The organism is Mahella australiensis 50-1 BON (genome assembly GCF_000213255.1).
GTDB classification, from domain to species: domain Bacteria; phylum Bacillota; class Clostridia; order Mahellales; family Mahellaceae; genus Mahella; species Mahella australiensis.
In genome coordinates, this window is record NC_015520.1 from 57,672 (window position 1) to 112,950 (window position 55,279).

The 55,279-nt window shown below is 43.5% G+C and carries 71 protein-coding genes and 1 tRNA gene (2 of these 72 only partly in view); 14 read left to right on the top strand and 58 right to left on the bottom strand.

Annotation, left to right across the window (positions count from 1 at the left end; genetic code table 11):
* The 3 genes in view from MAHAU_RS00225 to MAHAU_RS00235 are tightly spaced (at most 9 nt apart) and all read left to right on the top strand, a layout consistent with a single transcriptional unit that may run on beyond the window.
* Positions 1-757, top strand: the final stretch of a protein-coding gene (locus MAHAU_RS00225; RefSeq protein WP_013779702.1) for a methyl-accepting chemotaxis protein. The gene continues 1,220 nt to the left of window position 1, outside the view; the window shows 757 of its 1,977 coding nt (coding positions 1,221-1,977); its start codon lies off the left edge, out of view; it ends in the stop codon at positions 755-757.
* Positions 758-766: 9 nt separating this feature from the next.
* Positions 767-1,660, top strand: coding sequence for an MBL fold metallo-hydrolase (locus tag MAHAU_RS00230; RefSeq protein ID WP_013779703.1), 894 nt, complete (start codon positions 767-769; stop codon positions 1,658-1,660).
* 1 nt (position 1,661) lies between these two features.
* Positions 1,662-2,306, top strand: coding sequence for a sugar transferase (locus tag MAHAU_RS00235; RefSeq protein ID WP_041643713.1), 645 nt, complete (start codon positions 1,662-1,664; stop codon positions 2,304-2,306).
* A 443-nt stretch (positions 2,307-2,749) separates the two neighbouring features.
* Here MAHAU_RS00235 and MAHAU_RS00240 read toward each other — a convergent pair whose 3' ends face one another.
* Complete coding sequence (locus MAHAU_RS00240) at positions 2,750-2,965, bottom strand: LexA family protein (RefSeq protein ID WP_013779705.1); 216 nt, start codon at positions 2,963-2,965, stop codon at positions 2,750-2,752.
* Between the two features lie 123 nt (positions 2,966-3,088).
* Between MAHAU_RS00240 and MAHAU_RS00245 the strand changes: the two genes are divergently transcribed.
* A complete protein-coding gene (locus MAHAU_RS00245; RefSeq protein ID WP_013779706.1) occupies positions 3,089-3,943 on the top strand; it encodes a hypothetical protein in 855 nt (284 codons plus the stop codon).
* 67 nt (positions 3,944-4,010) lie between these two features.
* On the opposite strand, the gene MAHAU_RS00250 is transcribed toward MAHAU_RS00245, so the two are convergent.
* From MAHAU_RS00250 to MAHAU_RS00445, 44 genes are all read right to left on the bottom strand, one after another.
* Positions 4,011-4,790 (bottom strand): hypothetical protein, encoded by a 780-nt coding sequence (locus tag MAHAU_RS00250; protein ID WP_013779707.1) that lies wholly within the window; start codon positions 4,788-4,790, stop codon positions 4,011-4,013.
* Positions 4,791-4,801: 11 nt separating this feature from the next.
* On the bottom strand, positions 4,802-4,966 hold the full coding sequence (locus MAHAU_RS15640; RefSeq protein ID WP_013779708.1) for a hypothetical protein: 165 nt from the start codon (positions 4,964-4,966) through the stop codon (positions 4,802-4,804).
* A 21-nt stretch (positions 4,967-4,987) separates the two neighbouring features.
* Complete coding sequence (locus tag MAHAU_RS00255; protein WP_013779709.1) at positions 4,988-5,242, bottom strand: hypothetical protein; 255 nt, start codon at positions 5,240-5,242, stop codon at positions 4,988-4,990.
* A 60-nt stretch (positions 5,243-5,302) separates the two neighbouring features.
* The gene (locus MAHAU_RS00260; protein WP_013779710.1) at positions 5,303-6,001 is read right to left on the bottom strand and encodes an N-acetylmuramoyl-L-alanine amidase; all 699 of its coding nucleotides are present in this window, start codon (positions 5,999-6,001) and stop codon (positions 5,303-5,305) included.
* Positions 6,002-6,018: 17 nt separating this feature from the next.
* Entirely contained in the window at positions 6,019-6,264 is a 246-nt protein-coding gene (locus MAHAU_RS00265; protein WP_013779711.1) for a hypothetical protein, read from the bottom strand.
* Positions 6,265-6,280: 16 nt separating this feature from the next.
* Positions 6,281-8,731 carry a glycosyl hydrolase family 18 protein gene (locus tag MAHAU_RS00270; protein ID WP_013779712.1) on the bottom strand — a complete coding sequence of 817 codons (2,451 nt, stop codon included), beginning with the start codon at positions 8,729-8,731 and terminating at the stop codon, positions 6,281-6,283.
* Positions 8,725-9,315, bottom strand: a complete 591-nt coding sequence (locus MAHAU_RS00275) for a phage tail family protein (protein WP_013779713.1) — start codon at positions 9,313-9,315, stop codon at positions 8,725-8,727. Before MAHAU_RS00275 ends, MAHAU_RS00270 begins: the two co-directional genes overlap by 7 nt.
* Positions 9,308-9,499 carry a hypothetical protein gene (locus MAHAU_RS00280; RefSeq protein ID WP_013779714.1) on the bottom strand — a complete coding sequence of 64 codons (192 nt, stop codon included), beginning with the start codon at positions 9,497-9,499 and terminating at the stop codon, positions 9,308-9,310. The genes MAHAU_RS00275 and MAHAU_RS00280 overlap by 8 nt, the downstream gene beginning before the upstream one ends.
* A gap of 1 nt (position 9,500) precedes the next feature.
* Positions 9,501-10,880 carry a phage tail protein gene (locus MAHAU_RS00285; RefSeq protein WP_013779715.1) on the bottom strand — a complete coding sequence of 460 codons (1,380 nt, stop codon included), beginning with the start codon at positions 10,878-10,880 and terminating at the stop codon, positions 9,501-9,503.
* Positions 10,880-11,821, bottom strand: coding sequence for a hypothetical protein (locus MAHAU_RS00290; protein WP_013779716.1), 942 nt, complete (start codon positions 11,819-11,821; stop codon positions 10,880-10,882). The genes MAHAU_RS00285 and MAHAU_RS00290 overlap by 1 nt, the downstream gene beginning before the upstream one ends.
* The gene (locus MAHAU_RS00295; protein WP_013779717.1) at positions 11,821-12,642 is read right to left on the bottom strand and encodes a phage tail domain-containing protein; all 822 of its coding nucleotides are present in this window, start codon (positions 12,640-12,642) and stop codon (positions 11,821-11,823) included. The genes MAHAU_RS00290 and MAHAU_RS00295 overlap by 1 nt, the downstream gene beginning before the upstream one ends.
* The gene (locus MAHAU_RS00300; RefSeq protein WP_013779718.1) at positions 12,639-15,302 is read right to left on the bottom strand and encodes a phage tail tape measure protein; all 2,664 of its coding nucleotides are present in this window, start codon (positions 15,300-15,302) and stop codon (positions 12,639-12,641) included. Before MAHAU_RS00300 ends, MAHAU_RS00295 begins: the two co-directional genes overlap by 4 nt.
* 202 nt (positions 15,303-15,504) lie before the next feature.
* The gene (locus MAHAU_RS00305) at positions 15,505-15,876 is read right to left on the bottom strand and encodes a hypothetical protein (RefSeq protein WP_013779719.1); all 372 of its coding nucleotides are present in this window, start codon (positions 15,874-15,876) and stop codon (positions 15,505-15,507) included.
* Positions 15,877-15,884: 8 nt separating this feature from the next.
* Positions 15,885-16,487 (bottom strand): hypothetical protein, encoded by a 603-nt coding sequence (locus MAHAU_RS00310; RefSeq protein ID WP_013779720.1) that lies wholly within the window; start codon positions 16,485-16,487, stop codon positions 15,885-15,887.
* Positions 16,468-16,635, bottom strand: a complete 168-nt coding sequence (locus tag MAHAU_RS15645; RefSeq protein ID WP_171804948.1) for a hypothetical protein — start codon at positions 16,633-16,635, stop codon at positions 16,468-16,470. Before MAHAU_RS15645 ends, MAHAU_RS00310 begins: the two co-directional genes overlap by 20 nt.
* 4 nt (positions 16,636-16,639) lie before the next feature.
* Complete coding sequence (locus tag MAHAU_RS00315) at positions 16,640-17,026, bottom strand: hypothetical protein (protein WP_013779722.1); 387 nt, start codon at positions 17,024-17,026, stop codon at positions 16,640-16,642.
* Complete coding sequence (locus MAHAU_RS00320; protein WP_013779723.1) at positions 17,023-17,355, bottom strand: hypothetical protein; 333 nt, start codon at positions 17,353-17,355, stop codon at positions 17,023-17,025. The genes MAHAU_RS00315 and MAHAU_RS00320 overlap by 4 nt, the downstream gene beginning before the upstream one ends.
* Positions 17,355-17,732, bottom strand: a complete 378-nt coding sequence (locus tag MAHAU_RS00325) for a hypothetical protein (protein ID WP_041643721.1) — start codon at positions 17,730-17,732, stop codon at positions 17,355-17,357. Before MAHAU_RS00325 ends, MAHAU_RS00320 begins: the two co-directional genes overlap by 1 nt.
* Positions 17,719-18,090: a hypothetical protein gene (locus MAHAU_RS00330; RefSeq protein ID WP_013779725.1), complete on the bottom strand. Its 372-nt coding sequence runs from the start codon at positions 18,088-18,090 to the stop codon at positions 17,719-17,721. Before MAHAU_RS00330 ends, MAHAU_RS00325 begins: the two co-directional genes overlap by 14 nt.
* A 20-nt stretch (positions 18,091-18,110) precedes the next feature.
* Positions 18,111-19,163 carry a hypothetical protein gene (locus MAHAU_RS00335; RefSeq protein WP_013779726.1) on the bottom strand — a complete coding sequence of 351 codons (1,053 nt, stop codon included), beginning with the start codon at positions 19,161-19,163 and terminating at the stop codon, positions 18,111-18,113.
* Positions 19,164-19,178: 15 nt separating this feature from the next.
* On the bottom strand, positions 19,179-19,517 hold the full coding sequence (locus MAHAU_RS00340) for a DUF2190 family protein (protein ID WP_013779727.1): 339 nt from the start codon (positions 19,515-19,517) through the stop codon (positions 19,179-19,181).
* A 13-nt stretch (positions 19,518-19,530) separates the two neighbouring features.
* The gene (locus tag MAHAU_RS00345; RefSeq protein ID WP_245543924.1) at positions 19,531-20,985 is read right to left on the bottom strand and encodes a hypothetical protein; all 1,455 of its coding nucleotides are present in this window, start codon (positions 20,983-20,985) and stop codon (positions 19,531-19,533) included.
* A 56-nt stretch (positions 20,986-21,041) separates the two neighbouring features.
* Positions 21,042-21,197, bottom strand: coding sequence for a hypothetical protein (locus tag MAHAU_RS15495; RefSeq protein ID WP_171804949.1), 156 nt, complete (start codon positions 21,195-21,197; stop codon positions 21,042-21,044).
* Entirely contained in the window at positions 21,181-21,486 is a 306-nt protein-coding gene (locus MAHAU_RS00350; protein ID WP_013779730.1) for a hypothetical protein, read from the bottom strand. The genes MAHAU_RS15495 and MAHAU_RS00350 overlap by 17 nt, the downstream gene beginning before the upstream one ends.
* The gene (locus MAHAU_RS00355) at positions 21,455-21,679 is read right to left on the bottom strand and encodes a hypothetical protein (RefSeq protein WP_013779731.1); all 225 of its coding nucleotides are present in this window, start codon (positions 21,677-21,679) and stop codon (positions 21,455-21,457) included. Before MAHAU_RS00355 ends, MAHAU_RS00350 begins: the two co-directional genes overlap by 32 nt.
* Position 21,680: 1 nt before the next feature.
* Positions 21,681-23,483, bottom strand: coding sequence for a structural protein (locus MAHAU_RS14765; RefSeq protein WP_013779732.1), 1,803 nt, complete (start codon positions 23,481-23,483; stop codon positions 21,681-21,683).
* Positions 23,464-24,942 carry a phage portal protein gene (locus MAHAU_RS00365; protein WP_013779733.1) on the bottom strand — a complete coding sequence of 493 codons (1,479 nt, stop codon included), beginning with the start codon at positions 24,940-24,942 and terminating at the stop codon, positions 23,464-23,466. The genes MAHAU_RS14765 and MAHAU_RS00365 overlap by 20 nt, the downstream gene beginning before the upstream one ends.
* A complete protein-coding gene (locus tag MAHAU_RS00370; protein ID WP_013779734.1) occupies positions 24,935-26,395 on the bottom strand; it encodes a hypothetical protein in 1,461 nt (486 codons plus the stop codon). Before MAHAU_RS00370 ends, MAHAU_RS00365 begins: the two co-directional genes overlap by 8 nt.
* On the bottom strand, positions 26,388-26,903 hold the full coding sequence (locus MAHAU_RS00375) for a hypothetical protein (RefSeq protein ID WP_013779735.1): 516 nt from the start codon (positions 26,901-26,903) through the stop codon (positions 26,388-26,390). Before MAHAU_RS00375 ends, MAHAU_RS00370 begins: the two co-directional genes overlap by 8 nt.
* Before the next feature lie 586 nt (positions 26,904-27,489).
* A complete protein-coding gene (locus tag MAHAU_RS00385) occupies positions 27,490-28,488 on the bottom strand; it encodes a hypothetical protein (protein WP_013779737.1) in 999 nt (332 codons plus the stop codon).
* A 198-nt stretch (positions 28,489-28,686) separates the two neighbouring features.
* Positions 28,687-29,106 carry a sigma factor-like helix-turn-helix DNA-binding protein gene (locus MAHAU_RS00390; RefSeq protein WP_013779738.1) on the bottom strand — a complete coding sequence of 140 codons (420 nt, stop codon included), beginning with the start codon at positions 29,104-29,106 and terminating at the stop codon, positions 28,687-28,689.
* Between the two features lie 4 nt (positions 29,107-29,110).
* Positions 29,111-29,287 carry a hypothetical protein gene (locus MAHAU_RS15650; protein WP_013779739.1) on the bottom strand — a complete coding sequence of 59 codons (177 nt, stop codon included), beginning with the start codon at positions 29,285-29,287 and terminating at the stop codon, positions 29,111-29,113.
* Complete coding sequence (locus tag MAHAU_RS00395) at positions 29,274-29,819, bottom strand: Holliday junction resolvase RecU (protein WP_013779740.1); 546 nt, start codon at positions 29,817-29,819, stop codon at positions 29,274-29,276. Before MAHAU_RS00395 ends, MAHAU_RS15650 begins: the two co-directional genes overlap by 14 nt.
* The gene (locus MAHAU_RS00400; RefSeq protein ID WP_013779741.1) at positions 29,816-30,070 is read right to left on the bottom strand and encodes a hypothetical protein; all 255 of its coding nucleotides are present in this window, start codon (positions 30,068-30,070) and stop codon (positions 29,816-29,818) included. The genes MAHAU_RS00395 and MAHAU_RS00400 overlap by 4 nt, the downstream gene beginning before the upstream one ends.
* Complete coding sequence (locus tag MAHAU_RS00405) at positions 30,039-30,263, bottom strand: hypothetical protein (RefSeq protein WP_013779742.1); 225 nt, start codon at positions 30,261-30,263, stop codon at positions 30,039-30,041. Before MAHAU_RS00405 ends, MAHAU_RS00400 begins: the two co-directional genes overlap by 32 nt.
* Before the next feature lie 5 nt (positions 30,264-30,268).
* A complete protein-coding gene (locus MAHAU_RS00410; protein WP_013779743.1) occupies positions 30,269-30,790 on the bottom strand; it encodes a replicative helicase loader/inhibitor in 522 nt (173 codons plus the stop codon).
* Between the two features lie 6 nt (positions 30,791-30,796).
* Entirely contained in the window at positions 30,797-31,876 is a 1,080-nt protein-coding gene (locus MAHAU_RS15815; protein ID WP_013779744.1) for a hypothetical protein, read from the bottom strand.
* A gap of 124 nt (positions 31,877-32,000) precedes the next feature.
* Positions 32,001-32,528, bottom strand: coding sequence for a host-nuclease inhibitor Gam family protein (locus MAHAU_RS00420; protein WP_013779746.1), 528 nt, complete (start codon positions 32,526-32,528; stop codon positions 32,001-32,003).
* A 54-nt stretch (positions 32,529-32,582) separates the two neighbouring features.
* Positions 32,583-33,449: a hypothetical protein gene (locus MAHAU_RS00425; RefSeq protein WP_013779747.1), complete on the bottom strand. Its 867-nt coding sequence runs from the start codon at positions 33,447-33,449 to the stop codon at positions 32,583-32,585.
* An 85-nt stretch (positions 33,450-33,534) separates the two neighbouring features.
* Complete coding sequence (locus tag MAHAU_RS00430; protein ID WP_013779748.1) at positions 33,535-33,723, bottom strand: hypothetical protein; 189 nt, start codon at positions 33,721-33,723, stop codon at positions 33,535-33,537.
* A gap of 82 nt (positions 33,724-33,805) precedes the next feature.
* The gene (locus tag MAHAU_RS00435; RefSeq protein ID WP_013779749.1) at positions 33,806-34,030 is read right to left on the bottom strand and encodes a hypothetical protein; all 225 of its coding nucleotides are present in this window, start codon (positions 34,028-34,030) and stop codon (positions 33,806-33,808) included.
* A gap of 6 nt (positions 34,031-34,036) precedes the next feature.
* Entirely contained in the window at positions 34,037-34,423 is a 387-nt protein-coding gene (locus MAHAU_RS00440; protein WP_013779750.1) for a helix-turn-helix domain-containing protein, read from the bottom strand.
* 16 nt (positions 34,424-34,439) lie between these two features.
* Positions 34,440-34,595: a hypothetical protein gene (locus MAHAU_RS15655; RefSeq protein WP_013779751.1), complete on the bottom strand. Its 156-nt coding sequence runs from the start codon at positions 34,593-34,595 to the stop codon at positions 34,440-34,442.
* A gap of 5 nt (positions 34,596-34,600) precedes the next feature.
* Complete coding sequence (locus tag MAHAU_RS00445; protein WP_013779752.1) at positions 34,601-34,873, bottom strand: hypothetical protein; 273 nt, start codon at positions 34,871-34,873, stop codon at positions 34,601-34,603.
* 117 nt (positions 34,874-34,990) lie between these two features.
* Here MAHAU_RS00445 and MAHAU_RS00450 point away from each other — a divergent pair, with 117 nt between their 5' ends.
* Complete coding sequence (locus MAHAU_RS00450) at positions 34,991-35,203, top strand: zinc ribbon domain-containing protein (RefSeq protein ID WP_013779753.1); 213 nt, start codon at positions 34,991-34,993, stop codon at positions 35,201-35,203.
* On the opposite strand, the gene MAHAU_RS15660 is transcribed toward MAHAU_RS00450, so the two are convergent.
* Together MAHAU_RS15660 and MAHAU_RS00455 are read right to left on the bottom strand one after the other, a co-directional pair.
* Complete coding sequence (locus MAHAU_RS15660) at positions 35,200-35,346, bottom strand: hypothetical protein (protein ID WP_013779754.1); 147 nt, start codon at positions 35,344-35,346, stop codon at positions 35,200-35,202. The genes MAHAU_RS00450 and MAHAU_RS15660 overlap by 4 nt on opposite strands.
* 13 nt (positions 35,347-35,359) lie before the next feature.
* Positions 35,360-35,602 (bottom strand): helix-turn-helix transcriptional regulator, encoded by a 243-nt coding sequence (locus tag MAHAU_RS00455; RefSeq protein ID WP_013779755.1) that lies wholly within the window; start codon positions 35,600-35,602, stop codon positions 35,360-35,362.
* Between the two features lie 127 nt (positions 35,603-35,729).
* On the opposite strand from MAHAU_RS00455, the gene MAHAU_RS00460 reads away from it, so the two are divergent.
* The 6 genes from MAHAU_RS00460 (at position 35,730) to MAHAU_RS00485 (ending at position 40,165) form a co-directional block, all read left to right on the top strand.
* Positions 35,730-36,122, top strand: coding sequence for a helix-turn-helix domain-containing protein (locus MAHAU_RS00460; protein ID WP_013779756.1), 393 nt, complete (start codon positions 35,730-35,732; stop codon positions 36,120-36,122).
* Positions 36,123-36,165: 43 nt separating this feature from the next.
* Positions 36,166-36,552 carry an ImmA/IrrE family metallo-endopeptidase gene (locus MAHAU_RS14775; protein WP_013779757.1) on the top strand — a complete coding sequence of 129 codons (387 nt, stop codon included), beginning with the start codon at positions 36,166-36,168 and terminating at the stop codon, positions 36,550-36,552.
* A complete protein-coding gene (locus MAHAU_RS14780; RefSeq protein ID WP_013779758.1) occupies positions 36,521-37,387 on the top strand; it encodes a 3'-5' exonuclease in 867 nt (288 codons plus the stop codon). Before MAHAU_RS14775 ends, MAHAU_RS14780 begins: the two co-directional genes overlap by 32 nt.
* 74 nt (positions 37,388-37,461) lie before the next feature.
* A complete protein-coding gene (locus MAHAU_RS00475; protein ID WP_013779759.1) occupies positions 37,462-38,214 on the top strand; it encodes a DUF3800 domain-containing protein in 753 nt (250 codons plus the stop codon).
* Between the two features lie 339 nt (positions 38,215-38,553).
* The gene (locus MAHAU_RS00480) at positions 38,554-39,048 is read left to right on the top strand and encodes a hypothetical protein (RefSeq protein WP_013779760.1); all 495 of its coding nucleotides are present in this window, start codon (positions 38,554-38,556) and stop codon (positions 39,046-39,048) included.
* 1 nt (position 39,049) lies between these two features.
* Positions 39,050-40,165: a site-specific integrase gene (locus MAHAU_RS00485; RefSeq protein WP_013779761.1), complete on the top strand. Its 1,116-nt coding sequence runs from the start codon at positions 39,050-39,052 to the stop codon at positions 40,163-40,165.
* Positions 40,166-40,256: 91 nt separating this feature from the next.
* Here MAHAU_RS00485 and MAHAU_RS00490 read toward each other — a convergent pair.
* Positions 40,257-40,332, bottom strand: a tRNA-Arg gene (locus tag MAHAU_RS00490).
* A gap of 258 nt (positions 40,333-40,590) precedes the next feature.
* On the opposite strand from MAHAU_RS00490, the gene MAHAU_RS00495 reads away from it, so the two are divergent.
* Positions 40,591-41,997, top strand: coding sequence for an ammonium transporter (locus MAHAU_RS00495; protein WP_013779762.1), 1,407 nt, complete (start codon positions 40,591-40,593; stop codon positions 41,995-41,997).
* 10 nt (positions 41,998-42,007) lie between these two features.
* Here MAHAU_RS00495 and MAHAU_RS00500 read toward each other — a convergent pair whose 3' ends face one another.
* Positions 42,008-43,318 (bottom strand): esterase/lipase family protein, encoded by a 1,311-nt coding sequence (locus tag MAHAU_RS00500; protein ID WP_013779763.1) that lies wholly within the window; start codon positions 43,316-43,318, stop codon positions 42,008-42,010.
* A gap of 133 nt (positions 43,319-43,451) precedes the next feature.
* Here MAHAU_RS00500 and MAHAU_RS00505 point away from each other — a divergent pair, with 133 nt between their 5' ends.
* A complete protein-coding gene (locus MAHAU_RS00505) occupies positions 43,452-44,633 on the top strand; it encodes a GNAT family N-acetyltransferase (RefSeq protein WP_013779764.1) in 1,182 nt (393 codons plus the stop codon).
* Between the two features lie 40 nt (positions 44,634-44,673).
* Here MAHAU_RS00505 and MAHAU_RS00510 read toward each other — a convergent pair whose 3' ends face one another.
* Entirely contained in the window at positions 44,674-45,876 is a 1,203-nt protein-coding gene (locus MAHAU_RS00510; protein WP_013779765.1) for an NAD(P)/FAD-dependent oxidoreductase, read from the bottom strand.
* Between the two features lie 189 nt (positions 45,877-46,065).
* Here MAHAU_RS00510 and MAHAU_RS00515 point away from each other — a divergent pair, with 189 nt between their 5' ends.
* Positions 46,066-46,854: a ZIP family metal transporter gene (locus tag MAHAU_RS00515; RefSeq protein WP_013779766.1), complete on the top strand. Its 789-nt coding sequence runs from the start codon at positions 46,066-46,068 to the stop codon at positions 46,852-46,854.
* Between the two features lie 96 nt (positions 46,855-46,950).
* Here MAHAU_RS00515 and MAHAU_RS00520 read toward each other — a convergent pair whose 3' ends face one another.
* The 8 genes from MAHAU_RS00520 to MAHAU_RS00555 all read right to left on the bottom strand — a co-directional run.
* The gene (locus tag MAHAU_RS00520; RefSeq protein ID WP_013779767.1) at positions 46,951-48,957 is read right to left on the bottom strand and encodes an oxidoreductase; all 2,007 of its coding nucleotides are present in this window, start codon (positions 48,955-48,957) and stop codon (positions 46,951-46,953) included.
* Between the two features lie 487 nt (positions 48,958-49,444).
* A complete protein-coding gene (locus MAHAU_RS00525; RefSeq protein ID WP_013779768.1) occupies positions 49,445-49,699 on the bottom strand; it encodes a hypothetical protein in 255 nt (84 codons plus the stop codon).
* Positions 49,700-49,702: 3 nt separating this feature from the next.
* The gene (locus MAHAU_RS00530) at positions 49,703-51,490 is read right to left on the bottom strand and encodes a CotH kinase family protein (protein ID WP_013779769.1); all 1,788 of its coding nucleotides are present in this window, start codon (positions 51,488-51,490) and stop codon (positions 49,703-49,705) included.
* A gap of 12 nt (positions 51,491-51,502) precedes the next feature.
* Positions 51,503-52,174: a DUF4956 domain-containing protein gene (locus MAHAU_RS00535; protein WP_041644207.1), complete on the bottom strand. Its 672-nt coding sequence runs from the start codon at positions 52,172-52,174 to the stop codon at positions 51,503-51,505.
* Between the two features lie 10 nt (positions 52,175-52,184).
* Positions 52,185-52,868, bottom strand: coding sequence for a polyphosphate polymerase domain-containing protein (locus MAHAU_RS00540; RefSeq protein WP_013779771.1), 684 nt, complete (start codon positions 52,866-52,868; stop codon positions 52,185-52,187).
* A gap of 153 nt (positions 52,869-53,021) precedes the next feature.
* On the bottom strand, positions 53,022-54,368 hold the full coding sequence (locus MAHAU_RS00545) for a sensor histidine kinase (RefSeq protein ID WP_013779772.1): 1,347 nt from the start codon (positions 54,366-54,368) through the stop codon (positions 53,022-53,024).
* 82 nt (positions 54,369-54,450) lie between these two features.
* Positions 54,451-55,122: a response regulator transcription factor gene (locus tag MAHAU_RS00550; RefSeq protein ID WP_013779773.1), complete on the bottom strand. Its 672-nt coding sequence runs from the start codon at positions 55,120-55,122 to the stop codon at positions 54,451-54,453.
* A gap of 21 nt (positions 55,123-55,143) precedes the next feature.
* Positions 55,144-55,279: the end of a sugar ABC transporter ATP-binding protein gene (locus MAHAU_RS00555; RefSeq protein ID WP_013779774.1), read on the bottom strand. The gene runs 1,361 nt beyond the window's last position; only the last 136 of its 1,497 coding nucleotides appear in the window; its start codon lies off the right edge, out of view; its stop codon occupies positions 55,144-55,146.

The following is a 55,279-nucleotide window of genomic DNA, read 5'->3' on the forward strand; positions in this document are numbered from 1 at the left end:
TGTAAAGGCATTGGAGCAAGCTTTGAATAACGTATACGAGTCATTAAATATTATAAAAGGAAATACCAATGCTACCGATGAGCTTTCCAAACAAGGTGCCCGACAATTGGATAAGCTGATAGGTTCTATAAATGACATAAGGGAGTCATATAAAGATGTTGCAGGAAATGTGCAGGAGCTAGACCAAAATATAAACGGTGTAAATGAAATAACGTCCACCATAGCCAATATTGCAAATCAAACTAAAATGCTTTCGTTGAACGCTGCTATAGAAGCATCTCGTACCGGTGAAAATGGAAGGGGGTTTTCCGTCGTGGCGGCCGAGATAAGGGCGTTGGCGGAACGGTCAAAACAATTTACGGAAAATATATCCCGTACTATAGCTATGATATTGGAAAATACTTCTAACGTAGTGAAGACTACCGGAGAAATGGAAAATAAACTGACATCACAAATGGAGCTGGTGGAAGGGACTATAGCTGCATTCCAAGATATAATGAACTCTATAAACAATATGGTACCTCATATAAAATCGACGTATGAACAGGCAGACGATATGATAAAGCATAAAGATATCGTTGCTGAACGCATAGGGTCCATATCTGCCGTAGCTGAGGAAACATCAGCGTCGACTGAAGAAATAGCAGCCTCTATGGAGCAAATGACCGGGTCTACGCAAGAAATAGCCGCAACGGCTTCTGCTTTGCAAGGAACTGCCGAGCAACTGGTGGAACAAGTCAGCAATTTCACCGTGTGAGAGGACATTATGAGATTAAAACATATAGGGGGCAGGACGTATTATATAGACGATGATACCAACTGCAACATAGGCTTATATGTGTTAAATGATAGCCAATGCATCTTGATCGATGCAGGTTATGAGCAAGAGGCTCAAGCATTGCTGGACTATCTGCATGCCAATGGGTTAGCTCCGGTAGTCATTATAAATACACATGGCCATGTGGACCATGCTGGGGCTGATGAATTCATTAAGGAGCGCAGCGAGGCAACTATATATGCCCCCTCAGGTGAAAGCTGGGTAATAGAGAAACCCGAATTGGAGATGATAGGACTAACGGGGACGCCGTCGTTCGGCGCGCTTAACGATGCCTTTTTGCGAGGCAGGCACTGTCATACTGATGTAACGCTGCAGCCGGGGGTAGTTACTATATATTCGGTTCAATTAAACGCTTTATCATTGTCGGGCCACAGTATAGACCATATGGGCATAGCGACGCCCGACAACGTGTTATTCTGCGGCGATGCTGTATATACGCATGAATTCATAAAAAAATATAAATTGCCTTATATAAGCGATGTAGCTGCTACGTTGAGTACTTTGGAATACCTTAAGGATATGACATATGCGTATTATGTACCTTCCCACGGCACAGTGCTGCGCGATATAAGATCTGCTGTGGAGGAAAACGTAAAACTATTAAAAGATGTTTTAGGGTATATAGTTGAGAACCTTGACGAGCCTGTAACACGTGAAGAATTGTGTATTAATATAATGGAGCATTATCATGTATGGATGAGCATGCCCCAGCATTTTCTGATGATGTCGTATACTTCGGCATTATTGCGCTACCTTTATGAAGGAGGTATTATAGAACCTGTTATCGAGAACTATTCATTGAAATGGAAGGCGAGGGTGTAAAATAAGTAATAAGGGTAATCGCGGTATATATAGAAGGTATATAAAGAGGTGGCTGGATTTTATATTGTCATTATGTGCTATTATAATCTTATCACCGCTGTTGCTGGTTATAGCTTTGCTCGTAAGGATTTATCTAGGTAGGCCGGTGATATTTAAGCAGAAGAGACCTGGCCTTAATGAGAGGATATTCACATTATATAAATTCCGGACTATGACCGACGATAAGGATGAAAACGGTCATTTATTGCCTGATGAAGTCCGATTGACCAAATTCGGGAAATTTTTGCGTTCTACCAGCATTGACGAGCTACCCGAGTTATTTAATATTTTAAAAGGGGATATGTCTATAGTTGGTCCAAGGCCGTTGCTGGTGCAGTATCTGCCGCTTTACGACGCACATCAAAGGCGTCGTCACGAAGTCAGGCCTGGTTTGACGGGCTTAGCCCAAGTTAGCGGCAGGAACGCTATCAGTTGGGAGGATAGATTTAATCTTGATGTACAGTACGTGGATAATGTTAGCTTTATAAATGATTGGAAGATTATATTTTTAACCGTCAAAAAAGTTTTTGCGCGGGAAGGCATAAGTTCAGGCACATCTGCCACCATGGAGCCTTTTGAGGGCACGGCAAAAAGTGAGGATCAATAGTATTTGTCCGCAATAATGCCCCGAAACCGCAGTATAAATAACAAAGGCCGGAATGTTAATTTTCCGGCCTTTTATGGTGCGCCCGAGACGAATCGAACGTCCGGCACGCGGTTTAGGAAACCTATAACGATATTTTATTCTTTATCAGCCGTTTATGCTTAGTCCGTATAAACACCGAAAAATAGACATTTATAAGTTTCGCTTTGTTAATATTTATCGTATTTTTATACCGCTTTTCGTTTGCTACGTTAGCAAAATGTTTGCACGGCGTCCTAACCAAATAAATCTGGTATATTTATTATATTAAAGTCCCTCCTGCTGACAATCGCAATTCATATAAATACCTTATTTAATTATAGACTTTATCATATAAAAATCAACCACTACATATAGTTGCAAAATTAGTACACAACACAAAATATATTAATTTTTTACTTATCTCATTATTTTGCCCCAGTCAATACCTCAATTGCTCTCGGGCTGCCATGTATCCTGCGAATCGCTCCTGCTTTCTCTAATCTACATATATATCCGTATACAGTTGCCACCGACTTCAGCCCAACCATATCTCCAATTTCATGCAATGACGGCGCAAATCCATGTTCAGCTTGATACTTAACTATAGCATCAAGTACCTGTTGTTGTTTCTTCGTTAGCATTATAACCACCTCAGATATATTATATACGAACATGTGTTTGCGCGCAAGAAAAATTTCAAAATGCAACCTTATTTTGATGAAAATATGGTATAATAAAAGTAGAAGTAACGGAGGTGAGTAAATATGCGTAAAGCAGTTATATTCAACAAAACTTTATTAATTGCAATTTTAGCTGTTTTCGCTGTTAGCATATTAATAGGTTATGGAACTGGCATCGGTAGTTCAAAAGCAGATGATGAAAAAAATATACCTAATCAAATATATATAACGCCTGATAAGAATGCTGTTGAATCGAATCCAACAGTACCTTATTACCAAAAATATTTTTCTGAATTAGACAAATACGAAAGCAATCCTTGGGCATTAAGCGAACTTCAAATAGTCGGACTTATGTATGACATGAGTTATGTATTGCCTGATATGCCCGACGCGTTGGTAAAATCATTGGTAGATAAGCTGACAGATTTAATTGAACGTTCCAGCGCCTTTACTTCGGGTGAAAGCATAGATGCATGTGCAGGGCAAAAAGAGATTCTTTCTGTGCTCGCTCGCTGGGAGAATAAAGATCTCTCACAAATGTACAACGACCGTAGTTTTTTACTTAACGGTATAGCTTCTTCAACGCTGCAAGAATATGGAGTAGGAAAAGAATCTGCAGACAACCAGACAAGCACTAAAACAATATCACAATCCGCACAAGACTGTTCAACCATTATAAGCGCTATTTATGCTTTTCTTGGCGTAGATGGTAACATGGATTATAAAGAGTTTAAGAACTTGATACAACTCAAAAAGGAGTCTGTAGATGCTTCTGTCGGTTATTCGCTAGAACTTAATGACATCATCGAGATTTTAGATAAATATGGAAAAAGCGGATGTGATAAAAAATATAAAGACTCCGTAACTTCTCCTCTTTTAGAAATAGCGCAAAGATTACAATTCCTCATTGATTATCCTCCCGGGTTTTATAAACAGTAAGAAAAGAAAAAAGCGCAGCTATAAATCCTTATCTCATAGCTGCGCTTTCGCTTTATAATCTATTATTCTATACGGGCCCTCCAGTTGGCATTGTTGCAACATTATATTCAGCCCACGTCATATCCGCTCGATAATTGGTATCATTATCGAAAAAGAAAACATTACTACCGAAATACATCGTCCCGTAATTCGTCAAACTATACGCTCTTATGCGTATATGGTCATGAAGGGTAGCACCAGTCGCTGGCGGATAGCTATACGTAAACCATACCCAGTTATTTCTATTCAAATACCGGATATGATTTCCGTTAGCATCTTTCAACGATTTATTATTATACAATACTCTAGCACCATAATAGGTCAACCCATTATTTACTCTTCGCATGAAGTTTTGAGTATTTCCGTTTATCGTTTCCGCATATATCCAATCAATAAACAACATACTTCTATTCGGCAGATAAGTCTGCCCAAAGTCTGCAACAAAACAATTCCCAGCATTTACGCACGTACAATACGAAGCGTGCTGCGCATGCCTATGCGCTCCGGTTATACAATACCCATTCATAAGATGATTAATCGCCCATCTCGTTTTTAACAAACCTAAATCAAAATATCCTTCAATCTTATTTGTCGAACGCCAGTAATGTATATCCGGGTCGTTAGCCTCCAATGCACAATCTTCTTCCAGCGTCGGATTTGTCGCTGCACCGGTAGCCCAGAATAAATATCCGGGTTTTAACTTTCCGCTTACATTACTATCGTCATCATAAACAATACGACTCGTATGCAAGTTTTGATATCCGCTACTAGGCCAGTAAACCCACATTTGATGATTATAGCTACCCATTATCAACCCTCCTATCCGATATTATCGTCACCATAGATTAACTTTCGAAGTTCACTAGGCAATTCTTTTGGATCTCTTTGTTCCGGCAGTAACAACTCCTCCGGTTGCCCTTCTGCTATCTGATTTTTGTTAACACTAATTGGTTCTTCAAACGGCTTTTCCTTAAACTCAAACATACTAACTTCCTCGCTCTCTTATTATTCACTTTTAACCATCTTTACAGCCTGCTTCCCCGCATCAAACAACCCACAAGCCGTCAGCCCAGCCCCTATACCGAGCAATACCTTCATAGGTACTTCTGCATCTACAACAAAAAAGCTCCCGATAACACCGAGAGCCATTGCTATAAATGGTATATGCTTGGCAGGAACTCCTACAGCTTTTATTGCCTCACTAATGCCCACTATAATGGGTATAAGCAGGGTATCCAGTACATCAAATCCAAAGCCCATACTATCACCTCCTTTTATGGCATAAAAATAAGCTGTCCCGATGTTTCAACGGAAACAGCTTTATTTTTCTTCTGTTAGTATCCATGCCGCAAACCCGGCCTTTTTAAGACGTTCGACCTGGGCCTCTGCATTAGCCCTGTCGCTGAAACTCCCTGCTACTACCCTGTACAGACGGCCACCACTTTCAATAGGCTTATCTGGCTGTTCAGGCTTAGGTTTAAGCTGTTGTTTCGGCTTATATGTTATGCCGAAGTAGTCACAGATGCCATGCAGTATAGCTTCTGCTATCATCTCTCTATTATCCATAATCCACTTTGCATCATCTATATTGTCGTGAAAAGACGTTTCAATGATAACAGCAGGAGCTTTTGTCTCTCGTGTTTCTTTAAGCTGCTGATTTTCTCTAATATTCCTGTCAGCCGCAGGCGTTAGTGGCTCAAGGTATTTGTATATACACTTAGCCAATTTCTCTGCATTATATCCCTTTTTATATACCCAAATTTCACATCCTCTGGCTCTGCCGTTAGCAGCGTTGGAGTGTATAGCAATGTGTATATCTGGTTCCCACGCATTGCTATCGGCTATAACCTGAGCTAGCGTCATTTCTGGCCGGTTACGTTTTATTAAGAACCCGTGTTCCTGTAGTCTTGATACCAATATATCAGCTATAAGGTTCATCTGATATTCCTCTGTGCCATAATTCCCAGCTCCAACGTTATGCTCCTGCGTGCTCGGACTAACATATACTTTATATGCCATTTTTTCACCTCATCTCATCATCTCAGAATAAAATTCAAAGCTGTGAATAGTAGGCCCATGCCAGCTATAGCTACTGGCACTATCCACATCAGCGTGTTTATCTTACCGGATGTGTCCTCAACTTTTTGGCGCAGGCCATTATAATCCCTAATAATTGCCCTCGTTTCGGCCATCTCTTGCCTCAGTTTATACATTTCGCTCTCGATGTTTTGGAACATCTCATACAGTTCCTTGTTGTTGTACCACTCCTGATTATCGCCCATTATGTCATTCCTTCCTTCATATCATTGACGGCAGGTATTTGTATACGGCCGGATCCTGCTGGCCTAATGCCCATACGCCTATGCCCTGCAAACCCCATTCAAACTCTGCTCTGTCCATCCAATACTGGTACTGGTTGACGTCTGAATAATAGGCTATGCTGGCCCCGTCGGCATCGCACAGATAAAGCCTGCTTACCCATATGCCTATGTCATCGGCTTTTACTATTACCGTTAAATCTCTATCAGCGTTAAAAATATCGGAGTGCAGATAGTCCCAATCCATTGATATTGTTTCGCTGCGCGTGTTAGCCTCTTCTGTTCCTGCCGGCACTCGTATATAGCCCCAAACAGAATTCCAATCAACGCCCGTTCTCACAATTCTACCCAATTGCTGCGTGCCTGCCGGTGTGGTAACCGTCACCGCCTCCTGAGGATACATCCAATATGCATCCCCTGATGCAAATAATGTACAGTCTATTGAAGCATTAGTAGTATATAACCCTATACGATTACTACCGCTTGCTGACGCTGTTATAACTAAACTACTGTTTAACCATACCTTACACTCGCTGCCTCTGACTCTGACACGCAGGGTATTGCTCCCACTAGTATTTGCAGTCGCAGTCGCTACCTGTGATCCATTTGCGTATAAGACCACCTTCCCGTTTTGCAAACCCACTTTGTTGTTGCCGAATATGATGCCGGCCTCTTGGCCTGTAAATGAAAACGTGGCCCATACAGCCATATCTCCAAACGAACCGTAATCAAGCATACATTGAGATGTCGCTACAGAAGTCTGTTTCAAGTGACTTGCAAGCCCAGCCCTACCTTGTACTATCCATGTTCCGCCAGACGTGGTATAGTAATTATTGAATAAAGCACTATTCCATTCTTCATATTCCGCGGGCGCATATGACCTAAAATCATCATTCCATATAGAGGCATACTCCGGTGCTCTGCGTAATACCTCCAGCGTGAGCCTATAACCATCAGCCGCTTGAACTTCTTGTCCATTTACGTCAATATATGTCTGCGGCGTGAGTGTCCATTCAGCTTGCCCAGCATCCATTGTAAACGTAAATGACTGGCATATATTGAATCCATAGAACTGCACTCCATATGCGGTACTCCCGCCTTCAAAGCGTATTATGTGACTGCCTGCCGAAAGTGAAACAGTCGCCAATTTCGCCCAATGCGCACTTCTAGCCAACGGATACCATTGATTAGGCTGTGAAACGCTATAACTCGAGCCATCTATTGATATGGTTATATAATCTTTGTCAAACCATGGATAATTTATCCTAATAGCTATATCGTACGTTCCGCTTGATGATATGCTGACATTATATTCAGCCCAGCCTTCATCCTCATATTCTTCAGAACCTTCCTCAAGCGGCCTCGGCTGACGTGAAGATACATACCCAGCTCCTTGCGTTAATGCTCCACCATGATTGTCATACATATCGCCAGCTCTACTTGCCACACTCCCAACAAACGACGGTGTTTGCGTTTTGCGGTATGCTGTCATGAAAGTCTTACCGCCATAATCGCCCTGAACAAACGGACTTATGGTATTTTTTCTATCTTCAGCTATCTGCATATCATATATATGAAGCAACATATACGGACACATATTATCTTCATCCCACAGAGCAGCCCATGGAATAAGAGGTTGTGGCGGCCTATCGTCAGTATGGTTGTAATGTCCAAGCATCCATTCTACTGCTGCTGTATATAACCACGAAGTACCTCTATACCCAGTAGTCGGATGGTCTATCTGCCATCTATAACCATAACCCGGCAGACCCATATATATTTTTGCGGATGGGATAACCGTCACAGCGTAATTATACACGTCTTCTAGCCATCCTCTTGGCGAAATCGGTCCCGGTGCACTCCCGGCCCAAGCATAGCCATAGCTCATGATGGTGCAGCTGTCGAATATTTGCCCAAGTTGCTGATAATCGCACCAATATTCACCACCTAATGATTGCCCTGGTCCAGTTAACCCAGGCAAATCTGCATGAAACAACTTGCCTCTTGCGTGAACCGTATTTGCTATGCGTTGAAACAATGCTACTGCTTTAGAAGTATTAGCCGAGCTGCCGCCCCGCTCTAGGTCTATGTCAATACCCGTTGCAAACGGATATTGGTTTATGAGCCTCTGTATCTCTGATATAAATGTGTCCTGAGCACCTCCTGCGTTATCCAGCAAATCCTGAAACGCCGCTTCATAGCCGTCATTTCTCACACACAGATACCACTTGATGTGCGGCCATTTGTTGACTATCTCCATCTCGGCGCCCGGTATGCTCCCGGTTATGGTCCCGTCGGTGTGCGTACCATTGATATAGTTGACGTGGAAATCGAATAACGACACCATATAAAACTTGTCGCCGTAATCGTTTAATTCCTGATACATTCTCGATGACTTAGAATAGGTCCATGACATATAATGCCTCACCATGTCACACCTTCCTTCACATCCCATTCGGTAATGCGGAACACAAACCGCGCGGCATCTCTCTCATTCATGGTCACCCGGTATCTGGCATCACCTGCCGGGCATGTCATCTGTGCTCCTACATATTCAGCCGAATTAGCAGGTTGACCGTTTTTTAATACTATATGGCTGGCTGCGTTCACTTCTACTTCATCTCCGCGTGCCAGCGTTCCTGTGTACTTGAATGTCCTAGTTTCATAGTAGGACGATAAGGTAAAGAAACCCGTCGTATTCTTCTGTATCGACGCCTCCCAATCCAAACCCGTTGTAGCTGAACCTCTATTCGGTATCAGAACTATAGCCGAACCTCTGACAAGCGCGTTGAAATGTTTCGGCGGCTCTATTACTCCATTTGTTCTGCGGCGTTCAAGCATATCCTGTGAGGCAGGTACCCATCCAGTCAATAATTTCCCGTCTTGTACTTGAATATCCGTTGTTTTAACAACGCCTTCAAAATCTCTAGCCACAAGTTTGACGATAAGTCTACTTATTCTTTTTACAGCACTCTTTTCAATGCGTCCTAAATAACGCATATATCTATTAGCCATTGTCGAACGACCACCTTATTTCGGACGGATGACCTACCCATGTCGTGGCTATGCTTCCGCCCTGCAGCATAATATCTGTTACTTTTACAACACCAGTGCAATCTCGGGTTGTCAGTTTAACAGTTATTTTTTGAACACGACTTATACCCTGTTCCGGTCTAAACGTCTTTGCGAACTTTTGCATTTTAACCCACCTCTATAAATTGAGTTTCTGTCGTGCCATCCTCGTATTCTATTATAATCTCAAAGCCTATGCGGCCGCTCGGGCCCATGCTTATATTGTCAAGCTCAACCTGCGCCGATATGGTATAAGCTTCTCTGTTTGCGACTGAAACAGTCTGCGACAATGATTTCTCTACTCCCATCTGGCCAGTAGCTACAAATGCCGCTTTCCCCGATACACCCGCCGTGTTATCGACCGTCCAACCCTGGTTTATCCAGTAGTTGAAGCCATCATCGGCCCGGCTGTTGAACAGCAGGTTGAACATAACAACGTCTTCCATCGCCTGCTGAACCGCATCGGTGACCGCTGCCACGCTGGTTCCGCCACCTCCCGTATCAACCATCTGGTCTGCTAACGTCTTAAGCGCTGTATCGAGCTGTACCGTTGAATTAAAAGGCTCAAGCACATCTATACTCCGTTGAGCTACTCTCATGCGCTGATTAAGCCCTAATTCTTCGTCATAGACTATTACTATGTCGCCCAAATCCGGTATATCATCAAGCAGCGCAACGCTCACTTCATAGCTGATAGTTGGCCATGATGCTTTAGCCAGTTTATCCTCAGCCCATTGTTTCAAATGGCTCGGATTGGTAAACCGTTCATCTTGCACTGTGGCAGCTTTAAGTAACCTCGGCTTTCCAACCGTGTCAAACCAACTGTAATCCTCTATATACTCCTTGCCATTGTTGACTGATGCTATTGTTAAACCGCTTGCCCCATACGGATATATACGGGTTACAATATCCCTGGTATCCATTATCCGCCGCACTTCACTTATATTCTTTTTATACGCAAATAATATGCCCCGCTCCTCGCCCACCTGCTCAAGCAAATTAACCTTTTTGTTTATACTATCGAATTGCAGCTCCCCACCATAAACTAATGGCACCTGTCTCAATGCTTCAAGCGGCGATACCGGATCACCTATTGCAAAATTCCTCGGTATGCTTATCTCCACAGTTCCAACGGTCCAGTTGGTATTTTTCAATATCTTGTCTATCACTGGTCTAGCACCAACGTTAGTCATGGATAAGTTGCTCACCGGCTCCGGGTCTGCCAAGTCATACCATGTTGCTTCTGCTGTCACCTTGGTTGTGAGCTGGCCGTCCTGCGACCTAGTATCCTCTAATACCCGAACTGAAAACTCCCGTCCCATACAACGAATATGAACCTCATTATCCAAATATCCTCTCTTTCTATCATCCATCGGCAAACTAAATTCAATTGTTTCCTGACCGTTTGTATCGGTTATGAGCTGATCTGTCATCTTAGCATCAAACGCCTTATCCAAAACAGCAACTGGGTTGCCATTGTTATCTACAACGATTGGATAGTTCCTCATTATTCTTCCATCCCCATCGCCGTTATACCTATATCAACGCCTGCATTACACGCTAACCCAAGTGCTGTATCTACCGACGACAATAAACCTTGCCCGAAATCAAACTCATGTACCGATTGCGCTGGCAATGTTATATCTGACGAAATACCCGTAGTACCATTACGCAACCATACCCTCACTGGTGCTGTAGCATGATTGCTTATAATTAATTTCATTAACCGCGCTCTTTTACCACTAGCTGGTGTCCAAAATGGAGTAGTGGCACCAGCCGATGTGCTTATATCCTTCTTTATCACCATGACAGGCTCTCTCTTGCGCTGCCATTGGCTACCGTTATAAAATAAATCAAAAGCCGCAACTGCCAGTGGCGCATATTTGCTGCTTTCCGGCGTACTCTGATATGGCGATGTTATGGCGTCGCTGTTCGGACTTACACACACTGGATGCCAGCCTGTTATATCTTTGATGTAGACTTTGAAGCTTGGATCGCTGTCTGCGTCAGCCGCACCTCCAAGTTCTACGTTTATTTTTCCGTCACTTGTAAGTGAAACTGGAAGTAATGTATAGAAGCCAACCTGCACACCTGTGAGATTAGCAGCCACGGTCGCCTTTGCATTGTCCGTGTATAGTTTTATGCTCCCAGCAGTTCCATCTACAATGCCGATGTATAATGCAGCGCCGCCCGATGTCTTGGCTGTTATATCCTTATCGTCAAGTATTCGTTCCCTCGGCACTCCGTTACCGTCCACACGCCAGTCATGGCTTATGTCTATTATGGGTTTATGCTGCGTCAGAAATATGCCGTTGGCATCCGTGTTGCCAGTTTCTGATACCTGCACAGCACCCCATAGGATTATGTCCTGAGCGTCCGCGCTGTCTTGATAGCCCACCACTGGCACGTTGTTTATACTGGAATCACGGCGTATAGTAAAACCTGGCATTATAACCACCTCTCTCTGAATTGGAATACGACCTTTGCGCCCACACCACTGTCATCATGTTCTGTTATGATGTTCTCTCCGGCCTGCAATTGTGGGAATTCTCCTTCCCAATACTGCATGGCATTCTGGCCGTTCATAGTAACCGTAAAATTGCCCGTATCTATGATGACCTCATCGCCCTCTTCTATTTCGCCTTTGTACTTGACTGTCTGACCGTTTATGCTTATCGCCACTCCCGTAACCGATGCGCCACCAGTAGTTCCGGAGTTCGTCGTTCCAAGGCCTGTGGCCGGCTGTGTGGCTATGGTGTTTGCCGGCACATATATCTTTAGAATAACTGGACATTCTATCCCGCCATTATTTACAATAATGGTACTGCCTCCATGTAGTGCATCCCATTCCTCTATATACCAGTCAGCTTTATATACAAATGGATCTGCCATCTTAAAGGTTATAGAGAATTTACCTATATTCTTTATGGCATTATACATCATGTCTATTTCTGCGCCCTCTGAAACTTTTACGTATCGTACCAAACTTGGCTCATCCTCAAATATTAATTCACGATACCCAACCAGCGGGCTTATATAATTGGCAAATTCCCGTATTTTTGAATATACCGTTGATACATTACGCTCCACAACGCCTAAGTCAAGCGTTATTGTGTTTGTCCCAAACTCTGTTCCAGCGTCATATATTCCATGTTTCCCTGGGATGGTTATCTCGTTTTCTCGTAAATTAGGCAAGGAACGTATTGACCTGTCCAGCAGATAAATGCCAAAGTCAGCACAGCTTTTGCCGTCTATCTTAAAGTCCGTCATATGCTTTTCCTCCCCATCGCCCGCATAACTTTCATGTTCTGGTTATACATGGCCTGTGAAAGCTTATCAATATCTTGGTCATTGCGCACAGACATATTTTCGATATATAAAAGCGGCGCATTTTGCTGGTTTGTTACCGTGGCAGCTTTTACCGCAGCAGGTGCAGCAATATTAGGCTGCAATACCATGGCTAATTTTTCCTGAAGCGCTGGTATGCTTTCATCTATGCCCTGCTGCAACATCTTCATGAGATTCGGCATCCATTCATCGGCATATCTGCCTGGCCCCTCTTTTGCCGGGCTGTGGAACCCGAGAAAGCGGGCTATGGTTCCTGCAACGTCTTTTGCCACATCCGCAACTTTGCCTATCATACTTTTTATACCGCCGATTATATTATTGATAAGATTCTTGCCCCAATTCCAAGCATCGCCTACTATATTGAGCACCTTGCCTTTAGCGGTGTTAAACGGTTCTACTACAGCGTTCCATATCTTGCTTGCCATGCCCTTTATCGTGTTCCATATGCTGTTCCAAATATTCGATATGCTTGTTTTTATGCCGTTTGCTGTATCCGTTACCTTTGTTTTAGCTGTGTTGAATATGCTTGTTATAGTGTTCTTTATGCCGTTCCATATGCGGCTAGCAGTATTCTTTATGCCGTTCCATATGTTAGACAAGAACGTAGTTATGCCGTTCCAAATATTTGTAGCAGTATTTTTTACAGTGTTAAACGCTGTAGTAAAGAAGTCTGAAACCGCTGTCCATATGGCCGTAGCTGTTTCTTTTATTCCGTTCCATAAATTTGTCAAGAGCTCTACTATAGAATTCCATATTTCTATAGCTGTCTCCTTTAACCAAGTGAACACATTGACAATGAAGTCCACCAGGTCTTGGAAATAATAATTGTGATTATACAGCCATTGAAAAGCGTTTATTATCAAATCGACAAACTCTTGAAACAATTGCGGAACTGTCTCTGTAACAAATGTTACCGGGGCCATAATAACCGCCTTTATCCCTTCCCATATGACAGTTGCTGTTTCTTTTAACCCGTTCCAAATACCGCTTAACGTTGTTGTTATGCCATTCCAAGCCGTAGAAAAGAACGTTGAAACGCCGTCCCATATCGTGCTAAAGAAGTTAACTATGCCGCCCCAAACGGAAGATGCAAATTCAGCTATGCTCTGCCATGTTTGTTTTAACCACGAAGATATCTTATCCCAGTTCTTGTAGATGAGAATCGCCGCTGTTACTATGCCTGCTATAGCTAGAACTGCTATCCCTATCGGGCCAGTCAGCGCGCTTAACACCACCTTAAAACCGCCTATTGCTCCTTTAGCCAGCCCGAATCCCTTCGATATCCCTTTTATACCTTTGCTGATAGCGCTAAAAGCTTCCATAAACTTGCCAACTGTTAATATAACCGGGCCTATTGCTGCTGCAAGGGCCAGCATCTTGAGTATCATATCTTGAGTTGCCGGAGATAAGTTGCTAAACCAATCTATCACCTTTGTTAGCCCGTCAACCAGCTTGTTAACGAACGGCAATAACTTCTCACCTATCGTTATAGCCAGCGTTTCAAGATTGGATTTCAGCGCCTCAATCTGTCCTTTTGTGCCTTGCATCTTGCTGCCTGCTACCTCTGCTGCCCCGCCGCTCTTGTTAACAGCTTCACTCATGTTATCCCACTTATTAGCGCCTTCTATCAGCACTATATTTGCAGCTCTTATTGCATCGCTGCCGAATATAGTTGCCAGCGTGGCATTGCGCTGCTGGTCAGTCATTCCTCCCAGCTTACTGCTGAACAGATCTACAAGCTCCGGCAACGGTTTAAGCTGTCCATTAGCGTCATATACGTTTAGCCCATATTGCTTCATAGTTTTAGCCGCTTTGTCAGTCGGGCTAATCAGCGACATAAACATCGACTTCAAGCTAGTGCCAGCATCGCTGCCTGTTACGCCTGCATTTGCCATAAGCGATATCGCAGTTGTGAAATCTTCAATGCTTTGCCCCGCCATATTTGCAACGCTTGCGCCAGCTTGGAGAGCATATGCCATATCTGTTATTTCGCCTGCACTTGCATTAGCGCTGTTTGCGAGCAAGTCAGCAACTGTTATAGCCTTATCTCCGCTCAATCCGAAAGCGTTCAGCGCTTGGCCGACTATTGTAGCTGCCTCTGCATTGTCTATCTGTGCTGCTGCAGATAGCTGCAGCGTGGCTTTTGCCGCTTTGAACGTATCATCTATCGAAAGACCTGCTTTAACGAGCTCTGTCATAGCTGCTGCTGCGTCTGTAGCAGATGTACCCGGTAGTGTTATGTCATTGCCTAGCTCTTTAGCAAGATCGCTCATACGCTTAAACTGCTCGCTTGTAGCCCCAGACACCGCCTTGAATGTGTTGCCCATGCTTTCGAAATCAGCCGCTGTCTTTACTGCCATGCCACCAGCCGCCACGAGCGGGGCGGTTACTGCTAACGACATCGTCTTGCCCGTCTTGGATAACGATTTACCCATGTTTTCAAACTTGCTGCTTACTGATTGTGTCTTTTTGTTTATATCGCTGTCAAGCTGCGCTATTTGAGCCTGCGCTTGCTTAATTCCGGCCGAAAGCTGGTCCAGCTTGACTGTTATATCAAAATATACATTGCCAAGGTCCGGCATATGCCCGCCCCCTCTCTACAATATGTTTTCTCCTACCCATTCAGCGTCTCTTTCTCCGTTTGCTTTTTTCTTTTCAAGCTCAACGAGATGAAGTGCCGCCGCCTCGTCTATCCAAAACCTGTGAATGCCTGTAAGCCCGGATAGATAACTTGACGGCGGCACACCCCAATATTTTGCTATTATGGCTAGCCGCTCAAACCCTTCACTCTTGCCGAAACGATGACAGCCTCTCCAAATCTCCCATAGCGTAATTGAATATTTGCAGTTTTTGGTCGAATGTCATCGGTGTTATGCTCACAAATTCACCGTATGTCGGTTGTACCATCGCCTCCTTCACTACCTCATCTAGAATGGGTACTATGTCTTTGATTTGCAGTTCAATGCCAGTGTCTGTTTTGCCTTTGTTGTCTATAACCGGGTTGCCTATGTTAAGCTCCAGCAAATATGGTGTCAAATCTACCATCTTTACCGCTATGGTTATTGTCTCGCCCGGCTTAAATCCCGATATTTCTATGATGTCTGGCTGTGCTAATTGTTTTAATTCTTCAAGAGAAATTGGCCTCTTATCGTTCATAATTCACCTCATTGCAGCTCTTGTGCTAGCGCTGTTACAAATTCTTTTTTATACACCCCGCCAGCGACCGACGGGTTTTCCTGCGCCCATATGTTTATTTCCGGTGTAGCCCACTCTGAATCGCTGTGAGTTACGTCGCCTACGACTCCTTTGCAATACGGGAAACTGTATTTAACAAAGCCCTCCAATACTGCATGTGAGTCAAAGCTCCTTACATATACCTCTGACTTGAACACTGGCTTATTTTGCTGCTCTTCTATTGTCGGCATCTCCCAGCCGATTATCTGCGGGTTCTCTGGGTCCGTAGTATCCTCTATCAATGTTCCGCCCATGATAAGCACTAGTGCTTGCGCATCGAACCGCGCGTCGGTTAGTGTAAGATTGACACCAACCACCGTATCGTCATCCTTTGCGTAGACCAGCAGCTTATCACCGCCGCGAAGCTCGCTTGTTTCGCCTTCGACAACTTCATTCTCAACGCCTATCTCCTGTGACGTCTTTATGCCATAGCTTACAGCATCTACCTTGTCAGTACCGTCAGCATTAATCGGCGTAATCACCATTCCTGCAACGCCGCGCAAATACCCTCTTTTAGTTTGTGTTGCCGCCATCGTTTATTACCTCTCTTTCTTTTTCTATATATCCAAGCTTCTTAACCGCTTTGATGACCTTTGCCGGGAGCTCCGGCACATCCTCTCCTGCCTTTAGCCTGTAATATTGATTGCCGTCTTTGATGATTATGTTTGTATTAGCCTTCATCCAGTCAGCTCCTTTCATTTAATACTCCAGCCGCAAAATATATCAGCCTGACTATTAACCCACGTTCATCTTCTGTATAATCTGCTCCGCCCGGCACCCATCTCGTATAATACTTATTGCCAGTGCTGTCTGCTATATATTTTTCATTTAGGGCAGCTATAACCTTTTGCTCCAATACGTCAAGTGTCTTAAAGCTTGTCGGCTCTCCGTATATGCGCACTTCTATGTTGTTTTCGCCAGCGAATGATATTGTTGTGCTTGCACGCTGCGACGCCATCTTGACGGTGACGTATGGGGCCCTGGCCTTGGCCGGTGCCATATATGCCTCGTATATTCGGCCTCCAAACTCCGGTATTGTTGCTAGCTGTCTGTTTATAGCTTCTCGTATCATTTCCACAAGTCCTCGAAATCTTTATATATTCGTTCGGCATTGGCCTCGCCTGTCGGCTTCAATATAGCATATTTCCCATCATGCGCAAGCTCTAGATATACGCCGTATTCCATTGTGTGTGCCAGCCGGATAGTTATTTCGTCTTTTTCTATAAGCGGTATGCCCTTGAGTCCTTGCCTTGCGTGTCCTGTTCTGTCGTGCCACGGAGCTTTCTCTTTCATCTCTGCCTCCAAAGTACCAGCCCAGTCCTGTCCTAATGCCAGAGACGCGGCTATTAGCCTATCGACATACGCCTCGATGTTTTTGTTTACCTTTTCAGAACCAGCCATTATAGCATCACCTCAGCTTCCGCATGGATTGCATATGCCTGATCATGCCACTTTCTATAAATCACGCCCACTACCTTGAATGTCTGACCATTGACTATAAACGTATCCTCAACATCGCTTCCTACCCTGATGTCAGCCTCCGGCGGCGCTATCAGTGTCCAAGAAGCACGCACCAGTCCACCCGCTTCATCGCGCACCATTTGTGGCTTTGCTGCAGAAGGGACGAGGCGGCCGCTAAACGGCGGTAATGTGATCTCTACCTTCTTGCGGCCACCATTCTCATCTTCGATATATTCAGTGCGATGTATGCTAATTTTGCTTGGGTTCTCTGCAATAAGATTATTCGTAGCGGCTATCATGGCATCAATAGCATCCATCGCTTTCACCACCCAGTACATCGGGCGGCTCAAAGGCCATCACACGCGACCTGCTCCCTGCCATTCGTGCATACACCGATGACATCTGCAAGCAGTGATCGCGATATGCTTCTAATGATACGAACTTATGCCGCTCGTCACCAGCACTATTCTCCTCTAGCCCACCTCTCTCGCTCATTGCCCTAGCTGCTTTCCTGAACCAAGCCTCCGAAGCAGCCGAATAGATATCCGCTGCTTCGGATAAAATATCATCCAATTCGACCTCAGTAAAACGAGTATCTGTATCGGTGCCTCCGTTTGGTATTATCTCATCGATATACAAGCGCAATTTACTGCGCAAATCGGCAGTCGGCGTCATTTACACACATCTCACTTTCGTTAAGCTGTCGGTAACGTTACTTCTTCAACAGCATCAGCCGGTGAAGCGTACACACCGCGCATAGCATAAGCCGCTATAGGTGCTCTGGTTAACCTTGTTATATCAGGTTGGCCATTTTCAACAACTAGATCTTGCTTTATAAGCTCTATGAAATACCGGCTCGGATCGATTAGATAAACTTTATCAGCCGGTACACCGTCATAGGTGTACGTTTTATCTCCAACCGTTACGCTCCAGCCATCATAGAATATCATAGTGGTTATTTGCCCTAATGCTGGATACTCAGTCCCGTTTATGACCATCCTGGACATAGCATCGGTTAAATCTACCTGGTTTGCAGAATGTGCAAGCAACACTGTAGGCTTCCGCACCGCATTCGTTGTTTTGTTTTTGTCCTGAGCAGCATGTTTTAGGCCATTTCTTATAGTGGCGCGCAATTTCTCTAAATAGCTCAGAGAAGCATCGGTTACCGCTGCGGTCTTGTTCTTAGCCGCATACGTGTAAGTGAATATCGGCGATAGGTGGATATGGTTCAGAAGTGCATTGTAAGCCTCGCCCAACGCCTGATTAAATTGATCCAACCGCCAAGTCTCATCAAACGCTTCCGTCTCGATGGTATAACCGTCAAATCCTGCCGCATACACAACTATAGGCACACCGTCACCGGTAACCATTACACGGCTGCCGAATTTAACCTCTTCTCCTTCAAGATGTTCCAGGAATACCGCTCTGGCCTGACTAAACTCCGCAATCGGTACCAGCCTAGGGAATCGTGGATTGCTCAGTCTGCGATATAGTGGCGTATAAAGCAGTGGCACCTGTTCACGACCAAAGTTTACATCTAAAGTAACCTTCTTTAGTATGTTCTCTACATCTTCAGGCGACGTCAGCATCTCACCAATAGGCTTATTAAGCTGCATAAGCTCCATCTCACCATTGACGATTTTTTTCTCAACAGTGCCCCGCCTGCCGTTATACTCATATTCCAATGTTTCGGTTATTGTCTGTTTCCTGCGTTCTTCCAACACACTTTTAGCATCTAATATACGCATAATCTATTACCTCCTTTATGCTTGTGGAGCTAATATAAACCATACAACGCCATTAGCATCGCTAGCCTGCGTTGCACGTCCTACTAACCGGTTAGCTCCTGCCCCGTCAGTATTTGTTAAAACTTTCTCTGTAGCATCAAAATACACAGCATCCCCTACTTTAAAAGTAACACCTGCGGCCACCTGATTAGTTTCATATTCGGCCTGTTCAATGTCCAACACGACCTGTTCACCGCCAGCTGCCGATTCCAGCGCCAGTCCAAATATGTTGTTTATTAAAACAAACTCCCCTTGAGCAACCGTTTCAGGCGACGTTGCTTTTATACTTTTGCCATTAGATACTTTTCTAGCCATTATTCATACCTCCTTATATCCTTGCTTTGACTATTGTCATACCGCTATCAGCGGATTTGTCGTTGATTACCGGACGTATCACATCCTGTTTGAATATACCAGTCATAGCCTGCTTTATGTCATCCTGAGTCAGCATCTCACCGACTGCCTTTTTGACCGTCTCCTCATCGGCATCATCCGGTACATTAAGCATCCTCTTGACCAATGGCCTTGCAGCTTCAACTGTTACCATTTCACCTATGACTTTATCGATTATGGCCTCTCTTCTGGCCTTTACCATTTGATCCTGAACTTCTCTAGCTTCTTTGACAGCCTTAATAAGATCATCGGTCTTGGCATCTTTAAGATTGAACATAGCTGCTATCTCACCGATAGCCTTGGTAGCAGCTTGCAAGCTCTCCCAAGCAACACTATCAACCTCATTTGCCATACTGTCTAACGACCAGCCCATCTCACCTGCTATTTGTCCTGGTGTAACACCTAATTCCTTTAACTTCGCTAAAGTCTCCTGTAAAGTCATTCTCGCACCTCCGCTTATTGTTATTGGCTCTGATATAAAATCCGCCATTTCCCCAATGGCCACAATAGACGTAGGCATCCCAGCCCTGTCTAAAGGCGTCCAATCAATGGACAGCAGCTGATAATCAACCACCTGTGTCTCTCCGGCAGCCTGCTGCAACGTGGGCATGCCATATATACTAACCTGCTTGACTCTGCCAGCTCTTATCCAACGCTTTAAATCCTTGGCCGCAGCATCTATAACACCGCGTATATATGCTTTCCCGTCTTTATACAAAGCGCCTACCCAATGTGTAACTGGTGTTGGGAAAGTATGATCTACATCCTCGGGCTTTTGATGTCCGAGAAAGCCAGTTGCCGTCTTTAGCGCTACTTCTCCAGCTATTTTTTGTATCACCTGCGGCGTATAATTCCACCCGCGTTTTGATTTGCCAGCTGGTATCTCGACCACGACTTCTAATGGGTCATCATCGCCGCTTTTCAAGGCCTCTAAGTTCGCCCCTGGCGCCAAGGGCACATCGTTGACAGCTATTTCACTTGATATAGTTGCGGCTATTTCAGCCATCTCACCCAGCGCATCTGGTATGGGCAGTTCAAGCTGCTCATAATGCCTGCGCAAATGCTGCTTGGCTTCGGCTATCTGCTCGGATGTCAAGTTCGGTTCAGTTCTAGCTCCAGCCAACGCCTGAGCTGCAGCAATAACACCCCCACGATTTAATACCAGTGTCCCGTCTTGCTGAATTTCGTGGTGCGGCCCCCAGCAATCTGCTTGCGTTAAGTCATCATTAATAGCCGCCTTTACCACAGCATACATTTCCCTTATTGCTTCCCTTGTGCCGGCCGCATCCTCATCAAGCCCTGCCTTAAGCCTCTGCCATATTGCTGATTTATCTACGTCGCTCCATGCTTTGTTTGATATTTTGGTATTGTCAATCTTAAACGGCATCATATCACCTCCTCAAAAATGGCATAAAAATACCGCCTCAACTTTTAAGTCTTGGCGGTTTAACCTTTGGTATCTGCGCTATTATCAGCTATTGGCTTTTCTCTTGATATTGCCGTAGGCCCTGGCGGCGATTTGCCATTAACATTGATTACACCCTGCCCAGCTATTCTTATTGGGCCAATAGGTGTAAACTTGCCATCATTGCCTTTCGCCACAAATGTCTTGCTCTGCGGTGAAAACACTAGAATCGGCATTGACCTCACCCCTTTCTTTTTCGCCCTCTATAATAAGCGTTAACTTAACTTCCGGCATCATGCCGTCCAATTCTGTCACAACACACTCTTTCACTCGCACCACTACCGGAAGCATATTAAGTGCCATACGTATAGCTGCAACATAATTCCCATCAGCCAAAGAAATAGGCGTCGGTCCTTCTGGTAGTTCATGTTCCTTATTAATTAACTCCATCCCCTTAGGTAAATCTTCCCACAACTTTTTTAACATCTTCTTCCCTTTCTTTTGCTCTCTCATATAGTTTATCTTCGCCCATTTCTCGCAATCTGTTAATAAGTTCTGCTCTGTATTGAAAAAGCTCTTCACTGACTAGATCAGTTTCTAAAAAAGTTAATATATCAGCTACTTTATCTCTATTCTCTTTGTGCTGTAGCAACTTATCAAGTTCGTATCCAAATAGCATTTTACTTCACCCCCAAACGATTCATGGCTATTATCAAGCTATCTTGAAAGCCTAACTCATTTATATCATAGTTTTCCCAACCATTCTCTATGCTGGTTCTAACGGCCGCCCGAAGGTCCGAGTCTTCCAAGCCTTGGTTATCCATTATAGCTTCTACAATACTATCCATGTTATCTTTTACATACTGCTCATACTGTTTTGCATATTGTGTTACATCTATAGGATACGTACTTATGGCTTTATTTATCTCTTCCCACCCTGCTTTTCTAGACGCACCAAAACGGTATTTCGCAAGCTGCTCGCCGAAATCAGCTATTGTTTCGCAATCTTTAAATTCCGGCATCTTTTTTAAGCTGGGTAATATCTGAATTAAGTATCCACTATATGCCGGCGTAATCTCCTCCGTATTTCCCGCTTCTTTAACCATATAGTGCGCTATCACTTCAGCAATCGTATCCTCAAGCTTATATGCCAATATCTTATTGTTATCAAAAATCATCTGCTCCTGTACTGTAAGCTGCACGCTGTCCATTCTAGCATGTATGGTTTCATGAAAGACCGTCTTGATTTGGTATCTATAAGGCCTTGGATCGTCGCTTTGTAGTATTAAATCTTGTGTATACCAAGTTCCATCTTGAATAGTGAAGGAGGTTAAGCCACGGTCCTTTATATGGTCAATTTTCACTGCATATTTAAACCCGCCCATATCCCGAAGGTATTCTGCCAAAGCTTTGCGGTCATCGAGTGGTGCATCTTTTATATTCCGCTTTATTGTACTAACCCATACATTTTCTCTCAATGCACTTGCAATGGCATCAGAGCTAGGAGGCCTTGAAATATATTTCGATGCAATATTATTATACCATTGTTCAAGTCCATTGTCACTAGCAGGATTTTGCGCCCAATTCCTCAGCCTTTCTACAAAAGCATCCGGCCTCTCGTGCTTTGGAAGCGCTACACATAAGCATTGCGGATGCGGTAGCGGTGGTTCGCTTCCTTTTGGCCAAAATCCGTCACCGTTATGACTAGCATAGTCGTCGCAAACATCCGGCAGCGGATGGCTACCTGATAGCATCCATATTATCCCCATGTAACTCGGTGACGACTGGTTGGCCAATATCGTTGCCTCGTGGTAAGCATGGCTCATCTCGGTCCTGGCCAACCGCATAGCTTCATAGCTGACATTGCTGGATACACCCAACCTGCGCCGTGTCTCTTTCTTCATTGCTGTCCATTTCCCCGGCTGCATATATTGCTGCACTTGCTTTGCCAGTTCTCGGCTGTCGAGGCCACGAGCCACAGCATCTTCAACCATTACTTTTAGATTATTGTTTACATGCTCACCAGTGCGCCATATACGGTCAGAAAGTTTCAAACCATCTTTGCCCGTTCGGGAAAGGACAGCAAGCACTGCCCTTTCGTTTATATCTGCGAATAACGATTTCACGCCTGCTCTATCATACTTGAACAAGTCCTGCATTATCATCTGTGCACCCAATGTTCCATCTTCAGTGGTTAGCCGGATCCCGTTATAAATAGCATCAAGAGTTTTCTCATTTATGGTCCTAGCTCTCTCTTCCAATGCCTTTTGCAAGCTGCTAAGGTGATTATACCGTAACGTTCCTGGCGCAACATTCTTTATATCGCTTGCTATATCTTCAGCAGCCCTTTTATAAACTTGCTGGATTTGCTCTACTGTCGCTGCATTATGCTCTAGAAACCGCTTTCTAGCATCAAGCAAGTATTCAGCATATTGTTCGCTGCCAGATAACTCCCAATCCTTCTTATTCCATACTGTCGGCATTGCTCAATTCTTCTCCTGTTTGCTGCCCTTCCTCAAAGCCCTGTCCATCTTCGACTCTGCGTCTGAATATCATGGATTTTGCCACTCGGCGGCGTTCATCGTCATCCGCATCCGGATCGGCCCATGGCAACATGCTGGGCACGAACTCGCGTAGAAACTCGGCTGCTGCATCTATGGACATCAAGCCAGATTCAATAGCTGTCGACAAACCGTCCACTAATGTTTTTATTGTGTTGGCCACAGCGCTGTCATCTTTCGGACTTATTTCCTCCCAGCCGATATCCACATCGTAAGTGTCAAGCTTCATATTCTGAACTTTACTCCACATAGCCAGGTACATACTGGCCAATTCGCTGTAATATTCTTCAAACATGCCGCGTTTGCGCCGTATCTTCCTGGCCAATGGCACCATCTGCTCCGACACAGATGCTTTCGATGATGCCACAGCCGTGCCGAATGCGAATTCGGGCGTCTCACTAACGTCAACGATGCAATAGAATATAAACTCCAGCAAAGTGGTTATACCTGTCAGGCCACTGTCAGCCGTGATGAAATCCGCATCGTCTCCATCCTGCATGAGAAATATTTCTTTATCGGCAAATTTCAGCTTGCCCGCATCTATTTCTTCCTTGCTGAAGTTGTCCTCAAGAAATTTCTCAACATCTTTAAGCTTAAACTTGGCTTTTGGACGGCTAAACAGTTTTGAGCCCTGAGCAGCAAAAAGCATCGTATCATGGTACACTTTCATGAATGGTTCAATCGGCTCCAAGTCACTGTTGCCATAAAGCTGCGTTTCCTCGGCCTCATTCTTAAAATGCACAACCGGTATAAATCCCCAGGGATTAGGCTCGGTTCCGTTTTTCATTAGCAGTTCTGCCGGCGCCCTGCTGTCATATTCAATCGTCCTGGCTGTACCCGTCAATGTTTCTGTTACCGTATAATCATTTATTGTTCTGCCTTGGGCATCCGTAACCGTAACAGGATATCGTATAATAAGCTGCTGGTATGAACCGGTTAGTGGATCCAGTATTGGCGTAACCCATTCTGGCGGTATTAGGCGCAAATCAAATACTTGTTGTCGTGAATTAAACTTAGCTGGTACCCTATCTATACGCACAAAAACATCTCCATCGCGAAGCACGTTTCGGTTTATACGCAACAGCTTTCCTGCCCATTTCGACATCACACTCTCCAACTCATTATCTGCTTCTGGATCAGCATGCGTAAAATGCGGAACACCCATAAACCCCGCTGTAGTGTTTATAATAGGCCTAGCGAAACCAGCACCTAATTTATAACGGTCATCTGCGTTGTTATATAATGCTCGCGCTAACTTATAGTCAACCCTGCTGCTGTCCAGCTTATACGGCACCATATAAGCATAAAAATACGGCACCCAATTACGCAGTGCCGATATCTCGCCGGTAGCTTTTTTGAATATATTGAATATATTAGGCATACAACGATGCCCCCTTTAAAAGTTTTTTTACAGTATCTGATATTGGCTGACCACTGGCTTTCGCAAATGCTAAAACTACTGCATCTGCCCTGTCCGGTGATCTTCCTAATCGTTTCTTCATATCTTCTTTTGATTCCACTTGAATGCGTCCGCGGGAATCAATCTTATATTTAACTCCAGATAAGTCGGCCAAAAGTTCATCGTCTGGCGGCAATGCTATCGGTTCAGGGTTGAGCCTTTGATTTGGATCTAGCAGCTCCCTCATATTCCACCATAGCTCACTGCGCAGGTTAGCAAACTTTTCAGTGTCAGTTGCAGCCTCAGCTACGTTTATGCCTATAACAGGATGACCCTGTTCTTTCAAACGGTCAACAACACCAGCACCTACACCGATAACATCCACCTTAGTTTTGCTTGCTCCAATTTTTCGATGTACCATTATTATACAGCCAACAGTCTCCATAGTATCCTGTTTGGCGTAAACATTAAGTGGCAATACTTTCTGGCCACGCCTAGCAGCGATGACAGTTTTATCGCTACCGAATCTAGCTACGTCTACCCCAATTTCAATTGGCTCACCTTCTGGTGTATCTTCCCACCTAGCCATAGCTGCCTCTATCCATGCTAACGGTATAAGTGTATCCTCCCCCTCACTTGGAAATTGGCCTAAAACGCGAGCCTGATAAGCCGGCGAATTCGGCCCCCATCGTCGGTATTTATCGGCCACCCACGCCGGCGTGATTAACTTTGGATTTGGCAATGAATTAGTTATTTTACTTTCCCAAGTTTTGTTAATTATGTCATCTTCGGTAATCCCAAATGCCGTAAAGTTGGGCGTAGTAAAAGCCGAGATAGATATATTTTCCCAGCCCGGCGTACGGAATGCATTGTAAAACGTACCGCCAACCGAAGTTGGATTGCCCAAAAGCAAAAGGCGTGCATGTTCGCTTGTTAATACGCCTTCAATGGCTTCAAATATTTCCTCCGGCACTCCAGCGGCTTCATCTACCACTACCAGGATATTTTCCTCATGGAAACCCTGGAAACGGTCCGGTTCATTAGTGCTTAAGCCCACAGCATACCACTCATCCTGTATGATCTGAATCTCAGGCCGCTTCGGTAAAAGATTACCGCCAAGTGGTACCTTGGACCTGCGGTAGCTAGCTCTAACCTCTTTCCAAATCAGCTTTTCTACCTGACGCCATGTCGGTGCTGTTGAGAGTACTATACTAGGGTAAAATGAATATAAGAACCAAAGAATCACCTGGCCGGCAATGAAACTCTTCCCTGCACCGTGGCAACTCCGAACAGCCGTTCTTGGATTATCTCTTACTGCTGAAATAATATCAATTTGTTTCTTCCAAGGCCTAGTCCCTAGAATTTCAATTACAAACCAAACGGGATCGTTTTGCATTTTCTGAGCTAATTGCCTAACCTGGACCTTATCAATCATAAGGATCACTGGCCGCTATCATCAAATCTACCAAGGACTGCACAGCATCAGCCTTCTTACTTTCTGGATCATCCCCCAGTATTTCCTGCTTCTGCTTAATGGCCTGGCGCATTTCGCTTTGCAGTTTCTCGCGTAATTGTACTAGCGCCATCGGTGGGTTTTTGCGTTGCTTTATCAAATCTTTAAGCCAAGCTGTAGTTGCCTGGCTTAATTCGAAATTGTCAGCAATAGTATCATCCAGTATTTCGATATCGGACAATCGCCTTTCTACAGCTTTTTGAAACCGCTGTTGGCTTTTTTGATACTGCTCCTTAGCTTCAGTCTTAATGTCAAAATGCTCATTAAGGTGCTGCCAAATTGATTTATAGCTTATATCTTCGTCACACTCTTCTTTAAGCCTGGAAGAGATCGCTCTCGGGCTCAATCCTTTTTCTTTAGCCCACTTTTCTATCTCGACCCGGTGCTGGCTGTTACATACCTTGCACCGGGAAGAATATCCAGCCGACATCCGGGCCACCTCCTTGTTACTGTTACTCTCGTTACCGTTACGGTTGTTACGGTAACACCCAATAAAAAAGAGCCTTTCGGCTCTCCAAAGATCTATTCTCTAGCTATTTCTCATACGCTTTATAATTGAAAATAAACGTAAAATTGATTTAACAAAAAATATCGTCCCTATTATTAAGCCTATTTGTTCAATATATAGAAATACATTTTTGTATTGTCCCAAAATGCTCATAATTATAAATATTGACGCCATCATTGATAGTACATGCATCATAATTCCAATATAGATTCCATTGAAATAATCATCTAAATATCCATTCTTATCTAGCCTTTCGATTCTCGGCTTATCTAAAGCACTTGATAATATCCCCAATCCGGTAAATAAAAACCCTGCTAATATTGAATTAATAGTCAATATATTAAAATGATCATTGTTCTCTAAATCGTAATGTATATTAATACAATTATAGTAAAATCCTATAATTAAAAGCAATATTAATACTACCATCGTTATTATATTGAATCTATTTCGCCTTAAATAATTTTTCTTAATAGGTAAACTCATAGTATTCAACTCCTAACTAATATCAGTCTCTACAATATCTTATTATATCGTCACGGTTTTCGTAATATAACCTAAACAATGTTTCTTCAATTTCTTTCCTGCGTTTTTCTCCTTCATCAGCTTTATATGTAAATTGTACGCTTTTTGTAAACATTTTATCTATAATATCATATTCCTGAATATGTTCATTACTATTTTTTGCTTTAAATTTAAGTCTTCTTGTTTTGCCTACTCTTCCTCCAATTAAACAATTGACAATATCACGAATATAATTTTTATTCTTAAATAAATTTTTATTCCTACCATCCGCAGAAATAGAAACTGTAATCTTCATATTTTTTTCATCTCTTAACTTATCAAAAAGTGACTCACTAAGTCCAATAGCATCAACATTCAAAATTTCATCTGACGGCAATGTAGTCGTTACTTCAAAAGAATTTACTATATCTTTGTGAACAAGTATTTCAATCATATCTTCAGCCGTCACTGGAACTACCTCTGCTCTTAAATTAATACTGTTATAGTATCTTTTAACCATATCCTCTATTTTTTTAATACTTGGAGCTGCTTGAGCGCCAAGATATACAATTATAGAGGTATCAAAAAATAAATAAAAATATGTATAAATTTCAATATCTTGATCTGGATCCTTTTCTATATCCTCTGGTTCAAAAGTATAGCGATTTCTCTTTTGTACATTAGTTATATCTTTTTTCTTACCTATTCTTCCAAATATATATTCAGCATCCATAATATCGCACTGTGTTAAATTAACATTATCAAAATTTTTACACTTGTTAAAATTTAGAATTTCAGTTAAAATCCAATCAGGTGCATCTTCGATAGGAATACATTTGTTCCTATTTAGTGTCATCGTAGAGTTATTTAAAATAATGCCCTTGAATAGCTTCTCCGCCTCCTGATTAGATTTATAATTCCTTGTATATTTGTCTTGAGACGTTTCTTCTTTTACTAATTGTTCTTCAAACAACCGTAATTTATAAAAATAAACTACAGACATATAAATTCCTCCCTGTTTTATTTCTATCTATATATATATTCGACAAAATGTCATAAAATCCTGCAAAAATCATAATGGCGCCGCCCAAGGGAGCAAGGGCGGCCAACGTAAAGGAGGAATCTATTATGGTGCGTCTAAATATAAATGTCCTTACGTAAATTATAGCACAAAGCCGTCAAAAAATGTGGCCAAAACACGTCAAAAATCCGTCAATTTTACGTCAAAAACACGCCAAAATTCCGTCACCTCATCTTCATGCAAGCCGCTTAAATGCTGGCCTACAACGGATCGTATCTCATTCACTCTTCTTTCAACAGTTTTCGTGCTCATAAATAGCCTCGATGCGATCTCTTTATATGACATATAAGCACGGTATTTCATCCGGTATATTTTCTTACAGCGCTTTGGCAAGGCTTTTATACCGCGCTCTGTTGCATCGATTATCATACCTAAAACAGCACGGTCTATCGCTACTTTTTCTGTTTTGCTGGAATAACCGCCTGATTGGCGGACCAATACCACTATCGATGATGAACCTTCCGCCTCTAAATTCTCATATTGGGCTTTAATCTCAGGTAAATTATATAATAGCTTGTCAATTGCCCAAAAGGGTATCATTTAATCACCACCCTGTTTGTCTCAAACGCCGGTTAATGCGTTTCCATTTTGGATGCCGCATAAGGCTTATTGCCTGCTTAAATGTTATACAAATACCGGCTGGCCTTCGCCATTTATAAAGTTGCTTAAGCTCTTCTATGACATCCGGCTGCATATAGCTCACGTATTCATATACAGTCACTTTTTTGCCTCCTATCCATGGGCCACAAATTATCTACTGTTTCAAGATAATTGAGCGCTATCTCTTTACTGTTTTTTGTTTCCCATTCCGGCTTCATATCTATAGCCGTTATTGAAGCCGGGCCTTCTTTTTTGTGCCAAAGCTGCATACGCTCTTGCCAGAACTGCCACGGCACGACATAAAACCGTTCAAAGTTAAACCACACGAATATAAATCCTATGCCTCCGCTCTTCTCCCATTCTTGGAGGAACAACGCCTGATGCGGTTCTACTCTATCCCATCGTATGCGCTCTCCTGAACATTGCTTTGCATCAAACGCAATCGGGTAGCCGCGATAGACTCCGAGGAAATCTACCGCGGCTTTTTCTTCCACCTTGGCGCTTACAATGCGGCCAGTATTATCCCGTATTGGCAACCATGCCGTTGGCACCTTGTGTATCACAGCTATGCCCCGCGCCCTATACTGCTGATTAGCCAGAATAATCAGCTCCTCCAATGCTCTACCTCGGTTAGCCTGCCTTACTGCCTTCATCGGTTCATTACCTGCACTTCACCAAGCATGACATCGGTATATTTAAAACACTCATACACCTTACCGAGCCTTACTCTGAAATGATGTTCGTATTTCGCCACTACCTTGCCTTGTCTATACTGAATATTCTCTACATTCCTCCCTGCCCACGTTGGCTTAAACTTAACAGTCATCCCGCAACAGACAGATTTGACAGCTTCGTTATAATCTTTTTTACTCCTAGATATTGCGATTTCTTCTTGTGACTTCATGTTCAAATCCCCCTCTCGCACAAGCTCTTGCTTCGTTGTACCAGCTATCGCATATATCCATCAACTGCTTGATAATCCTGTCTTTCTCCTGCGATTCCAACAGCAACTGCGCGCATTTAAGCAGCAACCGGTCATGGTCCAACTTCAGCCGATCTATATAATCCAGTAAGTTCCCATGATAATCGTCCATCATCACTTTCAGCCCTCCTCTATCGCTTTGGTTTCGGCCAATGCCGCAATCTGTGCCCTCAAACTGTCCGGCAGCAGCCTTTCTCTTTGGATTGCTGCTGTTTTGCGCTCATATAGCTTTAGAAATTGGCCACGTATAACATTCAAGTTGTCACTCAGGCATATTTCCTCCCAACCCATAGCTTTTATGACCGCAGCCACATCAGGAGCCATACTGTCCAATGCCTCCTGAGGCCTATATATGCCATACATACGTATCGCTCTTACCACTTGGCCCCAGGCATCGTTAGCATCGACTCTCTTGTCCGGCGGCGTCAGCAGCTCAACCGTGAGCCTGCGTATATCGGCTATGCTCGGCGGGAACGGGTTTTCAAGTATATGCCTTTGCACCGCTGCCTGCACAGCCTGATACGGCAGATCTCCGAGCATTGAATACCACACGTTAAGCGTTATACCGCTGTTGTCAATCCCAAACTTCGGGTATGCAGCAGCGATCACTGCCAATATCCTGGCCATCTCTTTCACGTCCATGTAACCCTACACCTCCCATAAACCGCCTGCAATGGACTCGCCTGCATCCGTCTTTTTTACAAGCTGCAATGCGTTTTGCAGGTTTTGTGGCAGTTTACCTGCCTCTTTGTTGCCGTATGTGCCCTCCAAGACCTTAACCATGTTGTTGTACACGATCAGCCAGTCAAAGTTGCACCCCGTCCATTTGCCTGAACGGCCAGATAAAAAGTCACTTTCCTCAGCCTGCCGGAATGTCTGTTCAAAGAGCGTGATGTCCCCATCGAGCTCCTTCCAGCTGGCCCGTATATGCTTACGCCGTTTTTCCGTGATGGTTTTTATACGCGGTAACGATACGCAAATGCTGTTATATAAATCCGCTATTTGCTGGTACGGTACTGGTTGGAGTGACGGCGGCGGACCGGCTCCAGCCGGTTGACACATTCTCTCCTGTTCATGTTCTTGTTCTTGTTCCTGTTCCTGTTTTCTGTTCTCTGTTCCTGTTCTCTGTTCCCCGGGTGGGTCTTGACACGGTGTCGACACCCTCTCGACACCCTCTCTTGAGAGTGCCGGCACTGTCTTGAGCAGATGTCCTGTGTCATCTGGAATAGGCTTTTGAGCATCTGATGAAGCTGACTGCACCGTGTCAACAGCGTGTTTTGGCTCTGCTGCATCCAGGCTATAAGCAATATGATTCATAGCCATTTCAAACATGTCTGCATACTCGCTCGCATGTTGCTCTATGCACTGCGCAAATTCTTCAATAAGAGGGCTTGCTGGTACATCGTCTAAAAGCTTAGCCGCTCCTTTTGCCTGACTCTCATTCTGAATAGGGTTATATTTTAAGAAATTCTTGATAAGTACCACATTGGCCTTATCGTCGTACCTTATCATGCTGGCAACCGTTAACTCATCGAGAGCGCTTATAACGTCTTTTTTATCCCATCCAAGGTCACAGGCAGCATAGGCCACAGGGAGCCTGTAATACCCTATCATGTTCCCGTGCGGCGATGTCAGAACATATAAGAACATCAACTTAGCGGTATCGCTTAAACTTGTGTATTTGCCGTCAAACCAAATCTGGCTGTAAATTTGACTGTATCTGTTCACTTCATAGCCTCCTTAACCAACCAAAGCTCTTATAATTTGGGCTATCATATATGCAACGGTAAACCACAGAACAGCACTAGTAGCACGGTCCAATAAACACTTTTGCTTTTTATTGCTCATCACGTTATACCTCAACCTCAAATACAGGAGGTCTTTCCACAGCCTTCACGCCGTCAATTATTTCTCCGTTTTCATCGGCCACACATTCTCCTGAAACATGCACGTTCTTCTTTAAGCCGGCCCAGTCCGGAGATTCTTTGACCTTGATATACGATGCCATATTCCTTTCCTTCAACCAAGCTAAAAGTTTCTCATCATCCCGCACAAACTCTGGTGCTAGATATTTCTTTTTAAGAGCACCCGACGGCAGTTTATACGTCTCTTGAGTCTTGGTCTTCTGTTTAGGGACTGTCTCAAAATATTGAGCCAACAATGATTTCAAATACGATGTGCTGTTGTTTAGCTCTCCCTGAGCTTTCTGAATTTTAGCCTGGTATTCATTGATCATAGTCTGGCACACGTTTATATACCGCTGTGTTTCGGCCCGTTCCTCTGCTATCTTTCTGAGAGCCCACTCAGCTTTTGCATCATCATCTATAACAAAGCCTTCTTCAACGTGTTCATCGATTATTTCTAATGCAATATTGTCCATTATACGGTCCTCCTTATGTTTTAATTGGTGAGCGGGTGTTACCCCGCTCTAATCTTAATTTGCCGCAGCTTTAGCTTTAGCCTGACATGTCCGACATAATGCCTTGCCGAATGTGGAATTGCTGTACCTATCCTCCGCTGCCGTTATCTTAGCGCCACATTCCGAACATGTGTGCGTCATCCTGTTACCGGCTTCATTGTTTGATTTCTTTGCATCAATGATTTTTGTTGCTTCGTTTCTGGTGATCTCATCCCACGCCTTAATATTGCGTCCAGCGATATCAGATATTTCAGAAAGCGATTCATCTTCATTCGCACCTTTAAAAAGCATCTTGATGTAATTTATTTGTTTACTGCTGGCCTTTTCAGGCTCTAACCATGGCATATCCTCTATATCCTGCGTAAACATCCTTGATGCGCCGGTTGCCTTTAATACGCCGTCAATATATGCTCTTTTAGCGGCCATCTTTATAAGTGTGTTTTGCTGATCGGCTGGTTCGGGATTGAGCATCTTTACTTTTTCGCCATTCTGCTGTTCAACATTGCGGTATTTATATTTAACTTCCTGAGAGTTCGCACTACCTAATCCTGTGGCTATCAGCGCACCAGTGTCTCTGTGCAATATTGGCAGGGATATGGTGTAGCTTAGTATCCCCTTCTCAAAATCTTCAGTTGAATTTATGATCTTAGGTTCACCGGTAGCTAATCTGAATACTTGACATAGCAGCTCTGCTCCCGGCTTTAATAATGTCGGCTTATCCGTACCGGGTATCCTATCAAAGTCTATTCCTTGCTGCAATAAACTGTTAAAAAGTTTGTCTAAAGCAGCTCGCATCTGAACCGCCTTTGCTATTTCAGCATCAATATTCCTTGGCATAATATCTACTGTTACCAACGATACTTCCTGAATTTCATCGCTCATTTTCATTACTCCTTTACTCAATTCGTTAAACATGCTATAATCAATCTGTAATATTTTCTCTTTGGCGCTTTCTAAGCGTCTTTTTTTATATAGCGATGCCTTCGGTATACAGCGAAGCGACAACGTTCATGCCGTTGCCCAGCAATTGTACTGCGCATGCCGTGACTTGCTTCGGAACATCCTTGCTAACGAACCATGCGCATTGCTCTTTTTGGCATGTGCTGTGCAATATCGGGCACATTTTGTCGCTGTTGTCATCGTGTATATTAATCATTCTTTTTCGCCTCCTTTTCCACGGGATCCAAGGCTAATTCCGCTAGCTATAGCGTATAGCCAATGCTTCTGAAAAAATTTTTTCATTGTTCTAGCCCTTCCTTCACAACACAATAATCATTACCACCTACGTATTCCATGGCCAGTTCCTCCAACTGTTCCCTGCACTTTCGCAGTTCAACTTCAGCCTCTTTCGCAATTTTTATTTGTCGTTCGAGTTCCATCATCTTCGATAATACCGTTGCCATCTGCTCTTCAGTATGCTGTCTCTCCGCATGATAACCATCGATTGTCGTTACTTTATACATTGTCATTCACCTCCTTTTCCTAGCTACAATTTGCAGTTGTGCTTCATCGAGTCGCTCTTGATATTTTTGTTGCTCTAACCATTTCAATAATGCCTTCTTTGGCACTCGCACTTGCCGGCCTATGTGCACCGCCGGGAAGCCAACCCAATGTGACATCTCATAAGCCTTACTGATACCTATCTGCAAAAATTTCGCCATCTGCGGCATGGTCATAACGGTGGGAAATCCGTCGCTGCTGTCATCTATCTTGGTATCCATCAGATCAGTTCCCAATTGTTTCTCCACGTCAGCTTTGGCCTGTAGTAGCAGATTTTCGTTCTGCTGTTCTTGTGACGTCAATGACGTAAACTTGGTCAAAAGCTGTATCAGCAGGTCCTTTTCTTGCTCTGTCATGTTTTTTTACTCCTTCCTAATTCTCGTAAAATGGCCTATCCGATAGCCTCGTTACCGTTACCTTCTTGCCATAATAATCCTGTAACACTCGGCCATCAGTAAAGATTAAGCGTATGAACTGTGAACCGACACGGTTTACGATGCTTGACACTACACCTGCATAAAGCCGCATGGGAATTATTCCTTGTTATCATTGGCGCTGTCATCGGCTTTATCCTCAGCAAACTCTTTTAACCAAGGATAGAAATTCTTAATTCTTTCCAACGCATGAGATTCGGTTAAAAGATCGTTAAACGCTATCTCTATAAACTGGTCAGCCGGTTTCTCACCTGTTGCATGCTTTACCAGTTTTAGTAACAGGTAGTTTGTTGCCATTTGCTGATGCACCATTTCGTCACACCGACTGCAAAGCACTTTTAACATTTCGTTTTGTCCCTCTGTCCTGAACATTCCATTCTCACCTCCTTATGCAGTTTTGCTGGTTCGGTCATTGGCCTTGCTTGCCATCCTATAATGTAGTAAAATTCTTGTAAGAGGTCGGTACGGATTTTGGGAGGTCGAATACCATTGACTATAATTAACAAAAACGTGAAGCTTGATATTCCGTGCCCAGAATGCGGATATAAAACAAAGCTGTCTATTAACGAAATCGAGCAAAATCCTTCATACGTATGCCCTGGCTGTGGTAAGACCATTAACTTAAATGCCGATAACTTTACGCAGGACATAAAAGACGCAGAAAAACAATTAAAGAAAGCTTTCAAAAACATAAAACTTTAACATTCCTCCGTACCGACCTTTAATTCAAACTGTTTTATAACCTCAAGCGTCTTCGCTAATTCATCAGCCTGACCTATTGCTTTGTTAAGGAGTTCTTGTAACTCGCTAACATTGCTTGTTATCTTTGCGTTTATTACTTCCATACCTTCTCACCTCCTATGCTGTTTCACTGGTTTGGTTATCATTGATATTAAAGAAAATCGTCCAATCGAAATCTAGTGCCTGCGCTATTTTTTTTGCATTATTTACCGATGGTCTTGCTGAACCATTCTCTATTTTCGTTATCGTAGTTCTATCTACGCCAATCAATGCTGCAAGCTGCTCTTGAGTAAGACCTTTAGCGTTTCTTCTTTCTTTCAAAAGTGCTATTGCATCACTCATCATATATTTGCTGTGCATTTTCTTCACCTCTCTAAACATATTATAAGTGATGTTTCTTCACTTGTCAATAGCAAAAGTGAAATTTTTGCACTATAATTGATATGTGATATAAATTCACTTATAATTAAGTAAAGGAGTGAAAGATATGCTCTTTAATGAAATTATTAAACAATTAAGATTGGAAAAAGGATTAAGCCAAAAAGAAATCGCTAATGCAATTGGAGTCGATAGAACTACCTATAACAAGTACGAAACTGGTAAAAGTCAACCCGATTTCGATACAGTGCAAAAATTGGCTGATTTTTTTGGCGTTTCAGTAGATTACCTCTTAGGTAGGTCTGATACCCGCAATTCAGACGTCATTGAAGAGGCAATAAAGGATGATCCAGAATTGGAACGCATATGGAACATGCTCAACAACCGCGAAGAGGTCCGTGTCATGTTCAAGAAGATAGCCGATCTAAAACCAGCTGACGTAAAGCGAATACTCAAGATAATTGAGATTGTCGAGGAAGAAGATTCTGCTTCACGATTATAATTACTCAATTGACTATGGACAAGCTTTAGGGAGGCTATGCAGAATGGTTAGAGAAATACTTACGGCTATGCGCAACAATCAGGACTTTGATAATCTACTATGGACTTATGGGATTATATGCAAACCCAAAGCCCTGCCCGGCTATATCTATGGATTTACATACAAGTCCTCGGCAGACATATACCATATATTCATAAATGAGGCCTTAAACGATGGGAAGAAGAACCAAACCGTATTGCACGAACTCGAGCATATAGAATTGGGCCACTTTGAGGCTGGTTTTATCGGTATTATAGATATATACTATGAGCAAGAAGCTGACGCAGAGGCTCAGAAAATAGCCGAAGAAGCGGCTGCATATAATTGGAAGTCAAAAAATAGTAAGGGGGCATTAATTAATGAAAATTTTAAAACATATACCAGGTTTTAGGTTTGGGGTTCGGTGGAAAAAGTTAATTGCTACAGCTTATTATTTATTTAGCTTGCTTATACTTCTATCGAGTGTTGAAACAGGAATAGTACTTCTTATCTTCCCATTTATAATATTCGGCCTCATAGACAAAATAAAGGCAAAGCGTAACTCTAATCAGGCTACTCCTAAAGTAAAACAAATTGATAAGCCTAATGTCGCAACAGAAAGGCCAAAACAGCAGTCTGCTCCTGCACCTGTCTTAAATACACAATCAGTAAATCACCGAATAAATATTAATACCAAAAAGTGGCTTAATGCTTGCAATGAATTTGTGGCTATCGACTTGGAAACAACTGGTCTTAATCCAATAAACGATAAGATTATTGAAGTGGCCGCAGTAAAATTTAAAGATGGACAAATTATTGATAGATTTACAACTTTAATTAATCCAGAAATACATATACCATCAGGAATTACAAGAATAAACCATATAACAGATGAGATGGTTAAAGATGCTCCAGTATTAGCTGAAGTCATGCCATGTTTAGTGAATTTTATCGAAGATTCAATCCTTGTTATGCATAATGCTTCTTTCGACTTAAAATTTTTAAAACATCATGCAATGAATTTTGGGCATGACATTAATAACTCATATATAGACACACTTCCCACTTGTAGAAACATATTCTCTGGACTTGAAAATTACAAATTACCTACTATTGCAAGCCATCTCGGTATATGTGGCGATTCTTTTCATAGAGCATGTAATGATGCAGAAATATGTGGCCAAGTATTAATTAAATGTATTGAAACGGCAAAGGATAGAAGCAGTCAAGGAGCCAGTCTTATATGAAGCAGCCTGCGGTAAGGATATTTTTTAACATTATGTATATAAATGAATAGACAATAGGGGGTTGGAGAATTAAGGTGCAAACCAAGCTGCCTTTAGTACATGTATATTGCGATGAAAGTTCGCAAAGTTGTAATAAATATTTAGTTATAGGCGGAATATGGATACCAGCTGAAAATGTCGGTAATATTGGCGCTAAGTTTATTGAATTTAGGAATAATAATCATATGCTAAATGAACTAAAGTGGGGTAAAGTGTCTAATGGAAAGTTAAATGAATACAAAAAATTCATTGATGAGGTTTTCGACGGTATATATAAACGGTATTTAGCATATCGTTGCATAATTGTTAATATGGAACAATATGACAATAAAACATATAACAATGGAGATAAAGAGCTTGGCTTTTACAAGATTTATTATCAACTACTGCTTCAAAATTGTATGCCGGGTCACAGATATATAATATATCCTGATGACAGGAAAAATTCATACAAACATAGACTTGAAGCGTTAAAAATTATACTAAATAGAGGAATGCGCAAAAAATATGGGATCAACTACGATGCTATTAGAAATATTGAAGCACGTGATTCCCATAATGAAGATCTTATACAAGCGGTAGATATAATTACTGGTGCGATAGGATATAGATGGAATTGTAGACATTTGAACGATAACGCTAGCACCGCAAAGATACAATTATCAGAATACATAACACAAAAAGCTGGACTTCAAACATTGGCCACATGCCATAAGAAAGGGGAACATGTTGATTTTAATATCTGGTATATGGACATGAGTAAATCTAATAAACGAAAAACAAAATAGCGCCTTGAGTCCTATTCTTTCGAATGCGCTGCACGGCTTGGTGCAGGTTTCGGATATCAATGGCGCTATCTCAATTACCTCTATAGCTAGGTACTTTACGTACACACGGCATGAAGCCGACTTTCGCCTATAGAGGACTTATATTTAATGTGTCAATATTATCTCTAGTTCATTTACATTATACGCTATTTCGTAACTTTTAGTCAATGATTAAAATTTGGTAATTTAATATTGGGAGGATCTTGATATGCGAGGATACATGTAACGTAAGATAGCCTGAATAGTACCCACATATTAAGCGGTTTACACATAAACTAAATTATAGAAAGAAGGAAAAAGATGAAGTTAACAAATTTACAGCGGATTATACTAGTTGTGTATGCCATCGTGATCATCAATATATGTATCTTCTTTGCGCCTAAATCATTCTTTGCGCGTTCGGATGGCGTTAATATAATACAACATATTGAATATTCGCCTGTGTGGCGTAATTCTCATTATTTTAGAACAAGGGCAATCAAGCAGAACGCATCACCACAAGATGTTAACAATGCTGGAGAATTGGATTGGTATATCCGCATTGATTACTATCGCATGTTTGTAGAAATATTTGTTGCTACCGTTATTGCCAGTATATTATTCGTGCTCTCTATGTTCCCAAAAGAAAAACTCGCAAAAGTTAATGTGGATGCAACACCTTTATCTCAGGTTACACAAAAGAAAAAGATACCGTGGTGGGGATGGATGTTAATATCATGGGCCATCTTCCCCGGAGCAGTTATTGTTATTGCATGGATCGCTGATTTAATCTCAAAAGTAAAAGGAGGATCTTGATATGCGAGGCCACATACGAAAAAGAGGATCGACTTACAGTATCGTCGTAGACGTCGGAAATGACGAAAATGGCAAGCGCAAGCAAAAATGGTACAGCGGCTACAAAACCAAAAAAGAAGCGGAGAAAGCATTGGCCGATATAATTGCCAAAATAGAAAAAGGTGAGTATTTTGAGCCGGAAAAGATGTCGTTGGCAACCTATTTAGACTACTGGTTGGGAAACTACGCTAAAACCAACGTAGCAGCAAGTACTTATAAACGATACACTGAGTTTGCGGCTCATATAAAAACAAATTTAGGTAGCATCATGTTGCCGAAATTAAAGCCAGCGCATATCCAAAGCTTTTATTCAACGCTATTGGAGCAAGGATTAAGCAAAAGCACCGTTTTAAAAGTACATCGAATGCTCCATCTAGCCTTGAAGCACGCTGTGAACTGGCAAATAATAATTTCTAATCCGGCCGATGCTGTAACACCACCCAGACCTGATAAAGTAGAAATGCATGTATGGGATATGAATACGGTTAACCAGTTTTTAAACGATGTCTCAGATGAGCCTATATACATGCCGGTCCTGTTAGCACTGCAAACGGGTATGAGAGAAGGCGAGATTTGCGGCCTCAAATGGGAAGATGTGAACTTAAAACAGGGTACCTTGACGGTAAAGCAAGCATTGCAACGTATAAACGGTATACTTACTATAAAGGATACAAAGACGGCCAAATCGAAGCGAACGATAGCTCTGATGGATTACACTGTTCAAGCTCTTAAAGAGCATAAAAAGCAGCAGAATACGGTCAAGCTCATGATGGGTCCTGCAGCATATCATGACCAAGGGTTCGTCTGTGCGTGGGACGATGGTAGACCCTATGATCCGCATTATGTTGGTGAAAAATTCACTGAACTAATCGATAAGTTAGACTATCCCAAAATACGTTTTCACGATCTCAGGCACACACATGCTACCATGCTTCTACAGCAAGGCGTAAATCCTAAAATAGTGAGCGAGCGCCTCGGCCATAGCCAAGTCTCAATTACACTTGATACTTACAGTCATGTCTTGCCCAATATGCAAAAAGAAGCAATAACCAAATTAGACGAATTGTTTATAAAATAAATCTCACGTTTGCAAAATGTTTGCAAATGCACCATTTCTGAAACCGCAGCACAAATAACAAAGGCCGGAATGTTGATTTTCCGGCCTTTTATGGTGCGCCCGAGACGAATCGAACGTCCGGCACGCGGTTTAGGAAACCGCTGCTCTATCCGCTGAGCTACGGGCGCATTTACGTTTATATTATAGGATAAATTTTTTCAATATTCAAGTGTTTTAATTTAACAATTCACCTAGAAACATACATTAAAATTTCCTATTGCATATTTTGCAGGATTGAGGTATAATTAATTCATAATTGAATATCGGCGAGGCGATGATGCCTTAATTCGTGAGCGAAGGCGCTCTTGAAAAGACGGATATTATCCGTATTTATTCAAGGGCGCCTTTATTATATTTAAAAAATTTTTTGAAGGAGGATAATCAGAATGAAGGAATTTATAAAACGAATATGGCGCTATGTTTATTTAACCGGTGCATTTATGATAATACCAGTTATAGCGTTGGCCGCTGAGGAAAATGCGACTATAAATACCGGTGATACGGCCTTTGTGCTGATATCGGCGGCGCTGGTCATGCTTATGACGCCTGGGCTGGCCTTTTTTTACGGTGGCATGGTGCGTCGCAAAAATGTCTTGAATATGATAATGCAGAGCTTTATCATAATAGCTATAATATCTATACAGTGGGTATTGGCTGGTTACAGCCTCGTATTTGGTCCTGATCATGCCCATATAATAGGGGATCTATCATGGTTTGGCTTAAACGGTGTGGGCCTTGAGCCTAATCCAGATTATGCCGCTACCATACCGCATCAGGCATTCATGATATATCAACTGATGTTCGCTATAATAACGCCAGCTCTTATAACCGGCGCCTTTGCCGAACGCATGCGCTTTCCGGCATTTATCGGATTTACAGTGTTGTGGTCGTTTCTGGTATATGATCCATTGGCGCACTGGGTATGGGGTGCTGGCGGATGGCTTCGCAACCTCGGAGCATTGGACTTTGCCGGAGGCAATGTGGTTCATATAAGCTCGGGTGTTTCCGGTTTAGTGCTGGCACTCATACTAGGCAAGAGGAAAAAGTACGATTCTGCGCCTCTTCTGCCGCACAGCATGCCTATGATCATATTGGGGGCAGGCATATTGTGGTTCGGATGGTTCGGATTTAATGCGGGCAGCGCCCTTGGAGCGAACAGCATAGCCGTAAATGCTTTTGTCACCACTAATACTTCGGCGGCAGCCGCAGTCCTGTCTTGGGTTGCTGTAGAATGGATGCGCAATGGCAAGCCGACTATACTCGGTGCAGTAAGCGGGGCGGTGGCGGGGCTGGTGTCCATAACGCCGGGGGCCGGCTTTGTCGACGCAGGTTCGGCTATAATTATAGGCTTGGTAGGCGGGGTTGTATGTTATTTTGCCATAAGTGTAGTAAAGGCCAAGCTGGGTTATGATGATGCCTTGGATGCTTTCGGTATACACGGCATAGGCGGTATGTGGGGCGCGGTAGCCACTGGATTGTTTGCATCCAAAGCCGTCAATCCCGCGGGCAATAACGGCTTGCTGTTCGGCAATCCTGCTCAATTGGGCATACAGCTTATAAGCGTTGCTGCTACCGTTATGCTGGCTATCGCGATGACGTTTATCATTGTCAAACTTGTGGCTGCCTTGACGCCGCTCAGAGCATCCGAAGACGAGGAGGATATAGGTATGGACATAAGCCAGCATGGCGAAGATGCTTATCCGGAGACTATGGCGGCGGCGTATATGCGCCATGTTCCAAAAGAAGAGGTGCTCGAAATAGTTCCACAGCTTGGGTTGGATCAGCGGGCCTAAAAATATGTGTTTACCTTATTCGCCTTATAACGGGTTTGCGCTTAAAGGGCGTTATCTGTATAGATATGTTCTGGACCTCTGCGCTTTTTATAAAAGAACGGAACTCGAATATGCGATCTATAGGAGCGCCCGGTGTATCTATGCCCAGCACGTATTCTCCGCTGTCCAAGCCTTTTATCGATATTGAAAGGGGCAAAAGTTTAGGCTGCGGTATAAACAGCCACGACTGTCCCTTTGCATTGGACATGGCGTGAGCCTGGGCACTGCCGCCTCTATCGGTGTGGATTAGACTGATCGATACGGGGCCGTCGGCTATAATGCTTATATATGATGTTATGCTCGAGGCATGTACCGGCTCTACTGGTTTTGATATACCCAATATGTGAGAGATAATATGGCTGGCTTCCACGGGTAGAGCGCTGTGATATGCGGGAAAGACATATTGTTGTCCTCCTATATATCCGCTACTAGCTGTCAATACTGTTCCGTCACCGTGGCGCGATGTGTAATGCCTTACGGGGCGGCCATCCGGCCATACCCTTGCCGGTGTGGCTGAAGCGACTGCAGATCTTGCGACGCTTATATGTGTCATAGTCGGCTTGGTATCGCCTATAATGCTGGATATGCGTATATCTCTGGTGAAAAGGTTGTAACTCAAGCGGTTTAACTCATCAAGGAAATGGTTCCTGTAGTATACGCGTTCCACAGGTATAAACTGTTTTTGATTGAACGGCTCGTCACTTATTAAATATGGTGGATGCTGAATGGAAGGCAGCATATCCTGCAATGACGGCAATGTTATGTGTATGGCATCCAATGGTGAAGGAGCGTCCAAAATCCTTGCAAACAGCCAAGCATAGCCCTTCAACAGCCAGTGTGAAGCTATGCCGACGGCGCTGTCATCAGGCGGTACGGTACCGCCGGCCCATGGATAATAGGCTTTGACAGAACCGGTATTGGGGGTTCCTATCATTATGAATTTGTCTATATCATAGCTGTATAAGGTGCTTTGTATATAGCAGCGCCCCAGTAATCCCCCCATGCTGTGAGCTATGATATCTACCTTATCCTGGTGACATTTGGCTTTGACCTCATGTATTTTGGGTATAAGATAACGTTCGGTGCATTCTTTTACACTTTTGCGCCAGTCATAGAAGCATATAAACAGATCGTGTCCTTCCTTATAACCCATAGACGTCAGTCGTTCTATAAATGGCCTGTAATTTATGGCGGCTAGGCCGAAATCCCAATCACCGGTACCCGGTATTATATCGTTGCCCATCGAACCGAACAATCCGGGGATGAATATCAAAGCCTCCATATGAGTCCTCCTTCTACTCGTTGCTATATATTCCTCCTGTTAAAATATATTTTTATAAAAAAATATTATGCTTGAGTTGTATCATAGCCTATGATATAATCGGAAAACATAAGCGATGATGAGGAGGTTTATTATGTCCATAAGATTTGTGAACAGTACGGATTTTGCCCGAGTGCAGTACATAGCTACTTACTGCTTCCCTTGGTTGCATCAGGCGCAGGACAAGATGGCGGCATATGCTCAAAAATATATAAAGCCCGAGTATGTGCTCGGTTATTACGACGATATGGATATCTTAATGGCCGCTATACAGGTGCTCCCTTTTAGCATCATGGTCGGCGGAGCCCCTTTGAATATGGGGGGCATAGCTATGGTGTCATCTATGCCGGAGGGAAGGCACGGTGGGCGTATAGCCGACCTTTTGAAGAAATCCCTGGGAGTGATGAAAGAGCGGGGACAGGTGGTATCCATGCTTGGCCCGTTTTCATTTGAATTCTATAGAAAATATGGTTGGGAATTGGGATTTGATCGCATGGATTATGTCATTCCCATAGAACACCTTAAAGCTTTTAACCATAAGACCGGAAAGATAACGGCGGTTACTGAAGAAGATATAGATGCGTTAAATGATATATACACAGCATATGCTAAAAAGCATAACGGCTGCGTCATCCGTGATAGGACGTTGTGGACAGATTTCGTATTGGACGATCCTTTCGCTGATGAATATAAAAAGTATTCCTATCTCTGGCATTACGATAGCGGTGAGCCTGGTGGATACATAATATACACAATACGCGATGGTAAGATGAACATATCTGAAATGATATATAAAGATATAGAAGCACTCAAAGGCTTGCTGTGGTTTATATACGCTCATGAGGCCCAGATAGAGCAGGCAAGATGGTCTACAGCCATCGATGAACGACTGCATGTTTTGCTGCCTAATCCGCGCGTGGATATGAAATTGACACCGGGCATGATGTTCCGCGTTGTGGATGTGAATAAAGCTTTGCTAGAGAGAGGCTATCCTGATGACATCGACGAAGAATTCAGTATGCGGATAACCGATACGTCCGCTTCATGGAATGAGGGGCCATGGCATGTGCGCATAGCCGACGGCAGAGCTCAGGTGGAAAAAACCGATACGGCATCTTTAAGCTGCGATATACAGGCCTTTAGCCAGATGTTTTTAGGCTATATGCCGGCCGAGAGACTTGCGGCTATAGGCAGAATAAAAGGCGAGTCAAGCGCCATAAATGCTGCAAATAAAACTTTCCCACCTTCGGCTACGTTCAACAATAACGGATTTTAAACCTTTAAGCGCCGGCTGATCAACCGGCGCTTTGCTTTTATTACAATCTGTCTATTATCTCTTTAGCGTTGTCGGATGTAAAGTAGTTGCTCATATCCTTGCCTTGCTCTATTAATGAGCGCAGGCGCATGGACTTCGATATATCCCCTATCATGATAGCGCCCGCAAGGCGGTTACCATCCAAAAACAGCTTATAATATTCGGTATCGCCTACATGCTTTATCTCTTTAAATCGATTGTCCTGGTTGTTTATATCGCCCACTGAGAAACAATCGATACCCATTACTTTCAACATGTTGGAAGGCGGTATAGTTTTGTATTTTTCCTGTCCGCCTGCGGCGTTTATACCAGCTATCTTGCCCTGAGCATTGGCTATGGGCCATATGGCCGGTATGGCGCCGTTGTACTCCGCCACGTCCCCTGCCGCATAGACATCGGGCGCATCAGTGCGCATATATTCGTCTACTACTATGCCTTTGTTTATGCTTATGGATGCATTCTTGGCAAACTCCACATGCGGCCTTACACCAGATGAGAATAGAACAAAATTGCCGGATATAGATCTGCCGTCCTTTAGCACAACGCCGTCGGCTTTATCATTACCGCTTATTTTAGCGGCTTCTACGCCTAGATAAAGCTCTATACCCAGATTCTCTATGATGCCTTTAAGTATGACGGAACCTTCATCATCCATTTGCCTGGGCAATATGCGGGGAAAGAATTCCAAAACCGTCACATCGAGACCTTTTTGTTTTATACCCCAAGCTGATTCCAAACCGAGCAATCCACCGCCTATTACTATAGCTTTGTCGCTCTGCTTTATAGCATGGTTTATTTCGAGTAAGTCATCCATGCCTCTCAAAGCGAATACACCTTTTTTATCGGAGCCCTCTACAGGCGGTATGAAACAGTAACTTCCGCTGGCTATTATTAGTTTTGTATAATCGATATCGCCCTTATCGGTTTTCAAAACTTTACCGTCGGTATCTATACCAAGAGCTTTGGTATTCAAAATCATGCTTATGTTTTTTTCGTCGTACCAACTTTGAGGATGAATATATAATGTTTCCGGCAATATGTTCTCGCCAAGATGATGGGATAGCACAAGCCTACTGTATGTAAGGTAATTTTCATCGCTTATAACCGCTATGGGTCGATAAGCATCGTGTTGCCTTATGGCCTCGGCTGCGCTTAGCCCTGCTATGCCGTTGCCGACTATAACGTAGTAAAATTCTTGTTGCATAGAGGTTTCCTCCTTTTCGCTTTACCTATACCATAATTATACTATGTTGTACCGACGATATCAATTTTTTCTGTCGACTTCCAGTATAGCGGTGCTGTACAGCGAGCATATATTTATGATAAAATTAATTAAAATGATAAAAAATAAGCGAATGACAATATCGAAAGTTATATTTGAAAGGTGAAGTGCATGAATGATTACATGATGATAATTATCGGCATACTCATTCCTTTTGCTGGGACGACCCTCGGCGCCTTAACTGTTATATTTTTAAAAGGCGAAATGAAACAACATACGCAAAATGCATTGCTCGGATTCGCCTCGGGAGTGATGATCGCGGCCTCGGTGTGGTCATTGCTTATACCGGCGATCGATATGGCCGCTGACCAAGGAAAGCTGGCGTGGTTCCCCGCATGCGTGGGATTCTTGTTGGGAATCGGTTTCCTCCTATTGCTCGACAATGTTATTCCTCATCTTCATTTAGATGAAGAAAAGCCGGAAGGCATACGTTCAAGGTTAAATAAAACCTCTATGCTGGTACTGGCTGTGACGCTACATAATATTCCCGAAGGTATGGCCGTCGGAGTGGTATTTGCCGGTATAGGCAACGTAAGTTCCGGCATGAGCTTAGCGGGGGCTTTTGCATTATCCATCGGTATAGCACTTCAAAATCTTCCTGAAGGTGCGATAATTTCTCTTCCGCTGAGAAGCGAGGGCATGACTCAGAAGCGCTCTTTATTATACGGTATTTTATCCGGTGTTGTTGAGCCCATAGCGGCCGCAATCACAATTTTGCTGGCAAATATGATTACTGATATACTGCCATACCTTCTGGCTTTCGCAGCGGGCGCTATGATCTACGTGGTTGTAGAGGAACTGATCCCAGAATCGCAGATCGGTGAGCACTCTAACATTGGAACCATCGGTGTGGCAATAGGTTTTGTCTTGATGATGGTTCTTGACGTCGCACTGGGATAACGGAGATATTGATGGTTGTCTTTCTTGCCGAGAACATCATAAACATGGCTTCTGCCGTATCCGGGCAGAAGCCATAAACCGATGTGCGCAATCCCTTTATATGCTTCTCGCTAACTCATATGCATCCCATATGGCGGCCATTATATTGCGCGCGCTGTTGGCATCGCCTATCGCATAGACGTTCGGTACTTTGCCTATTATATCATTGTATAGTTTGGCATCCGGTTTGAGGCCTATGGATATAACAACCGTGTCTGCAGGGATGGTATTTCTCTTGAAATTCTTGTCTATAACATCTATGGCACCATCTTTTACTTCTTGTAGGCTGCTGTTTAAAACAACCTTTATATTGTGGAATTTAAGCATATCGAGAACCATGATCCTATTGGCGTGGGGTACGGGTATGCCTGCGCTCATAAGTTCGGGAAGCATCTCGACGATGGTGACATTCTTGCCATCCATTGCTAAGCTTAGTGCTGTCTCACAACCGACTAGCCCGCCGCCGATTACAACCACATCTTTACCGACCGGTTTCTTCTTAAGTAACACATCTGTAGCCGTAGCGACGTTGGAATTGCCTATTCCAGGAACATTGGGCATGACGGGGATAGAGCCCGTGGCCACTATTACCACATCGGCCTTGCTGTTTTTGACGTCCTCTGGCTTTATTTCGGTATTCAGCTTTACGTCTATCCCAAGTTTTTTTATCTGTGTTTTATACCATTCGAGGAGCCTGGCGTTATCCTCCTTAAACTCATCTACGGAGCCTTCTACTACATGACCGCCAAGCTCATATGTTTTCTCGTACAAGGTCACTTTATGGCCTCTTAAAGTGGCTACCCTGGCTGCTTCCATGCCGGCTACTCCGCCGCCTATGACCATTACATCTCTTACCATATCAGCGTGGCCTATGCTGTATTCATCCTCTCTGCCGCAAGCCGGATTTACGGCACACGAAAGCGGCTTTCCTTGGAAGCCTCTCCCAAGGCAACCGTCATGGCAGCCTATGCATGGGCGAATATCCTCCGGCCTTCCATCTAAGACCTTGTTGCTCCAATCGGGGTCAGCTAGCAGGCCTCTGCCGATATTTATCATGTCCGCCGCTTTGCCTTCTTCCAATGTCTTTTCAGCCAATTCGGGTATATCAATCCTTCCTGCTATTATCAGCGGGGCATTGACGACCTTTTTGAGCTGTTCGGTTAAAGGCAGATACAGACCGTGCTTCTGATAAATCGGTGGATGTGCCCAGTACCATGCATCATATGATCCGGCATCCGCATCAAACGCATCATAGCCGGCTTTTTCAAGTATGGGAGCTATGGTAAGGCCTTCCTGTATATCGCGGCCTTTTTCGACAAAGTCCTCTCCGTCAAGTCCGCCCTGATTCCAATCCTTTATGTAGCTCTTTATGCTAAACCTCAATGCTACAGGGAATTGTTCGCCGTTAACCTTTTTTATAGCCTTTACTATCTCTATAGGGAGTCTCAGCCTACCCATTAAGTCTCCGCCGTACTTGTCTGTCCTTCTGTTGAACATGGCTATAGTAAATTGGTCCAAAAGATAACCTTCATGCACAGCGTGGATCTCAACGCCGTCAAAACCCGCCATTTTCGCTATAGCGGCCGATTCTGCCGCCATTTTGACGAGCGTCTCTACCTCTGTCGTGGTAAGCTCTCGGCATGTGACGGATGGATTCCAATAGTTTGGAATAGCCGAAGGGGCTACCGGTTGCCCTACGAGCATTTGAGGAGCAGCCACTCTGCCGAATCCTATTCCGAGCTGAAGGAATATCTTAGTGCCATAAGCATGTACCCTTTCTACTGTTTCTCCACATGTGCTCATAAAATGGCCAGGATCCATGGTCGGACAAGGTACGCTTCCCTCATGAAATTTTTCTATTTCATTTTCTATTTTTGCAACTCCGGTGATTATGAGCCCGGTACCGCCTTTAGCTCTTGCTACGTAATAGTCCTGAGCCCTTTTGGAAAAGCCACCCCTCTCAGTAGATAAACCGAGTATGCCCATCGGTGCCATAGCGATCCTGTTCTTTATCTCTACGTTTCCTACCTTTATGGGTTCGAATAATTTTTCAAAAGTATCCATTTCTTTACTCCATCCTAATATTGTTTTTTTATTTTATGTTATGCTGAATAGTATATCCCTTGTTGCTATAGATACTCTATTGCTTATCTTTGCGTACGCTCTGGACGAATTAGGCGTTATATTCGAGAAATTGTGTATCAGATATGAGTTATCGCATGTAAGCGTTTGAAATCAATTTGTCTGTTTTTTAACATATTGCAACCGATATTTACCATATATTATATATCAGGCCGTATTAACACGTCCTGTGTATTTCTTAATTGCATCCGAGGCATCACTTTGGACGCTTTAAGCGTGAACATATATCTGGGTTTCAGTTCCCACACATATTTGCCTGCAAATGTGTAAAAGAAGCCTGTATTAACGCTTAATTCATATACTATAGGCGCGTAATGCGGTATCGCTTATTTTGCCTCACCTCCCATTTAACGTCCGACATAATTATATCACAAGGGCATCCTTATTGTATAGCATTAATGATAAAAATTTAACGATATATTTTCGGCTTTATTTCAAAATTGTCAACTTGGTGACTATTCAATAACCAAGCCTGATTTTTGCCATGCCATATTATAGTAACGTAACAGGCGGTAGCGGCAAAAGTTCGCTTATATTCCTTGCCGCTGCCGTCGTCGACTACAACAACCTGCATTCCTTGCGCTTTGAGTTGGCCGGCAAGGTCGACTAGAATAGGCTCGGGCTTATAAGCAGGTATTAACGCTATCCTTAATGTGTCGGACATAGTCTAAAACCTTCTGGGCCAGCGCAACGCTATTATGACAGCTAGCGCCGAAATCACTGCTAAAGCGCCGATAGCTGGTATATTATTGGAATATGAAGTGCCGTTTTGACCGTCGGTTGCCTGCGTTTGCTTATCAAATGGCGCACCGGCTATGTCACCTCTGTTACCTTGTTGCATTTGCCCATCCGGCATTGTCGGTGGATTGCCATTTTGGGGCTGAATGAGGTCTTGCCCGTCGTTTTGCTGTTGCCCTTGCACCGGGCGAAAACCTTCGCCGTTGAATCTGCCGCCGCCCTGAGCTCCCATGGCTGACAGATTTACATTGTCTGCGGATAACAGGGCTGTACCATCAGCATTTTGTCCGTCGGCAGTGGCTGGTATTTCGCCGGATAATTGACCAGCCACGCTCTGCGCGCGGAGCAAACAGAATTCCCTGAATGCGTTTAATGCCGTTTTATATTGTTCATATGTGCAAAAAGCGGTCGGATCGTTTTTGACATACGGGTCTATGATCGACGTAATATTCTCCAATGTTTTCTCAAACAACCCGCTGTTAAAATAACCTGTTACTATATCGTTCAGATAGTTGTGGTACTTTTCCAGGTACTCAGGAACAGATAACAGGACATTTATGAGGGGACGCTGGCTCATATCCACGTCGCTTACGGGTGTATCGATCGGGAAGTTTATAGCGGCCTGGACATCGCCTGACTGAAATCCTCCGAACGCGAGGTTATAATCCCACGGCAGTACCGTTATCTTTCCATCATTTTCATAAAGATAATAGTTCTGTTGCATATTGGATACGTAGCTGTCCAAATTCACCACAAAGGTATGCACTGCCAGATAACGCAGTATCTGATCTACGTCAAGGTATTTTTCCAGTTCAGTTCCGTTATTTAAGTGCTTTATGGCCTCGATCACGCGCTCATAATCATCATCGTCGGCCTTGAATACTGCATTATCGAATATGGCGGAGTAACTGTCCGGATCATCGTCTTTATACACGAGGTCCCCGCCGGTAGAGCGGCCTATGCCGGGCGCGCCGCCATCGAAAGCATTTCTGTCATCCGGAATGTTGTCATTGGAAGCATCGCCGTTGAAAGCACGGCCTTTGATATTCGTGTTAGTACTTTCAGGAACGTTATTATCGCCTCGTTTGTCTTGACTCATACCCATGCTTTTGACATTGTAAAGCTGCCCTTCGGTTGCACCGTAAGTACGCTCCAGGAAGCTTTTACCATAACCTTCAACAGCCAGGTACAAGCCCCATGTTTTACCGTTGACTTTGATATCGGCGAACGTGGTCAGAGGGCTGTTTACGCCCATGTAATGCATTATGTCGTATGCGAAATACTCTTTTACATATGTGTAATCTGAATCCATATTGTTCAATATTAAGGTGTCCAAGCCGAAACAAGTTTGACCGTCGACGTATTTATCGAAATTTAATCTGAAGCTGTATCGATCGCTGCCGGAGCTTGCCACCTTGGACAGGCTGGAATTCCCTTTAGGCCGTATGCCCACGGAAGAGAATGTAGTACCGTTTATGGTAATATCGCATGGTATATACTCCTCGGCCGTTGCATTTTCCAGTATCTCGTTCCATTTGTCCTCATTGACCTTAATATCTAAGGTAACGATGTCATTTAAGAATAGTTTGCTCACATATTCTGCCTGAGATGGCGAATTGACGGTCTCCGTTTTATCGACAAACCACGGTAGCATAAAAGCTGTCGCTACGGCGATTATTATTACAGTGATAAGCGGCAACCGTTTGCTTTTAATCATTTTATCACCGCCTTATGACAGATACTCACCGTTGTAGCTGACCAACATTACATTGGAAACCCCTTCTATAACCTTCATCTGGTTTATAAAAGCGGTATCATCCTCTTGCAAACGTACCTCGACGATGAGCTCGGTACCCGCGTCGGATACACTCTTTGACTTTAAAAGATATTTTTTTGCTCCTGATTGGATAGCCGAAAATACCTTTTGTTCACACTCTCCCCCTGTACAGTCGATTAGCAGCATATAGGGCGTGTCTTTGACTTTGAAATTAGCAAAGACCAACAATATTATGCCGATGATAACCGACCCTATAACGGCCAAAGGTATGAGACCGGCGCCTATTATGATTCCTATGGCAATGGCCCAGAATAAGAAGGCTATATCCATCGGCTCTTTAATGGCCGTGCGGAAACGAACGATGGACAAAGCGCCGACCATGCCTAGCGATAAGACGACGTTGGATGTTACCGCCAGTATTACCAATGTAGTGATGGTGGACATGGCGATCAAAGATACTCCGAAGGATGCGCTGTACATTACCCCATTGAACGTCTTTTTGTACACGAGGAACATAAAAAGGCCTATCGCAAAAGCAAAAGCTATAGCTATTAATGAATCAGTCAAAGAAAAAGAAGATGCTTTTTCTAAGAAGCTCGACTTAAAAATATCTGAAAAGTTAATCATATATCTATCACTCCCAATTCAAAATTCTTGATGCTGCATATTTAGAAAAAGATGTACGATGGCGGTGGCGGAGGCGCGTGATGTCGCATATAAACTGCGGTAAAAAGGCGTCATATTTTATTTCCAGAACTGCTCGGCCGTCTATATGCACCGTTGGAGCATAGGGCTCTAGAAATTGTCTGATCAATATACCACGTTTTATATCACTGTCTACGGTAATACGAATATTGCCCGCAGGATGGGCAAAGGCTTCGCGCCGGTATATTACCACGCTTTTGGGACGGAGAATGTTTGTGGCTATATGTGCGTATAACTCTCTCATGAGAGGATGATCGGTCGTTTTGAGCCAATCCCACTTGCCGTTCAATATCTTTCTGCATTGTTCAAATGTAATGGGAGCGCTTTCTTTGTATGATAAATCGGAGCTCTTACATTTTTTCTCCAGGCGTATGAAATCCGTATTATCATTATAGTAGCGCAGCCTGAATTTTGTCCTTGGCGTTACGCCGTCCAGCTTTTCCTGCAGCGCGGTATCATCAGGCGTATCGAAATACAAACTGTGCACGATATAACTGCCGGACTCGTCGGCAAATGGATCGTGCTCCAGTGCAAGGGACAGTCGGCGGATTATCTCTATGCGGTCGAAAACATCTATTTCATGTTTTAATTCATGACGATAATGTTGATTCATAATTATCCCTCCTATGCTTATTTTTCGTTACTCGTATGTTAAACCGCTGTTGTCGGCTCATCGAGTATTACAGGTAATAGTATAGGAGGGTTATTTGAAGCCTGTGAGGTGATGATGTGAATGTTATGTGAATTTTCTCTTATATTTTGGTGATTATTGCTCCGCAAGCTTTAACTCAAACCAAAAAGTGCTGCCGGCCCCAGGCTTGCTCTCTACGCCACATTTGCCGTCGTGCATCTGTATTATGGATTTGACGATTGAAAGGCCCAGGCCTGTACCTAAAGCGGCCCGACGATGGGTTTTATCCACTTTATAATATCTGTCCCAGATATTGTCTATATGCTCGGGCGATATACCATCGCCGGTGTCTTTTACGGATATGCGGACATAGCCGTCTTTTATCTGCTGGCTTACAGCGACGGTTTTATCTTTACCGGTGTAAGTGAGGGCGTTGCCTAACAGATTGTATATCACCTGAGAAATTTTTAGCTCGTCAGCTTCTACCCAGGCATCCCCATCGGATGAAAAAGTTATGTCGTAACCGTCTTTTTTCGTAAATTGAGCGCAACGTTCGATAGTTTGCTTTGCTACATCGGTCAAATTGAAACGGCTGATCTGAAGTTGCTGTGTGCCCGATTGCAGTTGAGATAGTTCCATCAAATCGTTTACCAGGCGGGTCAGGCGATTTGCTTCATCAATGATAACCCGGATATTTTCAGGCGTGTTTTCGTCGGGCAAGTCGCGTATTATCTCGCCATAACCCGTTATCATGGTGAGCGGCGTGCGCAGATCATGCGATATGTTGGCTATCAGCTCACGACGCAATTTCTCAGTCTTTGCTAATTCCTTAGCGGCGTTATTTAAGGTTTCGTTTAACTCCATTATTTCCCTGTAGCCGGTCCCGTTGAATGAAACATCGTAATTGCCCTTTGCCAGTTTCTTAGCAGAATCGTTGATCTTTATAATGGGTCTGGCAATGCCTCTGGATAATATAAATGCCAAAAATGCTGCAGCTGCAATGAGAATTAGCGTGGCATAAATAAGCTGTACCCTCAAAGTTTTGACGGTGGCGTCCACCGGTGTTATGCTGGATCCCAAAAGCAACGTCCATGTTTGATCACCAGCCTTTTGTATCACTTTGACGCATACGATGGTTTGCATAGGGTTCTTCGGCGGAGAAGGCATAAATCCGTTTTGCGGTCGAGACGGAGCTGCTTGCTCGTAACGTTTGAATAAAAGCCCGCCGGAACGCATGGCTTCCCAGTAAAGCTGACGCACGTCGGCTGCCGATAGCCTATCTATTATGCGGTCGTAAGGCTGGTTGGTGCGGTATAATTCCATACCATCGTTGTCCAGCACCCTAACGTTTAGCTCATTACGCGAGGATATATCTTCCAATATAGATGATATGTCCGATGAATCTATGTTTTCGGCTATATATTCCGCCGAGGCGCGTATATCTTTTATTTTTATAGCTTCGTAAAAATCTTCCAAAAGCATAGTCTGGAATATCCATAAAAATAATATAGTGCATAGGATAAAGATGGCTAGGTAGATAAAGATTTTCCATCTTATGCTGATATTATTGTGTTTCAAAGCGGTACCCCACTCCCCTTACTGTGACTATCAAACGGCTGTATTCTTTGAGTTTTTTGCGCAGTAACTTGACGTGCGTATCCAAGGTGCGATCGTCCCCGTAGAAATCGTATCCCCATACTTCTTGCATCAGCTTATCTCTCGAAAGGGCGATATTTTTATTCCGTACCATATAAAAGAGCAGATCGGATTCGCGGGGGGATAAATCTATCCGTTGTCCATCTATCTCCACGGTATGCGCGGCAAAGTTTATAGAAAGCCTTTCGTATATAAAGGCGTCGCTTTCTGTCTCTGCTTTGCGAGTGCGCTTCATTATGGCATCGACGCGCAGCATGAGTTCCTTAGGCGAAAATGGTTTCACTACGTAATCATCCACGCCGAGTTCGAAGCCGTGTATGCGGTCGTATTCCTCGCCCCGCGCCGACAGCATCAATACAGGTGTGTCGCATATTTTGCGTATCTCATGGCATGTCGAAAAGCCATCCAATTCCGGCATCATGACATCTAAAATAATAATGTCGAAATTATGCCTTCGGCAGAGCTCAATGGCCTGCATGCCGTTTTCAGCTTCGACTATCTCATGTCCTTCGAATATGGCATATTTGCGAATAAGTTCGCGTATTTTCGGTTCATCGTCTACTACCAGTATATTATACATAACAATCTCTCCGTTTTCGGTTTATTTACCTGAAGCATAGCGGAATACCAACTCCTGAGAGGCTTCATGACGCAACAATTCCTTTGCTATGCGCCCTTTATGGAGCACCAGCAGCCGATCGCACATACCCAGCAGCTCGGGTAATTCAGGCGATATC

Excerpts from the sequence above, each read along its gene's own strand:
- MAHAU_RS00345 (WP_245543924.1), bottom strand. The coding sequence starts at position 20,985 with ATGATGCCGTTTAAGATTGACAATACCAAAATATCAAACAAAGCATGG.
- MAHAU_RS00310 (WP_013779720.1), bottom strand. The coding sequence starts at position 16,487 with ATGGCGGCAACACAAACTAAAAGAGGGTATTTGCGCGGCGTTGCAGGA.
- MAHAU_RS00230 (WP_013779703.1), top strand. The coding sequence starts at position 767 with ATGAGATTAAAACATATAGGGGGCAGGACGTATTATATAGACGATGAT.
- MAHAU_RS00460 (WP_013779756.1), top strand. The coding sequence starts at position 35,730 with ATGCTCTTTAATGAAATTATTAAACAATTAAGATTGGAAAAAGGATTA.
- MAHAU_RS00510 (WP_013779765.1), bottom strand. The coding sequence starts at position 45,876 with ATGCAACAAGAATTTTACTACGTTATAGTCGGCAACGGCATAGCAGGG.
- MAHAU_RS00395 (WP_013779740.1), bottom strand. The coding sequence starts at position 29,819 with ATGAAGGCAGTAAGGCAGGCTAACCGAGGTAGAGCATTGGAGGAGCTG.
- MAHAU_RS00350 (WP_013779730.1), bottom strand. The coding sequence starts at position 21,486 with ATGTTAAAAAAGTTGTGGGAAGATTTACCTAAGGGGATGGAGTTAATT.
- MAHAU_RS00445 (WP_013779752.1), bottom strand. The coding sequence starts at position 34,873 with ATGTTCAGGACAGAGGGACAAAACGAAATGTTAAAAGTGCTTTGCAGT.
- MAHAU_RS00410 (WP_013779743.1), bottom strand. The coding sequence starts at position 30,790 with ATGGACGTGAAAGAGATGGCCAGGATATTGGCAGTGATCGCTGCTGCA.
- MAHAU_RS15640 (WP_013779708.1), bottom strand. The coding sequence starts at position 4,966 with ATGTTTGAGTTTAAGGAAAAGCCGTTTGAAGAACCAATTAGTGTTAAC.
- MAHAU_RS00370 (WP_013779734.1), bottom strand. The coding sequence starts at position 26,395 with ATGATTGATAAGGTCCAGGTTAGGCAATTAGCTCAGAAAATGCAAAAC.
- MAHAU_RS00425 (WP_013779747.1), bottom strand. The coding sequence starts at position 33,449 with ATGAGCGATGAAATTCAGGAAGTATCGTTGGTAACAGTAGATATTATG.
- MAHAU_RS00505 (WP_013779764.1), top strand. The coding sequence starts at position 43,452 with ATGTCCATAAGATTTGTGAACAGTACGGATTTTGCCCGAGTGCAGTAC.
- MAHAU_RS00305 (WP_013779719.1), bottom strand. The coding sequence starts at position 15,876 with ATGAACGATAAGAGGCCAATTTCTCTTGAAGAATTAAAACAATTAGCA.
- MAHAU_RS00495 (WP_013779762.1), top strand. The coding sequence starts at position 40,591 with ATGAAGGAATTTATAAAACGAATATGGCGCTATGTTTATTTAACCGGT.
- MAHAU_RS00340 (WP_013779727.1), bottom strand. The coding sequence starts at position 19,517 with ATGGCTAGAAAAGTATCTAATGGCAAAAGTATAAAAGCAACGTCGCCT.
- MAHAU_RS15645 (WP_171804948.1), bottom strand. The coding sequence starts at position 16,635 with ATGAAGGCTAATACAAACATAATCATCAAAGACGGCAATCAATATTAC.
- MAHAU_RS00375 (WP_013779735.1), bottom strand. The coding sequence starts at position 26,903 with ATGTCGGCTGGATATTCTTCCCGGTGCAAGGTATGTAACAGCCAGCAC.
- MAHAU_RS00315 (WP_013779722.1), bottom strand. The coding sequence starts at position 17,026 with ATGATACGAGAAGCTATAAACAGACAGCTAGCAACAATACCGGAGTTT.
- MAHAU_RS00400 (WP_013779741.1), bottom strand. The coding sequence starts at position 30,070 with ATGAAGTCACAAGAAGAAATCGCAATATCTAGGAGTAAAAAAGATTAT.
- MAHAU_RS00335 (WP_013779726.1), bottom strand. The coding sequence starts at position 19,163 with ATGCGTATATTAGATGCTAAAAGTGTGTTGGAAGAACGCAGGAAACAG.
- MAHAU_RS00265 (WP_013779711.1), bottom strand. The coding sequence starts at position 6,264 with ATGGGCGATAATCAGGAGTGGTACAACAACAAGGAACTGTATGAGATG.
- MAHAU_RS00420 (WP_013779746.1), bottom strand. The coding sequence starts at position 32,528 with ATGGACAATATTGCATTAGAAATAATCGATGAACACGTTGAAGAAGGC.
- MAHAU_RS00520 (WP_013779767.1), bottom strand. The coding sequence starts at position 48,957 with ATGGATACTTTTGAAAAATTATTCGAACCCATAAAGGTAGGAAACGTA.
- MAHAU_RS00530 (WP_013779769.1), bottom strand. The coding sequence starts at position 51,490 with ATGATTAAAAGCAAACGGTTGCCGCTTATCACTGTAATAATAATCGCC.
- MAHAU_RS00550 (WP_013779773.1), bottom strand. The coding sequence starts at position 55,122 with ATGTATAATATACTGGTAGTAGACGATGAACCGAAAATACGCGAACTT.
- MAHAU_RS00525 (WP_013779768.1), bottom strand. The coding sequence starts at position 49,699 with ATGTCCGACACATTAAGGATAGCGTTAATACCTGCTTATAAGCCCGAG.
- MAHAU_RS00545 (WP_013779772.1), bottom strand. The coding sequence starts at position 54,368 with ATGCTTTTGGAAGATTTTTACGAAGCTATAAAAATAAAAGATATACGC.
- MAHAU_RS00295 (WP_013779717.1), bottom strand. The coding sequence starts at position 12,642 with ATGACGGACTTTAAGATAGACGGCAAAAGCTGTGCTGACTTTGGCATT.
- MAHAU_RS14765 (WP_013779732.1), bottom strand. The coding sequence starts at position 23,483 with ATGCCGACAGTATGGAATAAGAAGGATTGGGAGTTATCTGGCAGCGAA.
- MAHAU_RS00435 (WP_013779749.1), bottom strand. The coding sequence starts at position 34,030 with ATGTATAAAGTAACGACAATCGATGGTTATCATGCGGAGAGACAGCAT.
- MAHAU_RS14780 (WP_013779758.1), top strand. The coding sequence starts at position 36,521 with ATGAAAATTTTAAAACATATACCAGGTTTTAGGTTTGGGGTTCGGTGG.
- MAHAU_RS00365 (WP_013779733.1), bottom strand. The coding sequence starts at position 24,942 with ATGCCTAATATATTCAATATATTCAAAAAAGCTACCGGCGAGATATCG.
- MAHAU_RS15655 (WP_013779751.1), bottom strand. The coding sequence starts at position 34,595 with ATGCGGCTTTATGCAGGTGTAGTGTCAAGCATCGTAAACCGTGTCGGT.
- MAHAU_RS00270 (WP_013779712.1), bottom strand. The coding sequence starts at position 8,731 with ATGGTGAGGCATTATATGTCATGGACCTATTCTAAGTCATCGAGAATG.
- MAHAU_RS00280 (WP_013779714.1), bottom strand. The coding sequence starts at position 9,499 with ATGCAAAAGTTCGCAAAGACGTTTAGACCGGAACAGGGTATAAGTCGT.
- MAHAU_RS00325 (WP_041643721.1), bottom strand. The coding sequence starts at position 17,732 with ATGGATGCTATTGATGCCATGATAGCCGCTACGAATAATCTTATTGCA.
- MAHAU_RS00440 (WP_013779750.1), bottom strand. The coding sequence starts at position 34,423 with ATGACAGAGCAAGAAAAGGACCTGCTGATACAGCTTTTGACCAAGTTT.
- MAHAU_RS00540 (WP_013779771.1), bottom strand. The coding sequence starts at position 52,868 with ATGAATCAACATTATCGTCATGAATTAAAACATGAAATAGATGTTTTC.
- MAHAU_RS15660 (WP_013779754.1), bottom strand. The coding sequence starts at position 35,346 with ATGGAAGTAATAAACGCAAAGATAACAAGCAATGTTAGCGAGTTACAA.
- MAHAU_RS00430 (WP_013779748.1), bottom strand. The coding sequence starts at position 33,723 with ATGATTAATATACACGATGACAACAGCGACAAAATGTGCCCGATATTG.
- MAHAU_RS00500 (WP_013779763.1), bottom strand. The coding sequence starts at position 43,318 with ATGGAGGCTTTGATATTCATCCCCGGATTGTTCGGTTCGATGGGCAAC.
- MAHAU_RS00245 (WP_013779706.1), top strand. The coding sequence starts at position 3,089 with ATGCGTAAAGCAGTTATATTCAACAAAACTTTATTAATTGCAATTTTA.
- MAHAU_RS00485 (WP_013779761.1), top strand. The coding sequence starts at position 39,050 with ATGCGAGGCCACATACGAAAAAGAGGATCGACTTACAGTATCGTCGTA.
- MAHAU_RS00355 (WP_013779731.1), bottom strand. The coding sequence starts at position 21,679 with ATGCTATTTGGATACGAACTTGATAAGTTGCTACAGCACAAAGAGAAT.
- MAHAU_RS00320 (WP_013779723.1), bottom strand. The coding sequence starts at position 17,355 with ATGGCTGGTTCTGAAAAGGTAAACAAAAACATCGAGGCGTATGTCGAT.
- MAHAU_RS00405 (WP_013779742.1), bottom strand. The coding sequence starts at position 30,263 with ATGATGGACGATTATCATGGGAACTTACTGGATTATATAGATCGGCTG.
- MAHAU_RS00240 (WP_013779705.1), bottom strand. The coding sequence starts at position 2,965 with ATGCTAACGAAGAAACAACAACAGGTACTTGATGCTATAGTTAAGTAT.
- MAHAU_RS00290 (WP_013779716.1), bottom strand. The coding sequence starts at position 11,821 with ATGCCAGGTTTTACTATACGCCGTGATTCCAGTATAAACAACGTGCCA.
- MAHAU_RS00250 (WP_013779707.1), bottom strand. The coding sequence starts at position 4,790 with ATGGGTAGCTATAATCATCAAATGTGGGTTTACTGGCCTAGTAGCGGA.
- MAHAU_RS14775 (WP_013779757.1), top strand. The coding sequence starts at position 36,166 with ATGGTTAGAGAAATACTTACGGCTATGCGCAACAATCAGGACTTTGAT.
- MAHAU_RS00300 (WP_013779718.1), bottom strand. The coding sequence starts at position 15,302 with ATGCCGGACCTTGGCAATGTATATTTTGATATAACAGTCAAGCTGGAC.
- MAHAU_RS00255 (WP_013779709.1), bottom strand. The coding sequence starts at position 5,242 with ATGGGCTTTGGATTTGATGTACTGGATACCCTGCTTATACCCATTATA.
- MAHAU_RS00260 (WP_013779710.1), bottom strand. The coding sequence starts at position 6,001 with ATGGCATATAAAGTATATGTTAGTCCGAGCACGCAGGAGCATAACGTT.
- MAHAU_RS00480 (WP_013779760.1), top strand. The coding sequence starts at position 38,554 with ATGAAGTTAACAAATTTACAGCGGATTATACTAGTTGTGTATGCCATC.
- MAHAU_RS00275 (WP_013779713.1), bottom strand. The coding sequence starts at position 9,315 with ATGGCTAATAGATATATGCGTTATTTAGGACGCATTGAAAAGAGTGCT.
- MAHAU_RS00515 (WP_013779766.1), top strand. The coding sequence starts at position 46,066 with ATGAATGATTACATGATGATAATTATCGGCATACTCATTCCTTTTGCT.
- MAHAU_RS00330 (WP_013779725.1), bottom strand. The coding sequence starts at position 18,090 with ATGACGCCGACTGCCGATTTGCGCAGTAAATTGCGCTTGTATATCGAT.
- MAHAU_RS00285 (WP_013779715.1), bottom strand. The coding sequence starts at position 10,880 with ATGAGGAACTATCCAATCGTTGTAGATAACAATGGCAACCCAGTTGCT.
- MAHAU_RS00390 (WP_013779738.1), bottom strand. The coding sequence starts at position 29,106 with ATGATACCCTTTTGGGCAATTGACAAGCTATTATATAATTTACCTGAG.
- MAHAU_RS00385 (WP_013779737.1), bottom strand. The coding sequence starts at position 28,488 with ATGTCTGTAGTTTATTTTTATAAATTACGGTTGTTTGAAGAACAATTA.
- MAHAU_RS00455 (WP_013779755.1), bottom strand. The coding sequence starts at position 35,602 with ATGCACAGCAAATATATGATGAGTGATGCAATAGCACTTTTGAAAGAA.